This is a genomic window from Paenibacillus woosongensis, from assembly GCF_009725165.1.
GTDB lineage: Bacteria > Bacillota > Bacilli > Paenibacillales > Paenibacillaceae > Fontibacillus > Fontibacillus woosongensis.
The window spans coordinates 56,490-114,160 of record NZ_WNZW01000007.1; the positions used below are offsets into that span (position 1 = coordinate 56,490).

Annotated in this window: 51 protein-coding genes and 1 riboswitch (2 of these 52 cut by a window edge); of the genes, 8 read left to right on the forward strand and 43 right to left on the reverse strand. The window is 51.6% G+C overall.

Annotated features, from left to right (window positions below):
* The 8 genes from GNP95_RS16805 to GNP95_RS16840 form a co-directional block, all read right to left on the reverse strand.
* Positions 1-315, reverse strand: partial view of a heavy metal translocating P-type ATPase gene (locus GNP95_RS16805; protein WP_155612023.1) — the 5' end (the start) only. It extends 1,629 nt beyond the left edge of the window; the window shows 315 of its 1,944 coding nt (coding positions 1-315); the start codon lies at positions 313-315; its stop codon lies beyond the left edge, outside the window.
* 1,264 nt (positions 316-1,579) lie between these two features.
* Positions 1,580-2,872 carry a homocysteine synthase gene (locus tag GNP95_RS16810; protein ID WP_155612024.1) on the reverse strand — a complete coding sequence of 431 codons (1,293 nt, stop codon included), beginning with the start codon at positions 2,870-2,872 and terminating at the stop codon, positions 1,580-1,582.
* A gap of 311 nt (positions 2,873-3,183) precedes the next feature.
* The gene (locus tag GNP95_RS16815; RefSeq protein ID WP_155612025.1) at positions 3,184-4,044 is read right to left on the reverse strand and encodes an ATP-binding cassette domain-containing protein; all 861 of its coding nucleotides are present in this window, start codon (positions 4,042-4,044) and stop codon (positions 3,184-3,186) included.
* A complete protein-coding gene (locus tag GNP95_RS16820) occupies positions 4,031-4,885 on the reverse strand; it encodes a hypothetical protein (protein ID WP_155612026.1) in 855 nt (284 codons plus the stop codon). The genes GNP95_RS16815 and GNP95_RS16820 overlap by 14 nt, the downstream gene beginning before the upstream one ends.
* Entirely contained in the window at positions 4,866-5,495 is a 630-nt protein-coding gene (locus GNP95_RS16825) for an RNA polymerase sigma factor (protein ID WP_155612027.1), read from the reverse strand. The genes GNP95_RS16820 and GNP95_RS16825 overlap by 20 nt, the downstream gene beginning before the upstream one ends.
* A gap of 68 nt (positions 5,496-5,563) precedes the next feature.
* Positions 5,564-6,286: a hypothetical protein gene (locus GNP95_RS16830; protein WP_155612028.1), complete on the reverse strand. Its 723-nt coding sequence runs from the start codon at positions 6,284-6,286 to the stop codon at positions 5,564-5,566.
* Positions 6,270-8,471 carry an ABC transporter permease gene (locus GNP95_RS16835; protein ID WP_155612029.1) on the reverse strand — a complete coding sequence of 734 codons (2,202 nt, stop codon included), beginning with the start codon at positions 8,469-8,471 and terminating at the stop codon, positions 6,270-6,272. The genes GNP95_RS16830 and GNP95_RS16835 overlap by 17 nt, the downstream gene beginning before the upstream one ends.
* Positions 8,468-9,355: an ABC transporter ATP-binding protein gene (locus tag GNP95_RS16840; RefSeq protein ID WP_155612030.1), complete on the reverse strand. Its 888-nt coding sequence runs from the start codon at positions 9,353-9,355 to the stop codon at positions 8,468-8,470. Before GNP95_RS16840 ends, GNP95_RS16835 begins: the two co-directional genes overlap by 4 nt.
* A 187-nt stretch (positions 9,356-9,542) precedes the next feature.
* Between GNP95_RS16840 and GNP95_RS16845 the strand changes: the two genes are divergently transcribed.
* A complete protein-coding gene (locus GNP95_RS16845; protein ID WP_155612031.1) occupies positions 9,543-10,466 on the forward strand; it encodes an AEC family transporter in 924 nt (307 codons plus the stop codon).
* Between the two features lie 71 nt (positions 10,467-10,537).
* On the opposite strand, the gene def is transcribed toward GNP95_RS16845, so the two are convergent.
* Positions 10,538-11,119, reverse strand: a complete 582-nt coding sequence (gene def / locus GNP95_RS16850) for a peptide deformylase (RefSeq protein WP_155612032.1) — start codon at positions 11,117-11,119, stop codon at positions 10,538-10,540.
* Positions 11,120-11,170: 51 nt separating this feature from the next.
* The gene (locus tag GNP95_RS16855) at positions 11,171-11,428 is read right to left on the reverse strand and encodes a YqkE family protein (protein ID WP_155612033.1); all 258 of its coding nucleotides are present in this window, start codon (positions 11,426-11,428) and stop codon (positions 11,171-11,173) included.
* A 225-nt stretch (positions 11,429-11,653) separates the two neighbouring features.
* Here GNP95_RS16855 and GNP95_RS16860 point away from each other — a divergent pair, with 225 nt between their 5' ends.
* Complete coding sequence (locus tag GNP95_RS16860) at positions 11,654-12,223, forward strand: type II toxin-antitoxin system PemK/MazF family toxin (protein ID WP_155612034.1); 570 nt, start codon at positions 11,654-11,656, stop codon at positions 12,221-12,223.
* A 412-nt stretch (positions 12,224-12,635) separates the two neighbouring features.
* Here the strand turns inward: GNP95_RS16860 and GNP95_RS16865 are convergent, their stop codons facing one another.
* The 3 genes from GNP95_RS16865 to GNP95_RS16875 all read right to left on the reverse strand — a co-directional run bounded on the left by GNP95_RS16865 (position 12,636) and on the right by GNP95_RS16875 (position 16,282).
* Positions 12,636-13,199 (reverse strand): TetR-like C-terminal domain-containing protein, encoded by a 564-nt coding sequence (locus GNP95_RS16865; RefSeq protein ID WP_155612035.1) that lies wholly within the window; start codon positions 13,197-13,199, stop codon positions 12,636-12,638.
* A gap of 21 nt (positions 13,200-13,220) precedes the next feature.
* On the reverse strand, positions 13,221-13,937 hold the full coding sequence (locus GNP95_RS16870) for an MBL fold metallo-hydrolase (RefSeq protein WP_155612036.1): 717 nt from the start codon (positions 13,935-13,937) through the stop codon (positions 13,221-13,223).
* Between the two features lie 80 nt (positions 13,938-14,017).
* Positions 14,018-16,282, reverse strand: coding sequence for an MMPL family transporter (locus GNP95_RS16875; protein WP_413773755.1), 2,265 nt, complete (start codon positions 16,280-16,282; stop codon positions 14,018-14,020).
* Positions 16,283-16,452: 170 nt separating this feature from the next.
* Between GNP95_RS16875 and GNP95_RS16880 the strand changes: the two genes are divergently transcribed.
* Together GNP95_RS16880 and GNP95_RS16885 are read left to right on the forward strand one after the other, a co-directional pair.
* The gene (locus tag GNP95_RS16880; protein WP_155612038.1) at positions 16,453-17,070 is read left to right on the forward strand and encodes a TetR/AcrR family transcriptional regulator; all 618 of its coding nucleotides are present in this window, start codon (positions 16,453-16,455) and stop codon (positions 17,068-17,070) included.
* Positions 17,071-17,093: 23 nt separating this feature from the next.
* Positions 17,094-17,396, forward strand: a complete 303-nt coding sequence (locus GNP95_RS16885) for a hypothetical protein (protein ID WP_155612039.1) — start codon at positions 17,094-17,096, stop codon at positions 17,394-17,396.
* Positions 17,397-17,450: 54 nt separating this feature from the next.
* On the opposite strand, the gene GNP95_RS16890 is transcribed toward GNP95_RS16885, so the two are convergent.
* Together GNP95_RS16890 and GNP95_RS16895 are read right to left on the reverse strand one after the other, a co-directional pair.
* Positions 17,451-18,911: a SulP family inorganic anion transporter gene (locus GNP95_RS16890; protein ID WP_155612040.1), complete on the reverse strand. Its 1,461-nt coding sequence runs from the start codon at positions 18,909-18,911 to the stop codon at positions 17,451-17,453.
* A gap of 243 nt (positions 18,912-19,154) precedes the next feature.
* Positions 19,155-21,458: a PAS domain S-box protein gene (locus GNP95_RS16895; RefSeq protein WP_155612041.1), complete on the reverse strand. Its 2,304-nt coding sequence runs from the start codon at positions 21,456-21,458 to the stop codon at positions 19,155-19,157.
* 182 nt (positions 21,459-21,640) lie between these two features.
* Between GNP95_RS16895 and GNP95_RS16900 the strand changes: the two genes are divergently transcribed.
* Positions 21,641-22,909, forward strand: coding sequence for an MFS transporter (locus GNP95_RS16900; protein ID WP_155612042.1), 1,269 nt, complete (start codon positions 21,641-21,643; stop codon positions 22,907-22,909).
* Positions 22,910-23,043: 134 nt separating this feature from the next.
* Here the strand turns inward: GNP95_RS16900 and GNP95_RS16905 are convergent, their stop codons facing one another.
* Positions 23,044-23,976 (reverse strand): manganese-dependent inorganic pyrophosphatase, encoded by a 933-nt coding sequence (locus GNP95_RS16905; protein WP_155612043.1) that lies wholly within the window; start codon positions 23,974-23,976, stop codon positions 23,044-23,046.
* A gap of 188 nt (positions 23,977-24,164) precedes the next feature.
* Here GNP95_RS16905 and GNP95_RS16910 point away from each other — a divergent pair, with 188 nt between their 5' ends.
* Together GNP95_RS16910 and GNP95_RS16915 are read left to right on the forward strand one after the other, a co-directional pair.
* On the forward strand, positions 24,165-24,848 hold the full coding sequence (locus GNP95_RS16910; protein WP_155612044.1) for a response regulator transcription factor: 684 nt from the start codon (positions 24,165-24,167) through the stop codon (positions 24,846-24,848).
* Positions 24,845-26,422, forward strand: coding sequence for a HAMP domain-containing sensor histidine kinase (locus GNP95_RS16915; protein WP_155612045.1), 1,578 nt, complete (start codon positions 24,845-24,847; stop codon positions 26,420-26,422). The genes GNP95_RS16910 and GNP95_RS16915 overlap by 4 nt, the downstream gene beginning before the upstream one ends.
* Positions 26,423-26,494: 72 nt before the next feature.
* On the opposite strand, the gene hflX is transcribed toward GNP95_RS16915, so the two are convergent.
* A complete protein-coding gene (hflX, locus tag GNP95_RS16920) occupies positions 26,495-27,766 on the reverse strand; it encodes a GTPase HflX (RefSeq protein ID WP_155612046.1) in 1,272 nt (423 codons plus the stop codon).
* Positions 27,767-28,227: 461 nt separating this feature from the next.
* Between hflX and GNP95_RS16925 the strand changes: the two genes are divergently transcribed.
* The gene (locus tag GNP95_RS16925; protein ID WP_155612047.1) at positions 28,228-28,644 is read left to right on the forward strand and encodes a DUF2500 domain-containing protein; all 417 of its coding nucleotides are present in this window, start codon (positions 28,228-28,230) and stop codon (positions 28,642-28,644) included.
* A 103-nt stretch (positions 28,645-28,747) separates the two neighbouring features.
* Here GNP95_RS16925 and GNP95_RS16930 read toward each other — a convergent pair whose 3' ends face one another.
* The 26 genes from GNP95_RS16930 to GNP95_RS17055 all read right to left on the reverse strand — a co-directional run.
* Positions 28,748-29,641, reverse strand: coding sequence for an SDR family oxidoreductase (locus tag GNP95_RS16930; RefSeq protein WP_155612146.1), 894 nt, complete (start codon positions 29,639-29,641; stop codon positions 28,748-28,750).
* A gap of 233 nt (positions 29,642-29,874) precedes the next feature.
* Positions 29,875-30,846, reverse strand: coding sequence for a ring-cleaving dioxygenase (locus GNP95_RS16935; RefSeq protein WP_155612048.1), 972 nt, complete (start codon positions 30,844-30,846; stop codon positions 29,875-29,877).
* A 51-nt stretch (positions 30,847-30,897) separates the two neighbouring features.
* The gene (locus GNP95_RS16940; RefSeq protein WP_196427227.1) at positions 30,898-31,332 is read right to left on the reverse strand and encodes a MarR family winged helix-turn-helix transcriptional regulator; all 435 of its coding nucleotides are present in this window, start codon (positions 31,330-31,332) and stop codon (positions 30,898-30,900) included.
* Between the two features lie 951 nt (positions 31,333-32,283).
* On the reverse strand, positions 32,284-34,485 hold the full coding sequence (locus tag GNP95_RS16945; RefSeq protein ID WP_155612050.1) for a discoidin domain-containing protein: 2,202 nt from the start codon (positions 34,483-34,485) through the stop codon (positions 32,284-32,286).
* 269 nt (positions 34,486-34,754) lie between these two features.
* Complete coding sequence (locus GNP95_RS16950; RefSeq protein WP_155612051.1) at positions 34,755-35,942, reverse strand: response regulator; 1,188 nt, start codon at positions 35,940-35,942, stop codon at positions 34,755-34,757.
* Complete coding sequence (locus GNP95_RS16955; RefSeq protein ID WP_230873876.1) at positions 35,920-37,680, reverse strand: sensor histidine kinase; 1,761 nt, start codon at positions 37,678-37,680, stop codon at positions 35,920-35,922. Before GNP95_RS16955 ends, GNP95_RS16950 begins: the two co-directional genes overlap by 23 nt.
* Positions 37,681-37,804: 124 nt before the next feature.
* Positions 37,805-38,686, reverse strand: coding sequence for a carbohydrate ABC transporter permease (locus GNP95_RS16960; protein ID WP_230873877.1), 882 nt, complete (start codon positions 38,684-38,686; stop codon positions 37,805-37,807).
* 15 nt (positions 38,687-38,701) lie between these two features.
* Complete coding sequence (locus tag GNP95_RS16965; protein WP_155612053.1) at positions 38,702-39,592, reverse strand: carbohydrate ABC transporter permease; 891 nt, start codon at positions 39,590-39,592, stop codon at positions 38,702-38,704.
* A gap of 94 nt (positions 39,593-39,686) precedes the next feature.
* On the reverse strand, positions 39,687-41,009 hold the full coding sequence (locus GNP95_RS16970) for an extracellular solute-binding protein (protein WP_155612148.1): 1,323 nt from the start codon (positions 41,007-41,009) through the stop codon (positions 39,687-39,689).
* 190 nt (positions 41,010-41,199) lie between these two features.
* Entirely contained in the window at positions 41,200-42,501 is a 1,302-nt protein-coding gene (locus tag GNP95_RS16975; protein WP_155612054.1) for a pyrimidine-nucleoside phosphorylase, read from the reverse strand.
* Between the two features lie 125 nt (positions 42,502-42,626).
* On the reverse strand, positions 42,627-43,334 hold the full coding sequence (gene deoD / locus GNP95_RS16980) for a purine-nucleoside phosphorylase (RefSeq protein WP_155612055.1): 708 nt from the start codon (positions 43,332-43,334) through the stop codon (positions 42,627-42,629).
* Positions 43,335-43,354: 20 nt separating this feature from the next.
* Complete coding sequence (gene deoB / locus GNP95_RS16985) at positions 43,355-44,536, reverse strand: phosphopentomutase (RefSeq protein WP_155612056.1); 1,182 nt, start codon at positions 44,534-44,536, stop codon at positions 43,355-43,357.
* Positions 44,537-44,609: 73 nt separating this feature from the next.
* Entirely contained in the window at positions 44,610-45,275 is a 666-nt protein-coding gene (gene deoC / locus GNP95_RS16990) for a deoxyribose-phosphate aldolase (protein ID WP_155612057.1), read from the reverse strand.
* 235 nt (positions 45,276-45,510) lie between these two features.
* On the reverse strand, positions 45,511-46,452 hold the full coding sequence (locus GNP95_RS16995; RefSeq protein ID WP_155612058.1) for a sugar-binding transcriptional regulator: 942 nt from the start codon (positions 46,450-46,452) through the stop codon (positions 45,511-45,513).
* Between the two features lie 53 nt (positions 46,453-46,505).
* Positions 46,506-47,819 (reverse strand): MFS transporter, encoded by a 1,314-nt coding sequence (locus GNP95_RS17000; RefSeq protein ID WP_155612059.1) that lies wholly within the window; start codon positions 47,817-47,819, stop codon positions 46,506-46,508.
* A 95-nt stretch (positions 47,820-47,914) separates the two neighbouring features.
* Positions 47,915-49,066, reverse strand: coding sequence for a winged helix-turn-helix domain-containing protein (locus GNP95_RS17005; protein WP_155612060.1), 1,152 nt, complete (start codon positions 49,064-49,066; stop codon positions 47,915-47,917).
* A gap of 182 nt (positions 49,067-49,248) precedes the next feature.
* Positions 49,249-50,436 carry a KamA family radical SAM protein gene (locus GNP95_RS17010; protein WP_155612061.1) on the reverse strand — a complete coding sequence of 396 codons (1,188 nt, stop codon included), beginning with the start codon at positions 50,434-50,436 and terminating at the stop codon, positions 49,249-49,251.
* 135 nt (positions 50,437-50,571) lie between these two features.
* Positions 50,572-50,721: riboswitch (cyclic di-AMP (ydaO/yuaA leader) on the reverse strand.
* Positions 50,722-50,779: 58 nt separating this feature from the next.
* Complete coding sequence (locus GNP95_RS17015; protein ID WP_155612062.1) at positions 50,780-51,190, reverse strand: antibiotic biosynthesis monooxygenase; 411 nt, start codon at positions 51,188-51,190, stop codon at positions 50,780-50,782.
* On the reverse strand, positions 51,187-51,600 hold the full coding sequence (locus tag GNP95_RS17020; RefSeq protein ID WP_155612063.1) for an ankyrin repeat domain-containing protein: 414 nt from the start codon (positions 51,598-51,600) through the stop codon (positions 51,187-51,189). Before GNP95_RS17020 ends, GNP95_RS17015 begins: the two co-directional genes overlap by 4 nt.
* Positions 51,601-52,733: 1,133 nt before the next feature.
* The gene (locus GNP95_RS17025; protein WP_155612064.1) at positions 52,734-53,558 is read right to left on the reverse strand and encodes a Cof-type HAD-IIB family hydrolase; all 825 of its coding nucleotides are present in this window, start codon (positions 53,556-53,558) and stop codon (positions 52,734-52,736) included.
* A gap of 141 nt (positions 53,559-53,699) precedes the next feature.
* A complete protein-coding gene (locus tag GNP95_RS17030; RefSeq protein WP_155612065.1) occupies positions 53,700-54,173 on the reverse strand; it encodes a hypothetical protein in 474 nt (157 codons plus the stop codon).
* A 34-nt stretch (positions 54,174-54,207) separates the two neighbouring features.
* Complete coding sequence (locus tag GNP95_RS17035) at positions 54,208-55,371, reverse strand: M48 family metalloprotease (protein WP_155612066.1); 1,164 nt, start codon at positions 55,369-55,371, stop codon at positions 54,208-54,210.
* Positions 55,372-55,532: 161 nt separating this feature from the next.
* The gene (locus GNP95_RS17040) at positions 55,533-55,787 is read right to left on the reverse strand and encodes a Blp family class II bacteriocin (protein ID WP_196427215.1); all 255 of its coding nucleotides are present in this window, start codon (positions 55,785-55,787) and stop codon (positions 55,533-55,535) included.
* Positions 55,788-56,061: 274 nt separating this feature from the next.
* Complete coding sequence (locus GNP95_RS17045) at positions 56,062-57,228, reverse strand: ATP-grasp domain-containing protein (RefSeq protein ID WP_155612067.1); 1,167 nt, start codon at positions 57,226-57,228, stop codon at positions 56,062-56,064.
* A 103-nt stretch (positions 57,229-57,331) separates the two neighbouring features.
* Positions 57,332-57,613: a hypothetical protein gene (locus tag GNP95_RS17050; protein ID WP_196427216.1), complete on the reverse strand. Its 282-nt coding sequence runs from the start codon at positions 57,611-57,613 to the stop codon at positions 57,332-57,334.
* Between the two features lie 20 nt (positions 57,614-57,633).
* Positions 57,634-57,671, reverse strand: partial view of an HlyD family efflux transporter periplasmic adaptor subunit gene (locus tag GNP95_RS17055; protein ID WP_155612068.1) — the 3' portion only. It continues 1,345 nt past the right edge of the window; 38 of the gene's 1,383 nt are visible here — the last part of the coding sequence; the start codon falls outside the window, past its right edge; the stop codon is at positions 57,634-57,636.

Here is a 57,671-nt window from a genome sequence, read left to right on the forward strand (position 1 = left end):
AGCTCCCAGCGCCGCGGCGATCATCAGCAGATTCACGTCCAGATCGCGATCTTTGATTAACGTCTCTAGCCCTTCTTTGGCTTTCAGGAATCCTCCCGTAAAATAAGCGGCAATGTAGAGCAGCACGGATATTGTTTGCGAGAACGATCCTACTCCCCAAGCCGTTAACATAAGCACGCCACTGCCCAGCGCAATAATAATCTCCCGATGTTTCAGCATGAGAAGCAGCGACTGGCGCCGCCGTCTCCGCGGATCCGGCGAATTCGCGGACGCGGACTGCTGGATTGCGTTAACTCTTTTGTGTATCGCTTGCATATAAATCTCCTCCCTTGATGTGGTATCTAATTGAGAATGAATACTATTGTTAATGCCCTTAAAATGGCACATGCTGCCCCGGGAAAATCCCGGAGCAGCATGTAATTGAGAACGATAATCATTTTTGCATCAGAACAATAATTTTTCCTCAGTGAAACTTTAGATTCATTTTAAGCCTTTTTTCGCTTTATGTAAATAGGTGAGTAGACAAATTCGTTTGTGAGAGACAGACCGTTGTCCTCTCTCCATCATTCTGATAGCTGCTGAGTAGGTTTTTAGCGGGGAGACAGGTGGGTGAGCCGGGCATGTAGGGGATGTTGGGGTGTTGGGGTGTTGGGGTGTTGGGGTGTTGGGGTGTTGGGGTGTTCGGGGTGTTGGGGTGTTGGGGTGTTGGGGTGTTCGGGGTGGCAGTTTGGCTAGGTGAATTTTAGCTGTTGGGAGAGTTGGCTAGAGGTGGTTTTTTGCTGAGGTGGATCTTCATTGAGACTAACTGTATTTCATACATCTATTTAGCTTCATTCCGAGCAATATTGTATTATAAATGTATTTCTTACATCTAAAATGTCCCTTTTCACCATCGCAACCCGTAATCGACTAATTTAATTGTAAGAAATACAGTTAGTTATAGTGTCGTTGAAAAACACCTCATTCTTACTGCAACAAATGCAGTTAGTATCGTAAATTCCAAGTTAATCACTGCCACTAAAAACTCCTGCCACGATAATTACTAAACCTCACTAACAGTACCACCCTTGACAGTTCAGCTATTTAAGCTGCTTGTGCCATCGAGTGCTTAAGCTGCCTATAACTGCTATAGTCATGCAGTATTGTAGTCACTAGAGCTGCTATCGTCCTTACAATCCTTTGGAGTCATTAAAGTCACTTACAGTCACTTACAGTCACTTACAGTCATTTCAGTCACTACAGTCACTACAATCACTACAATCACTACAATCACTACAATCACTACAATCACTTTAGTTACTCTCAGTCACTATTTAGTCATTGCAGCTACTAGTCACTGTAGTCACTATAATCATTGCAGCCATAATAGCCACCGCAATCGCCATGTCACGCCTAATACTCTCACTGCCGTTGCAGCCCCACAGCTGCCCAACTGCTGCCCGCCGCTGCCACCACCAATAATGCTGAATTCATAAACGGTGCTATTGCCCAATTAAAAAAGCTGCTCCCAAGGCTTGATGACAAACCTTCGGGAGCAGCGTTTAAACTCGCATAGCTCTAACAGGATATAAACAGATGATTAGGCCTGGCTTGCCGCAATCGCTTGATCGAGATCATAGAGGATATCTTCAATCGACTCTGTGCCGATAGACAGGCGAATGAGTCCAGGAGTAACGCCTGCCGACAATTGCTCCTCCGGAGACAGCTGCAGATGCGTTGTGCTTGCCGGATGAATGATCAAGGATTTGGAATCGCCAACGTTGGCCAAATGAGAGAACAATTTCACGCTGTTGATCAGCTTGCGGCCAGCTTCTACACCGCCCTTGATTCCAAAGGTCAGGATTGCACCTTGGCCCTTTGGCAGATATTTCTGGGCAAGCGCATAGGATTCATGGCTAGGAAGTCCAGCATAGCTGACCCATTCGACATTTGGATGACCCTCCAAATGCTTCGCTACCTTAAGCGCGTTCTCACTATGGCGTTCTACGCGCAGATGCAGCGTCTCCAGACCCTGAAGAAGCAGCCAAGCGTTAAATGGAGACAAGGATGCGCCCAGGTCACGCTGCAGTTGTACGCGGGCTTTAATAATGTAAGCCAGCGGGCCAAGCGCTTCCGTATAGACAACGCCGTTGTAGCTTGGATCCGGCTCGGTCAGCCCCGGGAATTTGCCGCTGGCCTTCCAGTCGAACTTCCCGCCGTCAACGATGACGCCGCCAATGGAAGTGCCGTGTCCGCCGATGAACTTCGTGGCTGAGTGCACAACAATGTCTGCCCCGTGCTTAATCGGCTGCAGCAGGTACGGGCTTGGGAAGGTGTTGTCTACGATAAGCGGAATGCCGTGCTCATGAGCAATCGCGGCTACCGCTTCGATATCGAGGACATCGCCCTTCGGATTACCGATTGTCTCTGCATACAGAGCTTTGGTCTTATCTGTGATCGCCGCGCGGAAATTTTCCGGGTTGGACGAGTCCACGAAAGTCACTTTGATTCCCAGCTTCGCTAGCGTAGTAGAGAACAGATTATACGTTCCGCCGTACAATGTTGCGGAGGAGACGATTTCATCCCCGGCACCTGCGATATTCAGGATCGAGAACGTAATCGCTGCCTGACCGGAGCTGGTGGCAAGTGCGCCCACGCCGCCTTCGAGCGCCGCGATTCTTTTCTCGAACACATCGTTCGTCGGGTTCATAATACGGGAGTAAATGTTGCCAAATTCCTTCAGTCCGAACAAATTGGCCGCATGCTCCGTATCGCGGAAGCCATAGGATGTTGTTTGATACAGCGGTACCGCGCGAGAATAAGTAGTGGGATCAATTTCCTGACCCGCATGAACCGCAAGTGTTTCAAGACCGAGTTGACGCTCTTCAGACATAGTTAAATCCTCCTTTAAATTTGCATACCCAAAAGGATGTCATTGTTTTTTCATATTCTCTCACATAATGAAGCGTTTGAAAATACCAAATCCGATAAAATTCCTATGAATTATTCATTTTCTCGATCTGCTGTGGACAACAAATAAGCCGACGGCTGAAAACCGCGACTAATTTGTTCATATGTGCATGAATATGTGCATACTGTTCATAATTTCCGAAGAGCAGGGCGGGAATCGTCAACATATTCACATGATCGACCGCTAAGTACCCCTGATTCCCTCCTAATTTAAGGTTATGCACATGTGGATAGCTATCTGCTCTGGGAATTCACAGAAAATTTGCGGATGAAATAGGCATCCTCCATAGACGGCAGCACCTCGGCCAGGCCTAGAAAAGGAACGCGTTCCGCGACAACCCTTACAAAAAGCCCCGCCTCCGTTTCCCTCATAAAAATAACCCGCTGCTCCGGGAACTCACGCATTTGCTCGCTTGTCACCGTTCCCTCCCAAACCTTTGAAGGAAGATCCCACTTCCATTCTGCTGCACCGCCCTCAAAACGAATTCCGCCGTTCTCAAGCCATAGTATGCGGTTCGCCGCCGCCTCCCACTCATTCAATTCATGGACGGCGGCAACGACGACCCGCCCTAGCGCATAGCGGGTCAAATATGTTATGGCCATTTTCCGCTCCCCTGAATCCAGCGCGTTTAGCGGCTCGTCAAGAAAGAGGAATTTCGGCTGGGCCAGCAGAGACTGAACGATGGCAATCCTTCTCTGTACGCCGATCGATAGCCGTTTAATCCGGGTATTGCGGTACGTCTCCAGCCGAAAGTCACGAATCAGGCGGTCGACCAGCTCGGTTTGGAACACCCCCTTCAGCTCGGCAAGGTACATAAGCAGTTTGTACGTCGTCATCTCCTCATACAGCTCGATGTCCGATGGAACGTAGCCGATCTGGCTGCGGATGAGCGGCAGGTGATCGGCCGTTTCCCGGCCCTGATACGCGATCCGGCCCTTCCGCGGTTTGTCCACTGTAGCGAGCAGCCTAAGCAGCGTCGACTTTCCGGCTCCGTTAGGACCGACAAGCAGCGTCAGTCCCGGATATAGGCGCAGCTGTTCAATCTCCAGCGTAAACGTGCCGACAGGCTGCCGAACATAGTCAATGGATATCATGTCCTGCACCTGCGCCTACCTCGAATTTCACTTTGCGGCTGCGGTAATAAGAGCGTAACAGCAGCACAACTCCTGCTGCCAGCAGCAGTCCATCGATTATTGCCCGGTACTCGACCCGAAGAAAGTAAGATTGGGAATTATCAATGTAAATGAACCACAGCACATATACGGCCAGAGCGCTGGCTAGCGCGTAATAAATTCCTTTGCGAAAGAGAACGTACATGGCCGCTCCGCTTGTCAGCAGCGTAATGCCGAGCCATTGCAGCAGAAAGGGCCCCAGCGGCAAGACAAATTCGCCGGCCTGGAAGATGCGTATGCTGACGACCAGCGAGCTCATGAAGGCCCATACGACGATCAGGGCGATAACCATGAGCATACGGCTGTACATGACAAGTGCCGGAGGATAAGGAGTAATGCTCTCAATCGAACGCATTCCGGAATTCCAGGTCCGGTAGCTGAACAGCATGGATGCGATCAGCATGAGCGGCGTGATAACCGGAAACAAAGAAGACGGCAGAACGCCAATAGACTTTACGGGCTGGCCCGGATCGACGAGAAGAATCAGCATCAAAAATACCGCCGAACTGGACATAATTAACGATTTGCGATTCAGGCGGAATTGGCTTCGCAGCAGCTTTCTCAGGGTTGGAGCTTCCACCTGCTCATTGAACTGAAGCGATTCCAAGGCATGATCCGCCTTGAGTGCATCAAATTCCGGCTGCAGCCTGCGAATCAGCTCCGCGGTCTCCGCCGGGGACGGCGGGGGGGCTATCGCGCGCCGCAGCGGCTCCCGCAGTTCTTCCTCCAGCTTTTCCAGCTCTTCATCGATAAAGTGATTCATGCAGCTGCGCCTCCTTATCCTTATTCCTTCGGTTTCGGCTCCCCGCATGCGGGGATGATAAATCCGGCTCGGAGCCTTTGAGCAGCAAGCGCTTCAACTTGCGCAAGGCTCCGTATAAATGCGATTTGACGGAGCTAAGGGGGATTTCCTTCAGCTCCGCGATCTCCTGCAGCTTCAAATCATGGAAGAAGCGCATCCTAACCACTTCCTGCTGGATATCCGGCAAATATTCCAAGGTAGCTGCAATCTGCTTGGACATTTCCTTCCTTTCCAGCATCTCTTCGGCTCCCGGGGCAGGATCGGCATCATCCGGAATATCCTCGGCAGCGGTATACTCCGAGCGATAGGCGGCACTGCGCCAATAATCCCGGCATAAATTCAGCGCCACTTTGTAGAGCCACGCCCGCAGCTGCTCCATCCCTCCATGCTGCCGCAGGTGCCGGATGAGCCGGATGAACGTCTCCTGGACGATATCCTCGGCTTTCCCGCGGTCCTTCAACTGCTGGGTCACGTAATTCAGCAGAGGTCCATGATAGCGGGTAACTAGAAGCTCGAAAGCATCCTGTTCCCCTAAGGCCACCCGCTCTGTTAATTGCTGATCGGAAATCATTGCTCCCCCCCTCTCTCTTTTTTGTGACTAAACAATAAGATTATTGGGCTCTATGGCTCTTGTTAGCTCTACTCCTCTTCTCTGCCGATCCAGCGTTCCCGGCTGCCCATAACCCCTCCGGCCAGCAGCAATAAAGAGCCGGCAAGAACAAGCAAACTAACGCGGTTAGCTATAAATGAGGAGCCTTCCGTCAAATACGCCGTATACAGCGTAAAGCCTCCAAGAATGCGTCCGGCGCTCACCGTATCAAGTATCCATAGGGCAAAGGCAATCATTAAACCGCCGTAAAGCTTCTGGAACCAGGCGATGCCCAGCACGGCCACGGAAGCAAGCAGCATATAGGCCGGCAGCGTCTGCAGCAGAAGCGGCAGGTACCCTGCCTGCCGGGATACGGCCTCACCGCCATTCCAGGGATGCATGACGTTCACGATACCGCCGAACTTCATCCGGTACATAGCCATCCAGCCCAGTCCCGCCAGCGCGGCGAGTACGAGAGCGAGTATCCACTTTCTCACGGCCATAAGCCGGAGGGATACGGGATAGGTGGCGATGACCTCCATGCTTCCCCCGCCGATTTCCCGCTCAAACAGCAGGACGGTGAGCATAATAACGATCGGGAACATTCCCATTTCCGCATAATAATTTACAGTCTGAGGGCGGTATGGATCGGCCAGCCAGATGGCCGCCCAGTAGGTGAAATAAATAAGCAGCGTGAGCAGGAACAGCGGCTGCTTCCCGATGCTCAAATCAAGACGCACCTGACTGCCCAGCGCCTTAAGCTCCGTTTTCATGTCCCATCACCCTCTCCCACTCCCGTTCCCAGGCTTCGTAAGGAATGGGGCTCGCTTGAGCTGGGCCGTCCGGCTCCTCCAGCGGTATTTCCATCCCCTGAGTATAGAAGTAATTCAGTATTTCCTTCACTTGGCTGATTTTTCCCGCATCGATCGCCTTACCTGCCTCTTCAGCCATGCGGCCGCCCAAATTGTCGGGATCCTCATTGCTATCCGTATGGAATAGCGCGCCAAGCATGCGGAAATCGGCCATTCCATTCTCTATGTCCTTATGGCTGAGCCCCTCGGCTTCTCTATAATAAACGTACCACATTAAGCTGCGCAGGGGCAGACGGATGTCCTTCCTCATATTCTCGATTTGAAAAGAGCCCTTTCGCGTCCCTAGCAGCATTTCGGTCATCAGCAAACCAGCATAGCCGTTATCCCCGCTGTGACTTGCAAAGATCAAGTACATTCCGTTCTCGCTCCTATCGTTCATCATCTGCTTGGTTACGAAATAACCAACCTGTTGAATTTTCGGTTCAAAATCCGCTACCCATGAGGCGAAGTAACGGTAGTATCCGCTCCACTCCTGCAAGACATGCTCAGCTAGCGCCCTGCTGCTCGGTGTCGTAATGATCCGGCTTGGCAGCGATGGAACACTAACCTCAACAAACGGCCCGCCGAATAAGCTGATGCCGTCCTTGCCGAACCCCTGAAACACTTGCATTTTGAAGTCAGCGCCAAGCAGCTTACCGTTATTTCCCTGCATCTCAAGTTCCGGCAAGCTTGTATAGAGTTTCGAATCGAAGCCTTTGACCGTTAGCCGATACTCGGCCGCAGGAAAAGGCATTTCTTTATACATCGAGCCGAGCTGCAGCGTGTTGGACCAATCCTCCTTCATATAGACGTGCCGCATGCCGGGAAACGGATACCAGACAAAATCCCTCGGCAGCAGCACATTGTCCCGTTGGACAAGAGCGTGATACAGGCCTTTTCCATTGTCTTCCGCAACCTTTCCCGAATAGCGGATCTCCAGGCTTACGCTCTCCCGCTGTTCCGGCGCATCACTCCTGGGCAGCGACAGCAAATCACCTTGCCGGGTAAAAGATACAGGATCACCGTTCGCCTTCACTTCACTAACGCTAAAAAGCCGGTTGAGTGTCAGCGTTATTTCTTCCTTGCCTTGAGATATAAGGGCCGAAGCCGGAATTTCCAGCCGGGCCGTGCCGAATAATACGCCATTTTCCGCTTTCTCCAATACAAGGTCATAATTCGCAACCTCAAACATTTCCGTTGGTTCATCCCAGAAACTAACGATGTCCAGAATGGTCTCGTCATTGATTTTAGCGTTATAGCTGCTATACCTGTCACTCCACAGTAAACCGTAGGGGGCACAAGCTGCACAGGCGAGCAGTACGGATAGCCCCGCGGTGAACCACAAACGCGCCCCATGCTTGGTCGGACGCAGCAGGTTAAGAATTGTCACGGCAGCGGTCAGCAGCAGCGCCGCGAATGCCAAGACGAATAATCCCGATCTTATCATTTCATCGATATCAGTCCCATAACCCCATAGTTCATATCCCCGCGTCCCTTCAACGAACAGCTCGCTCAAGTGAAATGTGCGCAGTATATATAAATTATACCTTTCTACAATAAATAGCTGCATGAAAAACGTCCCGAACATCCAGGCGCAGAAGCCGATCAAATAGACGACCCGATTCTGCAGGCAAACGGCAAGGAGCATGGCCAGCGCCAGCGTCACGACATACGAGATTTCATAAGATACAAAGAAATAAACGCCGTGAGAGATGTTGACCGCAGATTCGATCCCTCTGCCATAGGAGAAAGCGACAAACAAACCGGCAGCGAGCAGGGAAAACAAGGTTAAATATGCCATGGCTGCAGCAAATTTCGCCGTAATCCGCATTCCGTAGGCCAAAGGCAGCCCCGTACTCCACTCGTAAGCGGGCCGCCTAATGTCGCGGCGAATGGCCAGAATGCCCAGGAGCATGACGATACCCAGCGTAAGTGTTTGAACCAGAGCATGAAAGCTGTAGGCCTCGTTAAAAAAATTGTTCAGCGGCGAGACCGCCGACAGAAACCATGCATATAGTACCCCGTAAAGGGCCGGCAGTCCCATCAGCCAAGGATTGCGAAAAATATGATTCCATTCCAGCGCAAATTGGCGCTTCCATTTCATCATCGCTGGCCCGCTCCTTCCTCCTGAGAAGACCTTAGCAGCGCTAAATAGCCATCCTCCAGGGTAGGACGAACTACGGCGGCATCCATATCTATAGGCGGGGCATCGGCGATGATCCGGCAGAGCAGCCCGTCATCCGTGCGCCGGGTGGATACGATGGACATCGGGTCCAGCTTAGCGAACAGGCCTTCTTCAACGATCCCTTCCCATACCTTGCCTTCGCCGGCGGTCTGCAAGCGCGTCAAATCCCCAGAAAAACGGACTTCCCCCCGATCAAGCACGGCGATCTGCCGGCAGTTGCTCTCAATGTCCGCAACGATATGCGTGGACAGCAGCACAATCCGGCCCAGGCTAAACCGCGTAAGCAGATTGCGGAAGCGCACGCGCTCCTCCGGGTCCAACCCGGCAGTCGGCTCGTCGACGATCAGCACCTGGGGGGAGCCAAGCAGCGCCTGAGCAATTCCAAGACGCCTTCTCATGCCGCCGGAATACGTGCGGATGCGCTTATTTCCCTTCTCCGCAAGGTTGACCTCCTCCAGCAGGCGGGAAATTTCCGCTTTGCGCTTGCGCGGATCGCTCATTCCCTTCATTACAGCGACATAATCCAAAAATTCCGCTCCGGTCAGTTGCGGATACACTTGAAACTGCTGCGGCAAATACCCGATCATTTTCCGGATGTCCTCCGCGTTTTTCAGCGATACTCCATGAATCAATGCGTCTCCCGAGCTCGGACGGATCAAAGTAGCCAGGATGCGCATCAGCGAGGTTTTCCCTGCGCCATTAGGCCCGAGAAGGCCGACCATGCCCTCGCCGATCGTCAAATTGACGTCATCCAGCGCCATATGGCCCTTCCGGTACATTTTATACAAATGATTGATCTTGATCATGCCATCATTTCCTCATTTCATAACAGTAATGTAATGAATAACCCCGCGCGGTTGGCTTCTGCTACTGTAACGGGATAGCGGATCAAAAAGTTCGCGCTTCACGCAGATTTATTTTTTCTTAGACCGCTGGCGGAATTTTTGCTAGAGTCTATATAGCCGTCCCTACTCGGCTGGAGGGAGATTATTGATGCTGTATTCTGTCCTAAACACCATGCTGCAAGTCATCGTGCCGATCTCAATTCCCGTCATTTCGGGGGCACTCCTCAAGCGATTTCAGAAGCTCGATACCAGACCGCTGGTTACGCTCTACCTGTATTTTCTGAACCCGGCCTTGATCCTGGAGACCCTGGCCAAGGCGGATATCTCATATCAAGACATTTATCAGACGCTTGGCTTCTCGCTGCTGAACCTTATACTGCTCTGGCTGGTCGCCGCTGTGGCAGGCCGGCTTCTAAAGCTTCCGTCCGATGAAAAAGCGGGGCTCACCCTCGTTGCGACGTTTACAAATAGTGTAAACTACGGCCTGCCGCTCGTTCTGCTCGCCTTCGGCCAGCTTGGACTGGACAAGGCCTCCGTATACGTCATCGGCCAAATGATCATTGTGAATACGATAGGCGTGTATTTGGCGGCACGCTCCAGCTTTTCCATGAAGCAAGCGGTGAAATCGGTATTTACCTTGCCCTCCATATATGCAGCCGCTGCCGCGATTTTGCTCAGAACTACCGGATTGTCACTGCCCTTCGGCATCGCTCAGGGCATCTCGATGGCTGCGGCCGCTTATTCCCCCGTCGTGCTTGCCATCCTTGGCGCCCAGATGGTTGGCGTAGCCGGCGTTCCGATGAATGCCGGCTCCAAACGGGCATTCCGAGCCGGCATCGCCACCCGGATGCTGCTGTCGCCTATAGTCGCCCTGCTCGCCCTTTGGCTGCTGCAAATCGACGGCGTGCTGTTCGCCGTATTGTTCATCCTCGCCTGTATGCCTGCCGCAGTGAACGCTTCAGCGCTCGCCGAGAAATTCGGCGCCTCGCCGCAGACGGTATCCAAATGCGTACTGTGGACGACGATCGCCTCCTTTATCACTTTACCGGTTCTGATCGTCCTGCTGCAGTAAAGCCAGGGGGGAATACCAAAAGACCAACCCGCTAAATACGGGTTGGTCTTCTTTAAATGCTGAAGCAAATCCTAATACAAGCTTGCGATAGTCACGCCGCTCGGCAGCTTGTATGGATGCTCTTTATTGATATGGTCGTAGAACATGATTCCGTTCAAATGATCGATTTCATGCTGCATGACGATCGCGTCAAAACCTTTGAAGCGCAGCTTCACCTCATTGCCTTCCCCATCATAGGCCCTGACCTGCACCTTCTCATAGCGGGGTACAAATCCCTGAACGGACCTGTCGACAGACAGGCAGCCCTCGCTCTCCGGCAAATAGATCATCGCTTCGGAATGGCTGATAATTTTCGGATTATAGAGGGCATATTCCCGGGATTGTCCGTGATCATCGTTGAGATAGGCAGCAAACATCCGTTTGTTGAGGCCAATCTGGTTAGCCGATAGTCCAACACCGGCCCGAAGCTTGTATTTTTTGGACATTTCAGGGTCCTGGCTGTTCTTCAAAAATTGCAGCATCGCTGCCATCTCTTCTTGGTCTTCCTCCGTTGGCGGAATGCTAACAGGCTCTGTGACCACCCGGAGAATGTCATTGCCCTCTCTTACGATATCGTCCATAGTAATCAAATAGTCTCTATTGAATTTACTCATAAATGAACCACTCATCCACCTTTATTACCAGATTTATGCGCCAATCTGAGCTTATTTGTATTTATGCCAATCCATGTCGCTGTTATTCAGCAAATACTCAAAATTGCTCTCCAATCTTTTCTGCTCCGCTCTACGAGCCTCTTCCGCCTGCTTTCGGGCAGCAGCCTTATGCTCCTCTTGCTCACGCTCCAGCTTCGCGGCCTGTTCTTTAAGCTTGCTGATTGTATCCGCCCCTAGCAGATCTTTAAGCGTCGCAGGCTTATCTCCCTTGGAAGCAGTCGAAGGCTTGGAATCTCTTCTCTTGGCCATTCTCGGTTCACCTCTATTTCTGACTTCCTCTTAAGTTCATGGTTCATGCCTGCCTAAAGTATCATACGGTCAAATTTATTTGTCAACAATCCTTCTTCCCGGCTTCAAGTTGATTTTCTTCCGATTCAATCTTTATTAAAAATTTTGACAATATTTGTTTAGGATCAGGGCAAACGTGTGTAATTCTACAATATGTCCATTCCCAAGGCTTGGAGGAGAGATCGTATGAGAAACGAGCAGGAAAACAATCATCATGCTGTGAATAGAGCTGCATCCCAGCCCAGCGCCCGCGTCAGAGCACTGCAAAAATTGAAAGAGGAGCAGATCAACGCCTGGAAACCCGTCAAAATCGAAATGGCGCAATACTGGATTGAGCATGAGAAGGTGCAAATGAAACGGAGAATGGCCCGGGGTGCAGTACATTTTTGTAACTTCGGAGAAAATATCGGCTGCGAGCAAAACGAAGAGCGGCCTGTCGTCGTCGTATCGAACAATACGGTAAACTCTACGTCTGGCAACGTTATTGTCGTACCGCTCACAAAAAATTTAAAAACGCGCACCAGCCCGAAAACCGGCCAACCGGTTTTAACGAAGGAAGGCAAACCGATTCCGCGTTTTCAGAGTCATTATTTTCTGTTCAAAAGCAAATATGACTTCCTTGCCTTCGATTCCGCTGCCAAAACGGAAGAAGCTACGTCTGTCAGCAAAATACGCTTAAAGGAGCACCTCGGTAATCTGGATGAAGAGGATATGAACCGCCTGGAAAACCGGCTGAAATGGACGCTGGGCTTCTAGGGGCTTGCAGGGGCGCTTTGCGCTCACGATTGCAGGACGCAATTAGACGCAATGATAGAAGTGAAAATGGAAAAAAAAATGATCAAAAAGAATTGACATACGGCTGGAAAAAGGTTAATATGTTAACAAGTGATTTGTTCGTAGAGTTTTATTATGTCATCCACCTCGTCGTGGATAAACTCACACGTTCTACGTGTATTGAGTCAGAAGAGGAGCCTCGGCTCCTCTTTCGTATTATTATTAGGAATCTTAATTCACAGGTGTCATGTTGCGCTTGTGTTCTGCACATAATAATCTATGTCGCCCACCTGGTCGTGGGCAAATTCACCCCGCAGGGAAGCTCCTTCCTTGCGGGGATTATTTTGTTTTCCCTTGTGTAATATTTAACCAAACCCGTTGTACTCTAACCAAATTATTGCGCCAGCCCCATGAGAAAAACCCGCAAATTGAAGTCCAGGCTCTCCTCCACAGATAGCGGCAGGCCGAAGCCGCCTAGTTTCTCCAGCGCGGCGAAGCCATGAATCAAACTCCGCAGTCCGCGAACTGCATGCAGGGCATCCTCCTGCGGAAGCCCGTAAGGCTCTAGAAGCTGCAGCACCAGATCAACAACACGTTCCTTCGCCAGCCCGATTCCCTCCCGGTTCATCCCTTGCGGCATAAGCTGGGCGCTCTCGTACAGTCCGGGATGCAGGCGGGCAAAGCGGATATAGGCGTGGGCAAAACATACAAGCCCCTGCTTTCCCGCCAGCCCTTCCACTGCTTCATGAACACTGCTATAGAGCTGTTCCAGGGCATACAGGGCAAGCAGGGCTTTCAGCTCTTCGAGTCCGCGGATATGGTTATACAGCGATGGAGAACGAACTCCTAGGGCGGCTGCGACCGAAGCGATCGTTACGGCCTGAACGCCCTGCTGGTCGGCAATCTCCACCGCAGCCATCAATACTGTATGGGTATCAAGACCAGGTCTTGGTGGCATGATGAACCCTCCTCATAAGTTCTAATTATTTCGCTCCATTTGGCGTCGCGCCGCCAGTATCGCTGCCTGCATCGCTCTGTCCGGGTCATTCAGCATCTCTCCATGCCCTGCCCCAATTAGGGCGGGCCGAAGCTCCGCCAGCCTGACCGCGCTTGCGACTGCGGCCTCTTTATTCCATGTAGCCAGCGCCGGAAAAGGAAAGCTTAGACGCAGATGTCCCGACACGGTAAGCCCTCCTCTTGTGTGGAAAGCATCGCCGACGAGCAGTGTCCTTGTTCTCATGTCGAGCAGCGAGATCGAACCCGGTGTGTGGCCGGGAGCAGCAATGGCCTGCAGGGAGCCGATGCTGTCTCCTTCGCGGACGAGATGATCCGCCCGGGTCTTGACGGATTTGGGCACCCCGCCCCGGATCGGCATCTGCGGCTCGCCGGGCTGAAGGCTTCGGTCGCCAGCAAGCAGCAGCGCATCACGCTCGGATATATATACCTCTGCCTCTGGAAAGCTCGCCTTCAATTTATCCAAAGCCCCGACATGGTCATCATGGGCATGGGTCAATACGATTCGCGCCAGCGGTTTGCCGCTATACTTGACCGCCTGCATGATTCCGGCCGCACTATATGGAAGAGCGGCATCTACTAAAGTAAGGCTCTCCTCCTCCTCAACCAGATAACAATTTACCGGAAACACTCTGGGCATAAACGTTAATTGCCTTAAATATTCACGTTGAATGATCCTCATCCGAACACGCTCCTCCACATAAACTAATACCATTAGTTTTTATTTTAACTAATGGCATTAGTTTTGCAAGCATTATTTTTTTAACTTGCCGAATACGGCTCGCCTTGCTCAGCCTGCGGTTTCTTTGGACCTCGTCCCGGCCAGAAGGAGAAGCGGCCCAGTACCATCGTAATGGATGGCACAAGGAATGGACGAACGATGAACGTATCCAGCAAAATGCCGATTGCCGAGATGATGCCGAACTGAACGAGCGCCTGAATCGGCAGCGTTGCCAGTACGGCAAACGTTCCAGCCAGAATCAGCCCGGCTGATGTGATGACGCCGCCCGTCTCCGTCACTCCGTCCCGAATCGCCTGCTTCAGCGGCATCGTTCTGCTCTTGCGCCAGATGCTGGAGATCATAAATATGTTATAGTCCTCGCCGAGGGCTACAAGGAAAGCGAACGCATAAAGCGGAATAAGCCCCTGTATCGCCGTGGTGCCCATTAAATCATGAATGACGAACCAGCCGAGACCCAGCGCTGAGAAATAGGACAATACAACGGTCAGAACGAGATACAGCATCGCCACGACGGAGCGCAGATACAAGAGCAGCAGCAGCGCGATCAGCCCGATGACGATCGGAATGATGACGGCCGTATCGCGTTGATTCGTCAGCTCCGTATCATATTGGGTCGCCGTCTGCCCCGAAATCCATACCTGCTCTTCCGGTGCAGTAATGCCAGCTGTCTGAAGCATTTTTTCTGCTGTCTCCCGCAGCTCTGGAAGAAGCGCCATCGCTTCATTGGAATACGGATTCAGATTCAGTTCGATATCTATAGCTTTAATATCCGGGTTACCGCTCCCTTCTGCCGCCTCCGACACTTTGCTAACGTAAGCAAGAGCGGAGAACGTCTCTTTCAGAGGCACGTCCTTCCCTTCCGTATTGACCATAAGCTTAATCGGAGCCAGTTCGCCTGGGGTAAACTTGTCGCCGATAACGGCAAAGCCTTCCCGTGACGGGCTGCTCTCGGGAAACGTCGACAATAAGTCCACGGTATATTCGATCCGGGTGGCATTCAGTGCGCAGGCGCCCAGAAATATGACGGTGATCGCAATGATAAGCCATGGGCGGCGCGTTACCGCCCGGCCGATCAGGCCCCCCTGCTGCTTGGCTGCTGCCGGGGAAATGGCCGGAACAGGCTTGCCTTTCTTCCGGGCTCTTTCGGCAATCATTTCCGGTGTACGGGGCACGAACGGATAGAAAGAGCCACGACCAAAGATAGCTAGCAGCGCAGGAACTAGCGTCAGACTGGCTGCGCCCATAATCAGGATCGATAAGCTGAACGGCACCGCAAACCGGTGTACCGCGCCGTATTTGGCGAATAAAAGCGCAAGCAAGGCAATGACGACGGTGAAGCCGCTCATTGCAACCGCTCCGGCGGAGTCTTTGAATGTGCGGACAAGCGCCTTCGTCTTATCACGTTCTTCTCCGAGAACTTGACGGAAACGCGAAATCATGAACAAGCAATAGTCCGTTCCTGCGCCGAACAACAGTACCGTCATGATGGAAATTCCCTGCGAATCGACGGTGATCCAGCCCATATCGGACATTTTACCGAGAATCGGGCTGGCCGCCCCGTAGGCAAAGCCTACCCCGATCAAAGGAATCATCGCTAATATCGGAGATCTGTAAATGAGCAGCAGCAGCACGAGTACGAGCAGCACTGTAGCAATAAGCAGCGAAACGTCTGCGCTCGAGAACAATCCGACCGCATCAATTGAAATACCTGCCGGGCCAGACACCCTTGCCGATAGATCTTCTCCATCACCAATGCTTACCGCAAACGGATCGGCGGCAAATATTTCCTTCGACTGTTCCCGGATTTGCTTCATGCCCGCCTCGATGGTATCCGTGTCCGCTTCTTTGCTGAAGAACAGCGGCAGCACGAATGCCGTTCCATCCTCGGAAGCCAGCTTCTGAAGCACGGGCAGCGGCATTTGGTGGAAGGGCGGTACCCCCTCCTGTCCTGCAAGCGGATGGTCCGTCAGCCAAGCCGCAAGCTGCTGCAAGCTGCCGAAATCCTGCTCGGTCAACCCGGTATTCCTCTGCCAGACAAGCAATGCCGGGATCCCGGAATCGCTCGGGAACTCCTGCTCAGCGAGCTGCTGTGCCTGTACCGAGGGCATCGACGCCTCTAGATTGGCCGCATTATTGTCCTCCTTCTCGTTAACGCCCGGCCAGATCGCGCTCAGCGCTCCTACGAGAACAATCCAGACTGCCAAGGTAATCCATTTCGTTTTGCTTCCCGCAAACCAGCGGCCAAGCCGCTCCAGCAATTGTTCCATCGCTTCTCTCATCTCCATATTTTCAAATTTGAGTCAACGTGATTTAAATCATAACAGTAATTATATATACCGGAAGGTTAATTATCAATCGTCTATTTTCATTTGCTGCCTGTCCATGGAAAGATGATTATTTGAACAGCTTCTTATGGTATAATGATTCGTCAGTAAAGTAATTTGAGGTGACCTTAATGAAAGCACCGAATAAGAAGCCTTTGGGAAGGCCTCCCGTACAGCAGGAAGGGCTGCCTACTTCGCAGCATATTTTATTCATAGCCTCTAAGCTGTTTATGGAGAAAGGCTTCGAATCCGTCTCCATGAATATGGTTGCGCAGCATTCGGGCGTAACCAAAGCTTCCGTCTATTATTACTTTCCGACCAAAAACGAACTGTTCGTGGCCTCGATGGTCGCTGTACTCGTCAATGTGAGACAGCGGATCGAGACGCTGCTTGCTCAGCCAGGCTCTTTTCGGGAGCGGCTTGAGCTCATTGCCCAAAATTATTTGCGCGTTCCGCAGATACATATGGACGGCATGGCGGAAAAGGTGAAGCATCATTTGACCGAGGAGCAGCATAATCAGTTGAACCAGCATGAGAACTCCCTGTACGAGGCGCTGGAGACCGGCTTCGCCGATGCCGCCAGGCAGGGGGAGATCCACTGCGATGACCCTTTTCTCACAGCGCATTTATATGTGTCCATGCTGAGGATTGGCGAACGGCGCTATTCGAATAATGAGTCATTGTTCGAGTCGCATGAGGAAGCAGCAGCTAAAATCGTAGCCTTTCTGTGGAGGGGCATTCACAAATAATGACATGCAAAGGGATGAAAGCCATGGCCTTTGGGATCACCCGGGACGAGCTGAACGCCTGGAAACAGCGAGCCTCGCGAGGAGAAATTGCATACTTGACGCATTACTGGCTGGATTCGCGCTTTCCGGGCATTACGACCGTCACCAAAGTCGGGTGCAATGATTTGGAGCGATTGGCGGCATGGTGCGAGGATAACGGGCTGAACCCGAAATACATTCATCGCCGGGACGCTTATCCTCACTTCGATTTGATTGGTCCGAAGCAGGTGGAAATTCTAACCCGGGAAGGACTGCAGGATCAGCTTGAAAGATTCCGTCTCCTATAAAAATATTAAAGGCAGGCCGCATTCATGTATGCGGACCTGCCTTTTTTCTGTAGATTAACCCTGTTCTCCGGTAACGAATAATCCAACCCGGTCAACGAGCTCCGAACTTTCCCTGTTTAGCCCAACGATCTGTACATTCTTGCCCTGCTCCTGGTATTTCGCAATGACTTTGGAAATAGCCTGGACGGCGGAATGATCCCACACGTGAGATCCCGTGAAATCAATAACGATATGCTTCGGGTCGTCCGATACGTTGAATTCATCCAGGAAGCCCGTTACGGTGCCGAAGAACATTTGCCCTTTCACCGTATATTGCTTGAAGTCAGCCCGCTCTTCCGAAGTAATCCGAATCTTGGCCATCCTCCAGGCAAAAATGAGCGCGCTGAGTAATACACCTATGCCGACACCAACGGAAAGATTGTTCGTGGCTACGACGGCCGCCACGGTAACAACCATTACGAAGCTTTCCGAGTATGGAATTTTCCGGCGCATGGATCTTAAATAACCCCAATCGAACGTGCCTATGCAAACCATGAACATTACGCCGACCAGGGCTGCCATAGGGACCGCTTTGACGACATCGCCGAGCACGATGATGAGGAACAGCAGGCCCACGCCCGACACCAGTGTAGACAGCCGGGTTCGTCCACCGGACTTGACGTTAATCATCGACTGGCCAATCATAGCACAGCCCGCCATCCCGCCGAAGAAGCCCGTAACGATGTTAGCCAGTCCCTGCCCCTTCATCTCGCGGTTCTTATCGCTTGGCGTATCGGTGATTTCATCGATCAAAGTCGCCGTCATCAATGACTCCAGCAGCCCAACTACGGCTAATGATAAAGATACCGGAAAAATCACCCTGAACATGTCCCACGTCAAGCCTACCTCAGGAAGATGGAACACTGGCAAAGCGCTCGTGATCGTACCCATGTCTCCCACCGTCTTGACGTCCAGGCCAAGCAGCATCGTAATCACAGATACGATGATAATCGCTGCCAAGGCTGAAGGAAACGCCTTCGTCATCCGGGGAAATACATAAATAATAACTAGAGTCAGTGCAACTAGGGCGTACATCACCCAGCCTTCGCCCGCAAAATAATGAAGCTGGGCCATAAAGATCAGGATCGCCAATGCATTTACGAATCCTACCATGACGGAATGCGGCAAAAAGTTAATCAGCTTTCCAAGCCGCAGAGCGCCGAGAATAACTTGAATGACGCCGGCGAGAATCGTAGCTGCAAAGAGATACTCAATGCCATAATCGCGAACGAGGCCGCCCATCAACAGCGCCATTGCCCCCGTAGCTGCCGAGATCATTCCCGGCCTTCCCCCCGCAAAAGCAATCACTACGGCGATGAAAAATGAAGCATACAGCCCTACCATCGGGCTCACTCCAGCCAGTAACGAGAAGGCGATCGCCTCGGGGATTAAGGCAAAAGCAACCGTCAGGCCAGACAGCAGATCAGCACGTATGTTCGAGAACCAAGCCGCACGAATATTTAGTGTTTTAAACAAATGATGTAATCCTCCTATGTACTTTAAATTGGGGTCCGGTGCAACGCTCACGAACTCGATTATATAAAATTTAATCGTTGTTTCACAACTGAATCAGCCCGAATGTAAACGCTAACAAAGCGTGCATACTTATTATTCCTTCAAAATGGAGCTATTTGCTCCCTTCTCTGTCCTTCATAAAAAAAACACCCTGCATCGTTCGTATGCAAGGCGCTGTTCACTATATGCGGCTCAGTTGTCTGATTATCCAAAATACTTGGCGATGATTTCCGCAATGGTCGTGCTCTTGATCGGTTTGCTGATATAATCATCCATCCCCGCATTCAGGCAGTTCTCTCTGTCGCCCTTCAAGGCATTAGCGGTGACAGCGACGATAACCGGCCATTTGTCTGCAGGCACAGTCTCCTTGATGACCCGTGTCGCGTCAAGCCCGTTTAGCTCAGGCATATGCACGTCCATAAAAATAAGGTCAAACGGTTCATAGGCAATTTTCTGTATTACTTCTATGCCGTTCGAAACGATCGTAATGTGATGGCCTAGCCGTTCAAGCATTTTCTTCAGCACGATCTGATTAATCTCATTATCTTCAGCTACAAGAATTTTCAGCTTTTGCGCGTGCGTTCCGTCCAGGCCAGCTCCGTCCATCCCTTTGCCGGCTGCCGTCTGCCTTACGGGCTCTTTCAGCATGATATGAAATACAAAAGTAGCGCCCAACCCATCCGCAGGCTCTACCCAAATATCTCCGTCCATCAGACCAATCAGCCGTTTGGTAATTGCCAGCCCCAGCCCCGTGCCCTCATAATTGCGCGTCATGAAATGATCGAGCTGGGAGAACGGTTCGAACAGATGCGATATTTTATCCTTGGGAATGCCGATTCCGGTATCTTTGACGATAACCTTCAATTTGACGTATTGATCCTGCCTCTCCAGCAGCTCCACCGATATCGATACTCCGCCGTTAAAGGTGAACTTCACCGCATTCCCGACCAAATTGAGAAATATTTGTTTCAGGCGATCCGGATCACCGATCAAGGCATCCGGAACGTCGGGATGGACGTCGTACTTCATCGTCAGCCCTTTCTCATAAGCTCTAGGGGTAAGCACGTCCAGCGTCTCGGAAATACACTTGCGGATATCGAACAGCTCCTTGTGCAGCACCGTCTTTCCCGATTCGATTTTGGCAAAGTCGAGGATATCGTTGATAATGCTCAGCAGGGTATCTCCGCTCTTGCGGATAATATTGAGATATTCCCTCTGGGTGTTATCCAGCTCTGTCGTTTCCAGCAGCAGATCCGTCATGCCAATGACTCCGTTCATCGGCGTGCGGATTTCATGGCTCATCATGGCCAGAAATTCGCTCTTGGCCTTGTTTGTGCTTTCGGCTGCTTCTTTGGCGATGAGCAGTCTTTTTTGCTCGGTAATATCTTTGGCGATAATATAGAAGCCTACGTTCTCATTATTGATAATAATCGGCGCGATCGTCGTCAATACCTCTACCGTCTCGCCCTGCTTCGTATGAAGCTTATCAATCAGCTTTTCGATGCTCGGATCGCTGATCGCCTCTTTCAGGATGCGCTGGACGTATTTCTCCCCGATAAAACGCGAGAAGCTTTTGCCGGCCATTTCTTCAATTTCGTAACCGGTCATCTTCACAGCCATGACATTCGCATTGATAATATTGCCCTCCAGGTCAAGGGAGAATACGGCGTCATGATTATACTTCTTTAATGAAGTATAACGTTCAACCGTTTCCTGGATTTTACGCTCGATATTTTTGCGTTCCGTAATGTCCTGCACGGTTCCGTTCATCTTGACAGGCCTCTTATCCTCATCATAAGCTACGATGCCTTTTAAGCAATAATAGCCTATCGCGCCATCCCCGTATTTATATTGAAATTCGAAATCAAGCTTCCCTTTTTCCATTGCCCGCCGAATCGCTTCAATGAATTGCCTCCGCTCATTTTCCTGTATCAGCTCTACTAGCTGGGCGGTTGTAACTACGGAGCCCTTTTTAATATGGAACATTTCATATACGTAATCGAACAAGACGATCTCATCCCTAGTCAGATCCCATTCCCAGCTGCCGATTAACGCGGTGCGCATCGTTTCAGACAGAATCGCCCGCTCGTATTTCCATTTTGAAATGTCGCGGCCGACGGCGAGAATGACCGGCTTCTCCAGCCCTTCCCGGGTGCCGAGCCGGGTAATGTTGAATTCGAACCACACGTATTTTCCATCTTTATGCTTAAGCCGCAGCTCGATTCTGCCCCCGCCGCGAAGCATCTCCCGCCGGATCGTAAAAGTCCGGTCATCAGGATGGCATAGTTCGGTGTGACGGCGGCCCAGCAATTCCTCCGGGACGTAGCCGAGAGAAGGCTCTACGGACGGCGAGATATATTCGCATATCCCTTCTTCATCACAGCAGTAAATGATATCTCCTGCATGGTTGACGATTTGCTTGTAGTAGTACTGGCCAATTTCACGCTGATTTGGGTTCTCTTTCCGGTGCCCGTGAGTAGACAGCTGTCCATCTTCCCTGATGCTCATGTCTCTGCCTCCGTCCAGTAGGATGTTCGTACATCAAGTGAGTTCACGTCGAAAAAAAATGAAGATATACAGAAAATAATTATAGTTGAATTTTCTCTTTTCAAGAAGACTGAAATGGATTATTGTTGCTAAGGGGCGTTCTGTGCCCACCTAAAGAGAAACCATATTTGAGGTGATAAATCATGTCCATAGCTGGGCAAGCTTCGAATCACGGAAGCCTTTTTCGCAATCGGTTCTACCAGACCATTCTCATCTCAAATGTCCTGCTGCAAATTGGAATTTGGGTTAGGAATTTCGCCATCCTGATGTTCGTTACAGATATGACGAATGAGAATCCGCTGGCCATTTCACTGATCTACGTTGTTGAATTCGCGCCGATCTTTGTATTTTCCTTTATCGGCGGGGCCTTCGCCGACAGATGGCTGCCGAAACGCACGATCATTTGGTGTGATTTCCTGTCCGCGATATCCGTATTTGTCGTTCTGCTGACGCTGCTGTACGGCTCCTGGGAGACGATCTACCTGGCTACCTTCGTATCGGCAATCCTCTCGCAATTTTCACAGCCTTCGGTAATGAAGCTGTTCAAGCAGCACGTTCACCCTGATCAATTGCAGCAAGGCATGGCCTTGTTCCAATCGCTGATTGCGATCTTTATGATCGCCGGCCCGGGGCTCGGCATCTATGCTTACCATCAATTCGGGATTGAAAATTCAATCGCCGTGATGGGCGTAGCCTTCCTGCTGTCCGCCCTCGTCATGTTCCGCCTGCCTGCGGATGAGAAGCCAGACCGCAAGGAGGAACGCACGTCCAACATCCGCCAGGAGCTGGCCGACGGGTTCCGCTACGTATGGCGCAGCAAAGTCCTGAAAGTGCTGGGCGCTACCTTTGCGATTGCGGGCCTTGCCGTCGGTACCATTCAAACCCTGGGGCTCTTCGTTGTTACCGAAAGATTGGGGCAGCCCAAAGAGTTCCTGCAGTTCCTGCTCATGGTTAACGGCGGCGCCATGCTTCTCGGCGGCATCCTGATCATGACGCTGACGAAAAAAATCGCGCCGCAGCTGCTGCTTGCCTTCGGAATGACGGTCAGCGCCGTATGTATCGCCGGCATGGGCTTCTCGACCAGTATTCCGCTAACGCTAACGCTGCAGTTCATCAACGGCCTCACCTTCCCATGTATCCAAATCGGCATCAACACGCTGATTCTCCAATGGACGGAGCAGTCTTACGTCGGCCGGGTGAACGGCGTGCTCAGTCCAATGTTCATGGGGATGATGGTCATCATGATGTCCCTGGCCGGTCTGCTGAAAAAAACGTTCCCGCTCGTCGAAATTTATGCCGTATCGGGAGTAGTCATGCTGATCGGAGCACTGATCCTTATCCCGATCTTCAAACACAAGCCTGACCCTAACCCGCTGGGTACGGATGCAGGCTCCGCCATGGATTCGGTTTAAACTCCCCATTCTATTACTTTAAACCGCAATCGGCAATGTGACGCAGCACCGCTGCTGGCAATAATGGCAAACTTATTGGCAAAATGTAAAAAGAGCCCGGAGGCAGAATACAGCCTCCGGGCTCTTTGTGTAAATTAGCGTTTGTTGAAAATGTCCGTCAATACCGGTACGATTTGCGATTTGCGGGACACTACGCCCTTAAGCACCGCTTTGTTGTCAACAAGCTTAACGCCGTAAGCTTCTTCCACCGCAGCAGCATCCTTACCAACAGCAAGTCCCACGGAGTCGTTGTTCAGGATATCCGTCACGACGAAGAGGAACAGGTCGAGTCCCTTCTTCTCTACGATGCCTGCCAGCGCTGCCTCCAGCTCAGACTGGCGCGACAATACGTCATTTACATCAACCGCGTTAACCTGGGCGATCTCTACCTTGGAGCTGCCCATTTCAAATTCCTTCGCATCGAGTGAAATCAGGTCCTCGATCGATTTATCGCTTAAGTCCGCTCCCGCTTTGAGCATGTCCAGGCCGTACTCTTCCGCGTTCACGCCGGCGATGGCAGCCAGCTCGCGAGCAGCCGCAACGTCCTGCTCGGTACAGGTCGGAGATTTGAACAGCAGGGAGTCGGAAATGATCGCCGACAGCATCAAGCCTGCAATATTCGCCGGAACCTCGATGCCGTTCTCTTTATACATTTTGTTCAGAATCGTTGCCGTGCAGCCGACAGGCTCCGCGCGGTAATAAAGCGGCCCGCTGGTCTCAAAGTTGGCGATTCTGTGGTGGTCGATAACTTCAGCTACGCGCACCTGATCGATATCCGCAACGCTCTGCTGGCGTTCATTGTGGTCAACGAGAATGACATCCTTCACTTCGCCCGCTACACTCTCCACAATGCGGGGAGCTGTGAAACCGAAACGATCCAAAGCGAACTGAGTTTCCCCATTTGCGCTGCCAAGAGCGACGGCTTCGACATTCCAGCCCAGCTTGCTTTTCAGGTCCGCATAAGCGATGGCGGAGCAAATTGTATCCGTATCCGGATTTTTGTGACCGAAAATCAATACTTTGTCCATCTCAATACTCTCCTTTTACTCATTAGCTTAGAAAAGTATATCCTACAAGGCCTCGGACAATCAAGATGATAGAGTCCTAGATTCAAATATTTTACATCGAAATCGTTTTTTTCAGCGTACTTTCAGCAACATCCCCTATAATAAGTAAGAACTAAACTGCCAGTCGCTACAAGAGGAGGCTTCGACCTATGAGTCACTTGAAAGGCATAAAAATTCTGCTCGTCGATGACGAGCCCCACATCGTTCAATTTCTGGAGCTCGGACTCATCAACGAAGGTTATGAGGTGCAAAGCGCACACGACGGACTAAGCGCGGTGAATCTGGCCGCGGAATTCCAGCCGCATATCGTTGTTCTGGACGTGATGATGCCGGGCATGGACGGTTGGGAGGTCTGCCGAATGCTGAAAAAAAGCGGCTTGCACGCCTCCATTATTATGCTGACGGCAAAAGATGAAGTTGAAGACCGGGTCAAGGGACTGACGATCGGGGCCGACGATTACGTTATCAAGCCGTTCAGCTTCGAGGAGCTGCTGGCCCGCATCGCCGCCCGTCTGCGCAACCAATTCCCTGCGCTGATCGGCGAAGTGGCGATCGGCCCGTTCCGCGTCAATGACAAGAAGAAAGAAATCCTTTACCATGATCAGGTACTCGAGCTCTCTCCCACGGAGTACGAGCTGCTTAAATATCTCGTTATCAACCACGGCATCGTGCTGAGCAAGACGACCATTCTGGACAAAGTATGGGGCTATGACTTCGGCGGCGAAGAAAATATCGTCGAGGTGTACATCCGGTCGCTGCGCGATAAATTGCATGATAAAGAGCATCGCCTCATCCGGACGCTGCGCGGAGCCGGGTACAGGCTCGATATATGAGCAGGCTGAAGCTCATTCAGAGCCGAATCCGAAGCGCGGCAGCCCCCCGCTCTCTCCGGATCCAGCTGCTGTCCCGTTCTTTGCTCGTGCTTGCGGCGCTGCTTGTGCTGATCGGCGCGCTGCAGTACGTTATTATGAAGGATTTCCTGTACCGGAACCAGGCGGAAACGTTGCTCCAAATGCGGGGACTGCCGAAGGAGCTGTTCGGCATCCCCGGCGCCGGGCCCGAACGCTTGAACATTCGCGTGCAGGGGTTAAGCGGGGTAGCAGCCCCGGCAGTTCCTGCCGACCCTGCGGCCTCGACTGCGGAGAAGAACAGCTCGGACAATTCCGACGATAGGCCGCTGCTGTTCCTGCCCGACATGTCGATCGCCTATATTTCAGAGAGCGGCATGTTCACAGACCTGACTGGTGCTGCGGGTATGGTCTCGCCGCGGTTGTCTGCCGAGAAATACGCCGCTCTCCTGGGGCAATTGGAGCATAAGGTGCACAGCGGCTATGAGGTTGTTCAGGATGAGACCGGACGGGAGCAGCTCGTCGTCTTCCGTCCTGCAGGCGGACCCGGCGCCCAATACGGTCTGATCCAGATCGGCAAGGACACCGCGCCGCTGCAGGGTATCGTCCTGCGCCAGCTGCTGACGTTCGCCGGCCTGTCGGCGGTTGCCCTGGCCTGCGGCCTGATGCTCTACCTGCCATTGCTGCGCCGGACGCTGCATCCGCTGAACCGCATGGTTCGCACCGTCGAGGACATCAATGCCGGCAACCTGGGCATCCGCTTTCCCTCCAGGCAGGGACAGGCGGAGATCGACGCCCTCGCCCAGTCGTTTAACGGAATGCTGGAGCGGCTGGAGATCTCCTTCGAAGGCGAACGGGAAGCGAAGGAGCAAATGCGCCGCTTCATCGCGGATGCTTCGCATGAGCTGCGGACGCCGCTCACCTCCATCCACGGCTTTCTGGAAGTGCTTCTGCGCGGCGCAGCGGCGAATCCGGAGCAATTGCAGGCCTCCTTGAAGAGCATGCTTGGCGAATCGACGCGCATGAAGAAGCTTGTCGAGGATCTGCTGCTGCTCGCCAAGCTGGACCGCCAGCCCGAACTGGAGCTGCGGGAGACGCGGCTGGATTCTCTCGTTTCAGAGATGGAGCCCCATTTGCGAATGCTGGCCAAGGAGCGGACGGCCCGTTTCGTCCTGACTGGAGGAGTTACGGGGATGTATGACGGCAATGCAATCAAACAGGTCATCCTCAACCTGTTCAGCAATGCCGTACAGCATACCGATCCCGGGCAGGGTCTGATTACCGTCACGCTGACCGCTACGCCAAAGGAAGCCGTGCTGTCCATTCGCGACAACGGCTGCGGCATTCCGCCCGAACACCTTCCGCACGTATTCGACCGCTTCTATCGCAGCGATGCTTCGCGGACGCGAAGCCAAGGAGGTGCCGGCCTTGGCCTCTCTATCAGCCAGTCGATTGTAGAAGCGCATGGCGGCGAAATTCGCGTTATGAGCCAGCCAGCAAAAGGCACCGCATTCGAGTTAAGATTGCCGTTGAATGCGAGGCGGGAGCTGCTTAATTAAGCCGGATCCGGCACAAGGCCCGGACAGCACTCATAGAGTGTCTGTCCGGGCCTTGCTGATGGGTTTATTTTTCTAGCTATCCGCTTCAATCACATACTGTTTGAATTTATTGTAATCGCTCAGCCTGCATTCCATCGTCAGCTGTGTGCCTTCAGCCTCATAACTGGTGGATTCAATATTGGCATTCTCATTGAAATAGGATACAAGCGCTCCCTGATCATATGGGATCAGCATCTCACAGCGGATATAATCCTTGAAAATCGCCGTCCGGATAGACTGCACCAATTCCTCGATGCCGACTCGCGGCTTCGCAGCCATGTAAATCCGGTCTTCTTCTACTTTTGGTACGGGATGATCGGTCAAATCGCTCTTGTTATACGCATAGATCACCGGAAGATCGGTAATGCCGATGTCCTTCAAGGTTTCGTTAGTAATCTTAATCAGCCGCTCATACTCCGGGTTGCTGAAATCGACAACGTGAATTAGCAGATCCGCCTCCGCGACTTCCTCCAGCGTGGAGCGGAACGCCTTGACCAGATGATGCGGGAGCTTGCTAACGAAACCGACCGTATCTGTAAGCAAAAAGGCCTTGTTGTCCGGCAGCGGTATGTTCCTCACCGAGGTCTCCAGTGTAGCGAACAACATATCCTTCTCAAATACCTGTTTCTCCTGCGCTGGGTTGTACCGTTCCATCAGCGCATTCATAATCGTCGATTTGCCGGCATTGGTATACCCTACCAAAGACACGACGGGCAGTTCCTTCTTCTTGCGCTGCTTGCGCTGGGTCTGGCGGTGGGCTACGAGTTCCTCCAGCTCTTTGCTCAGCACCGTGATCTTCTCCTCGATCCGCCGGCGATCCAGCTCAAGCCGCGTCTCCCCTGCCCCGCGGTTCTTCGTGCCTACACCGCCGCTCTGGCGGCCAAGGGACTCCCTCATCCCGACGAGGCGCGGCAGCATGTATTTCATGTGAGCGATCTCGACCTGGAGCTGAGCTTCTCTCGTCTTGGCCCGCTGGGCAAAAATATCAAGAATAAGCACCGTCCGGTCGATGACCTTGCACTCGAGATCCGCCTCCAAATTGCGGATTTGCGAAGGTGACAGCTCATCGTTGAAGATGACGAGATTGGCCTCCTCCCCCTCAATAAGCCCGCGGACTTCGCTAATTTTGCCTGTTCCAATGTAATGGGATTTATTGATCTTGGGCAAATTTTGCGTTAGCGTGCCGGCAACTTCAATGTGGCAGGCCTCCGTCAAATTCGCCAGCTCTTCCATGGAATATTCGAAGTCCTCCTGATGATCCAGGTTTACTCCTACTAGAATCGCCTTCTGCTGCAATTGTTCCATATATGCATGACCTCCTCCGGCATTCGATGCCGAGTTACTGAATTATGATATGACAAAAAAGACACAGGCATCCCCCTGTGTCATGCAAACAAGATTGCCGCGGCATCCCGCCTACGGCAAATAGCGCTCACCGTCAGCGGACAGCAAGCAGCGATCGGCATATTCTATTATAAAGATCCCCTTTATGATAGCACACCTATCCCGTTTGCTCTGCACAGGGCAGAGCCTTTGAGCACTATTCAATTAGCCGCGCAAAGTGGTAAAACGGAATTTAATGTAAATCACAGGGAACCCTCCGTTCTTATTAAGAAGTAATTTCATATTAACATAGTTTGCAAAAGGGCACAATGAAGAGAAAATTACGGAGCAGCGTCTAAGCCGGACCATTTTGGAATAGTAAAACAATATAGCGAAACCATTTGTATTTTAGTTGCGTTTATATTGTGAAGGAGGCTTGCCATATGTCTGATTTCGGTTTTTCACCTATGGGATTTTTTAATACGATGTCCACTCTTTTCCCTATTATTTTCATCATTATATTTGGAATAATCATCGCTGTATTCATCTCAAACGGAGTCAAATACGCCCAAAACAAGCGCTCGCCTCAGGAATCGGTTTTTGCCACCGTCGTATCAAAGCGTACGTACGTAGAGCATCATTCCAGCCACCATGCGAACGATCACATGCACTCCTCTACATCACGGACCCACTATTACATCACCCTGCAATTCGACAATGGAGGCCGTAAAGAGTATCTTGACGTCAAGAACCTGTACGGGCTCGTTGCCGAAGGCGATACCGGATATGCTCTTGTGCAGGGCGAATGGATTGTCGCCTTCGAGCGAAGTATGGAGAGAAGCCGGGAGAGAGCTTATTAGGATTATAATAACCGGATTGCGGGGCTAGCTGCCCCGCCTCCAATGATTTCGGGATCAAAGAGAGCTCAACCGGGCTGTGATAACTAAGGCAGGCTTACGAAAATCAATTGACCGGCAGCCCCTGAGCCTGGGCATAATTGCCCCAATGCGGCTTGCGGCCGTCGATATCGCGATAGCCGTACTCGTCGGACAGGCTCCAGCTTGACCATACCCGTCCCGCTTTGGCAGCAACCTGAGGATCGGCAGCGAGCGCGGCGATTCCTTGCGCCAGGAAATATGGCGTTTCTGATTCGGCATAATGCGGCTCTTGGGCGATGGCGTCCTGCCAATTTTCCTCTTCTACGCCGAAATGCTCCAGCATTTGCTCCGACCGCAGAAATCCCGGCGTTACCGCTAATGCAGTCACATGATAGGGGCGCAGCTCTTCGTTCATGGCGGCTGCCAAGTGGATCGGGGATATTTTGGCCAGGCTGTAATACAGATTGCCGCGATAGTTGTAGCTTACCCCATCCGTAATCTCAATGATGAGCCCCGACTGCCGTGCAACCATTAACGGCGCTCCATAGTAGCTCGTAATCATATGACCTTTGACCGCCCGTTCCTGAATAAGCAGCCCCTTCGCTAAGGAGGATTCCCAGAAGGGAACGCCCCACTCGGTTAAATGCTCGCCGCCCCATAAATCATTCACAAGAATGTCCAACCGTCCCTCCTGCTCTGTGCGAACCAGCTCAAACAAAGCTTTCACTTCTTCTTCCACCGTATGATCCGTCCGGACGGGGATTCCTTTGCCTCCGCAAGCCGTAACCAGTTCGGCCGTATCCTCGATCGTCTCGGAGCGCTGCAGATCGGATAGATTCCCGCGAACGCTTCGCCCTGTGCAGTATACGGTAGCCCCTGCTGCTCCCAGCGTCACCGCTATTGCTCGTCCTGCCCCTCTTGTCGCACCAGCCACGACGGCCACCTTGCCTTGCAAAGAATTTCGGTTTACGCTCGTCATTAAGCTGTCCAGCCTATCCCTCTCCAGTTTCGTATTCATGTTCAATCATTCCCTCCCGGTGATTTGTACGGTTTTCTTCTATAGGTTACCCCAGTATATATGACATCTTTTGTCTTATATCACGAACGAAGCAAATCCAAGCAAAAAAAGACCCTCTGACAGCATGATTTCCATGCCCGCGGGTCTCTCTTGGGTCGTGCTAATAATCTATTTATCAGGCTTATAAGCAACGGTTATTGTACGGTTTCCAGCGGCTTCAGATGAGCTTCGATCTGCTCGCGCTTCGCCTCCAGAAATGGCGGAAGAGCAAGGGATTCGCCTAAATGCTCGATATCCTCATCTGTGTCAAAGCCCGGGCCATCCGTAGCGATCTCGAACAATATGCCGTTCGGTTCTCTAAAATACAGCGACCGGAAGTAGAAGCGGTCCACATAACCGGAGCTAGCGATTCTCGCTGCTTTCAGCTGGGTGACCCAGGAGCGCAGCTCCTCCTCATTCTCTACGCGGAAGGCCACGTGATGCACACCGCCGCGGCCAAGGCGTTCCTTTGGCAGGTCATTCCGCTCTTCAATATGCACTTCAGCTCCCGTCCCGCCTTCTCCAGTCTCAAATACTTGAATATCCGGCTGCCCAGGAACGCTGGACGGGTATTGCCCTTTCTTCCGGAAGCCCATAAGTGCGGTCAACACGGAAATCGTTAGCTCGGCATTCACGACCGTTAATTGCACTGGACCCAGGCCCGTAATCCCGTACTCTGCGGGAACGACGCTTTTTTCCCAAGGTATGCCGCCCTGAACGCCCTCATTGTGCTCATCGGAAACGAGGATCAATCTTTGGCCTTCAAAATCGGTGAAAGCCAGCGTCGCTCTTCCTCCCCGCTCGGTAATGTCCCCGTGCTCCACGCCATGCTCGTCCAGCCTTTTGCTCCAATAAGCCAATGCGGCATCGTTCGGCACTCGCAAGGAGATGGCCGAGATGCTGTCGTTCCCGTCCCGATTGCGGCCTGCCGCTGGAATTTCGAAGAACGTCAGCTCTGTTCCGGGGTTACCTCTTCCATCACCATAGAACAGATGATATACAGAGACATCGTCCTGGTTCACCGTCTTCTTGACTAAACGCAATCCCAGCACCTTCGTGTAAAATTCAAAGTTGTGCTGAGCATTCGCGGTAATGGCTGATACGTGGTGAATTCCTTTAAAATGCATCATTGATCCCTCCATGTTTGTAGATTGTGCTTTTGAGCATGCTGGTATGAACTATTCTTGTTCCAGCGAAGCGTGCTGAACCTTCCGCAGCAAAGCAATAAGCTGCTTCTTCTCCTCCAGGTCAAGGCCATCGAAATGCGATGCCTGAAAATGCTCCTGTGCCGGAACAGCCTCGTTATACAGCTTGCGGCCTTGTTCGGTCAAAAACAAAGATTTCGTCTTCCAGGATTGCTTCCTTTCAATCCATCCCAGCTGTTCCATCTTCGAGAGCAGCTGCGTTATATTCCCTTTGGTAACGAGCAGCCTGTCTGCCAGCTCCTGCTGGGTAAGGCCTTCATGTGAACCGATTTGCACCAGACAATCAAACTGCGCCGCTGTTAAATCCCAAGCCTTCAAATGCTGGTTCGACGCCCGCAGACTTTGATTATAAATTCGGGATAGCCGATACCATATAAGCAGCCCCAGACGTTCTTCCTGCCGATCCATGTCCATTCGCCATCACCTCTTTTCAAAATAACTGTTGTTGTATAGATGAAATAAAATTAAGGTATTGATTGGTGTGTCGGCTACGTTGTTGTTCTCTGTTTGTATTATCAGTTTATATCTAAACTGACGAGTTGTCAAACCCCTTTCCCTATACAAAAATCGGAATGTATTTTATACAGCTAGTTATGCTCTTTTATAAAAAAACCATGCGCTAAATGTAAAACATGCAGTTAGTTTACCTGAATGGAGCTAATTCACCGAAATAGCTCAAATCTAAATGTAGATTTTACAGTTAGTTCCCACTAATAAGGCCAAAACCGATGAACTAACTGCAGGAAATACATCTAGTTACTTCTCCTGACCATCTGGGAACAGTCATCTCTTATTCCCTTGATCATGATCATGTTAAAAAGTGAACGGAATCTGAATAAACTAACACCTCAAAACAGCTTAAGCTTCATAAGCTTATGGCCGCCTTTGCGACGGGATTTCCGTCTTTTTTATGAACCTATAACATCCAAAAAATCGGGGTCCGCATGCCCTCAGGAACATTCTATGTATTCTCCCTACACCCATTTTAATAGTTCCGCTTATCTAAATGGATTTATAGTAGTTAGTTTTAGCGGCAAAGAAGAAATAGCAGATTTAAATGGATTTCATGTCTTTAGAAGAAGAAAAATGTCCATTATAGGCTGGATTCTTGATTTTAGGTGCATAAAATCCATCTATTTCCCTGAAACATGCGTTTAGAGAAAAATTAGATACATGAATTCCATTTAGTCTGCGGCATGATGTGTGTATGAGCTCAGTGTGCGGAAGCTAGAAAATCGATTCCACCGAATCGGAAAGCCATCTGAGAGAAAAGGGCCCCCCTCAGCCGTCGATGATGACTTTTGGGACAGCCCCTCCAAACAAATCGTGCGCTATTCAATTCAAGCTTCTCTCCAGCCTCTAGTTATAGACATTAAATTCGTGGATCGACCACCAGTTGGAGGCTGTTTCAGTCTGCACAACCTTGATGTAGCGGGCCGTCTGCTGCCCAAAGCTGGCGGTCATAACCGCACCTGTACCGCTGCCGCTTGCTACGGCCCCGCCCCAGTTCGTGCCGTCATTCGAGACGTAGATCTCGTAGCCGCGGGCATAATCATCGCTGCTGCCCGTCGAGTCCATAATGATTTTCTTAAACGTCTTCGAAGCTTTCATGTCAACGATAAGATATTGTCCCGGAGCCATGGCTGTCCCTGCGCTCCAGCGCGTGGACGGGTTGCCATCAAGCATATTCGCGGACACATCCCCGCTGGAAGGTACCGAGCTGGCCGTCCAGCCCGTGCGGCTGAGCGCCGTTTCGGTCCCGCCGCCGCTGCCTGTACCGGCAAACTCATTTACCGTCTGTCTCATTGCCTCAGCCGGAGTATTGGCATATACTCTTCCGCCGATATCGTTAATGACATGCGTAATTTCACTTCCCGGTACGCCGTTCAGCCAAATCGTCGTCGCATGGTGGAGTTTTACGCCCGGTACATTCGGAACTTCGATCGCGCTTTTTGCCTTAACGGCTGCATCCCTGAAGAAAGAATATACCCCAAGCCCCCAGGCCTCATGATTCGTCACCGAATCCGCCACTTTGTAGGAGGCATACCCGTTAACCGTACCATTATGGCTCATCCACGAGGATTGGTTCGGCACATCGTAAGGGATTTCCGATTGGTAAAAATAAGTGCGGCCGTTGTTGCCGTTCCAGAGCGTCTGATACTGATGATAATGCTCTACGAACAGCCCGTATATCGTGACATCATTTCCATTGACGACCAGCCCGTTCTTTGTAACGTTCGTATTCCAGCCTATGCCGTCGCCATGGTCTCCGCGCCAGATCCAGAAATGATCGCCAATGACGTGGTTGCTGTTAATCTCCAGGCTGATGTCGGCCTTCCCAACGCCAGCCCCTCCCACTCTAAAGAACAGATCATGGAGCGAGGTCGGGTTAACCGCATGACTCTGCGAGCTGCCGCTCGGGCCAACCTGCAGCAAGGTAGGTGAATTGACAGGGCCGGCATCGAATAACAGACCCGCTATTTTCACCCCGTCAACGTCGGCGACTTTCATCGCGGTAACGCCATTGTCCGGAATGAGCGTAGGCAGGCCGATTCCGAGAACGACCGTATTCGGATTGTTAATTTGAATCGTTTGATTCAAATGATACACGCCCGGAGTGAACAACAAATGCTTGCCTTGGCTCAGCGCCGCATTGATGCTTGCGGCCGTTGCGGTGCCTGGCTTGGCGATATAGAACTGGTCAATCGCAATCGATGTGCCCGGCGTGGACCCGTTAGCCCAGGTAGCTCCCTTCGTGTTCGTCTGCAGCGATGGAACGAAAACTTGGTATTGCCCTGCGTTGTTGATGTACAGATAGGGCTTCTCCCGTATGATTGGCGTTGTGTTGACGACTGTATAGGGCGGATCAGGGAAATTGCCTGACGGCGGATTGCTGTCGCCTACAAACACCATATTCCAAACGCCGTTTGTCCATTCAGAGTATCGGCTGTTTCTAGAGAACCACTGCTGCTGGGATGCGGGTACGATTTTACCGTCGATGATCGAATCAGCCAAATAGCCTCCGCTCGCCCAGCCTGCATTCCAGTAAGGATCAAAGTCGAACAAGTCCATCGAACCGGCGATATGCACCCGTCTCATCGGCGCTGCCTGCGAAACGGCCCACTGTGTCTTGCCATTGGACGGCGTTATTTTAATATTCTCAATGGAGCGCCAGAAGTTCTGGGTCGCATTGGCATTAAACCACTGTGCATCCACATTGAACCCGCCGGTAATATTCACATCATCCGGGTTCTGCCCGAGTCCCGCTACATGGGTATAGAAGCCCTCCCGAATGTTCACATTGTATGACCCGGGTTTGAACAGGAGCGCATACCGCTCCGTGCCGAACTGATTCTGTTCCTGAATATTGTAAATCGAATTTGCCACGTTCTGAATATCCGCAGCTGCCATGGAAGGATCAAATACATATACATTCGGGCCAAAAATGGTCGAATTCGCCTGACTGATCGGCGTAGCCGCCTGAGAAACCCCCGGATTGACGGAAGATAGACCTAGAACAAGCGTTAAAGCCGCAATGACCGACATCATTTTCTTAGTCATAGTAAAGACGCCTCCTCATACTTCATTTTATCTTTACGTACTCCTGTTTCGTTGTTTCAGCCCTCTTCCAGAAGCCCAATCACCTCCCTTGGTTTCCTTAAACTCACTTCCCTTCAGTAAGCGCTTCCAATCTAGCCGGCATCACCTCCCTTCCAGCCCGATATGAGCGGATAACCTGCCGGATTGTTTCATGGATACGCGCAATAGCTCAGCCCCCAAGCAGCAGCCGTTCACAAATGAAATACGAGCAACGCATATACCGCGCCGAGTCACGGGCACGCTTTATGTGTGTGGGCGCGGTGCTCCTGTCTGTATTCTGTCGGTGTGGCGTTATATTTTCTGCGGAAGACCTGTGTAAAATGCTTGACGTCCTGGTAACCGATCCGCTCGGAAATATCGGCCAGCTTCAGCTGCGGGTTGAGCAGCAGCTGCTTCGCCTGCTCCATGCGCAGATGGATGACGTATTCCTTGAAGCCGTAACCCGTCTTCTGCTTAAATACCTGGCTGAAATAGACAGGGTTTAAATAGACAATCGAGGCTACCTTCTCCAGCGACAGGTCGGTATTGTAATAGGCTCGAATGTATTGGATCGCCACCTCGATAATCTCGTTGCCTCCAGTCGCGTAATATTCGAATTCATGGCTCGCTGAATCGAGATGCATTCTCTGCACCTCGCCGGGTACCTTGTTGAAATCATGCAGCATCCCGCTGTGCATAATTTGAAAGGGCACCCGTAAATATCGCTTTAAATAGCTGCGCAGCTCCTCGAGCAGACTCTCCAGTGATTTGTCTTCATCAACCGTGATTAAGCCGAGCAGGCTCTTGGCATCGTAGGTCGTCACGAAGCCCCGTCCATACTGCATCGTTAATTCGGACAGTACATTATCAATAATAAAATGCTCCAAATGAACGGCCCGGTCACTTTCCATCTTGACCATGATCAATTGAAACCGCGGGTGATTAGCGATTACAGCAGTCATATCCATCCCTCCAATGTCAAGACCGGAAGCCCAGCGCTGAAACATGGCTTCTCTCAAAAATTTCAAATTCGCCCGCAGCAGCTTCGATTCCCGCGCTTTTTCCGCTTCTTGATCGATAAGCTCCTTCAGCTTATCAATCATATCCCGCAGCAGGTCTTTGCCGATCGGCTTCAGCAGGTAATCGACCGCCCCGAGCTTGATTGCTTCTTTGGCGTAATTGAATTCCGAATATGCGGAAATAATGACCCATTTTATATGCGGATAGCCGTGCCTCGATAGCTGCATCAATTCCAGCCCCGTCATGCCCGGCATCAAAATATCGGTCAGCACCGCATCGATCGGATGGCTGCGCAGCAGCTGCACCGCCTCCTCCGGATTGGCAGCCAGATAAACATCATAATGCGGATAAGCTCTCTGAATGGTGCGCATGATCCCTTCCCGGATCACCGATTCGTCATCCACAATTAGAATTTTCATCCCTACGTCCTCCTCGTAGCGCTATCGGTATCGGTACGACGATCGTAACCGTCGTACCCTCGCCCTGCCGGCTCTCGACGCTTAGTCCATAGTTCTCGCCGAACATCATGCCGATTCTGGCATGCACATTATGCAGCCCGATTCCCCGCCGCGGCCGGCTTACCGGTTCAAGGGCCAGGCTTGGCCGTTTACGCAAATTCGCTTGAATCTGGCCGAGCGTCGCTTCATCCATGCCCAGGCCGTCATCAATGATTTTGATATGCAGCTGATGGTAGTGCCGCTCCGCATGAACCTGGAGCTTGCACGGACTGCCAAGTGGTTCCAGACCGTATTTCACCGCATTCTCGATAATTGGCTGAATGGTCATTTTCGGCAGCACAACGTCAAGCCAGTTCTCATCCACATCGATTTCCGTCTGCACACGGTCATTGAGACGGCTCCCGATAATCGTCAAATAGTGGCGAATTTGCTCCAGCTCCTGCCGCAGCGTTGTCTGGGAAGCCTCCTCCCAATTGCTGCTGTAGCGGAACATCTGCGACAGGGACAAAATGACGCGGCTCAGCCTTTCATTGCCCTTCTCATCAAGCATCCAGTAAATCATATCCAGCGTGTTGTATAGAAAATGCGGATTCACCTGCGACTGCAGCGCCTGAAGCTGGGCGTTCTTCTCGCTGACCGAGGACAGCTTGATCCGCTTGATCAGCTCATCCATTCGCTGTACCATCCGGTTGAAGGAGGAGACCAGGCTGTTGATTTCCTCGAACGAATTGACGTTCACGGAGCCGCTGAAATTGCCCAGCTCTACTTTTTTCATTTCCCGTATAAGCAGCTTGAGCGGAGATGCAATCGTCCTGGACACAATGGAGGCCAGCATTGTAGAGACGATAATAAGAGCCAATACGACGACGAACAAGTACAGGCGGGTCTGGTTGATTTCCGAGTTGAAGTCGCTTTTGGGTGTAATCCCGTAAATCGTCCAATCGGCTAGCGCCGTACTGGCGGCTACGATCAGCTGGTCAGAGGTGTCATCCACAATAATGGCCTGATCCTGAGACGGTTTGGGCAGCTGAGAGAATCCCGGCGCGTCTGCCCCTTGTTGTCCTTTGCTGGCAATAAGCTGATCGTCCATCCCCGTAATGAACACCCGGGTACCGGGACTGATGCTCACGTTAGACAGCGCTTCGGTAATCGGGGCAGGATCGGTCTCGATCACAATCACGCCGATGGATTTGTAATCCATCAAGTCATAGAGCTGCCGCCCGAATACGAAGACCGTATCCTGCTGCATCGTATTTATGGGAGAGCCGGAGTACAGCCCGAGCCAGACCATGTTGCCCTTGGACGCTTGTAATTTGCTGTACCAATCGGTCTGCGCATAATTGATATCGATGACGCCCGCAAACTGCTTTTCGTAGCTGTATACTTTGCCGCCGTTCGTAATGATGTGGATGCCTACAATTTCCTTGCGGGAATAGAAGGCCGCCCCGATAATATTCGTAATGGAGCGCTCGTTGATGACCGATACCGCCGGATTGCTGGACGTCTCCTGCAGCAGGCGCGTGAGTTCGTAGTTGCCGTTCAGCGATTTCGTGACGCTGTTATAGCCCTCAAGCATCAGATCGAACAACCCGGCAGTTTGCGAAATATTCTTCTCCGCAATGTCGCTGATTTTCGAATGGATAATCGCGAGTGCGCGCGTATAGTACAGGAAGCTGACCAAAATAAGAATCACGGTCATACATGTAAGGAAAAGCAGAAAAAGACGGCTATGGATAGATCGGAATCCTCGCGCCAATGATGTCGTCCCCTTTCATTCGCTGCAAATAATTCTTCCAGTTTATCACAGTAACCGCTTTTCAAATTCAGCCCTTAACGGCACCAGCTACCATGCCCTGGGTAATTTTATCCGCTAGCGTAAAATAGATCACGATGACAGGAAGCGCGCCGAGCACAAGAAAAGCCCCGATCGCCCCATAGTTAACCGAATACTGGCTGACGAAGCTGTTCACGCCAAACGGCAGCGTTTTTAGCGATTCAGCGGAAATGAATGTGGCAGCCAGAATGTACTCGTTCCAAATGTTGATAAACGTCAGAATGCATACCGTCATTATTGGCGGCACGGAAACCGGCAGCAAAATGTTGAGATATACGCGGAACACGCTGGCCCCGTCCATAATTGCCGACTCTTCGATCTCATGCGGGATCGTCCTCATGAATCCGTTCAGGATGAACACGGAAATCGGCGTCGAAAAGGCGATGTACGGAAAGATGATCGATAAATGCGTGTTGAGAATATGCATGTTTTTGAAAATAAGCATCAGCGGCAGCAGCGTAGCCTGCATCGGAATCATCATGCCGACCAGGAAGACAAGCATGACCGCCTGGCCGTATTTCCAGCGGAAGCGGCTGATCGCAAAGGCGGCGAGCGAGCTTAGAAAGATCACGCTGATCATCGTAATCGAAGTGACGAAGAAGCTGTTCCATAGATAGCGGAAATACCTCCCGCCGGCCAGGGCCGAGCTGTAATTGATCCACTGCGGGGAACCAGGGAGAGCGAAGAAGCTGCCTGACAATATTTCCTCATTGGTTTTGAAGGAGTACAGCAGCAGCCAGAGCAGCGGGTACACCTGTGTCACGACGAGCAGCGCGAGGAATGCGATAACGATTCCTTTCGTAACAGAAAATCGTTTGCGCCTCGGTACGGAGGTTTCGTTACGAACGGCCAGAGCACCCGGTGTATTCATTTCGATATTCCTCCTTTACGAGAACCGTTTCTCTAGTGAATTGAAAATGAGGTTGATGATTAGCGTGGCGGCCAGGCAAACGGCGACGAGAAATGCGGCAATCGCGCTGCCGTACCCGTATTTCATCGATAAAAATGACATATTGTACATATGGGTAGAAATCACATCGGTGGCATGGGCCGGCCCTCCGGCTGTCATGACCATGACCATATCGAACGCCTGGAGCGAACCAATGAAGGCCAGCACGATGGATATTTTGAAAATCGGAATAATGAGCGGAAACGTGATGTGACGGTCGGCCTTGAAGCCTTCGGCGCCGTCGATCCGTGCTGCTTCGTAAAGCTCGCCCGGAATATTGGATATTCCCGTAAACTGAATTAGAGTGTGATACCCGAGGTATTGCCATAGAGCGACAAAATAAAGAGCATACATGGCGACCGCCGGATCGGTCAGCCAGGGCCTTGTCCACGATTCCAGCCCGGCGGCGATCAGGACCTGATTCAGCATGCCGCCCATGGAGGCCGGGTTGTAAATAGTCTTCCATAGCTGGCCGACGACAACGACGGACAGGATGACCGGCAGAAAATAGCTCGATACCAGAAAATTGGGCCGCTTGATGAATCTCCGCAGCAAAATGGCGACGAGCAAAGCCAGCGGAATTTCCGCCATAGAGAACACGGCGAACATCAGCGTCCTCCGTACGGATGGCCAAAATACGGGATCATTAAAAAATAAATTGCCGAAATTTTTCAATCCAACAAATGTCGCCTTGCCGATTCCGTTCCAATCCAGCAGCCCGCTATACAGCGAGACGAGAATCGGGATGAACACCATGCTGCAATAAATGAGCAGGCAAGGCAGTACGAACAGGGTAATCGTAAGGCGGGAAACCTTAAGAACATTCATGCCGCATCCCCTCCTTTTTCCAGCCGATATGATTTAGCGTCAAGACAGATGACAAAGGGAACAGCGAGTGTTCCCTTCCGACCATTTAATGGTATTAATTATTATTTGCTTCATACGCCGTCTGATGCTCTTTGGCCACCTCGGCGGAATCCCTTTTCTGTACAAACAGGTTCTGGATGCTGCTCAAGTGAGCTTGCGCCGTGCCCGGATTCATCGTATTGTCGAACGCCAGATCGCCGCCTTTAACCTCTTTGAACAGATCAAGCACTTCCATGGCCATATCGGAATATCCGGCGGCCTTAAAGTCCCCCTCTACGATTTGCCCGATGCCGACCGCGCCTTTCGCTTCAAACGTCTCTTTCGGAAAATTCAGCATGAAGTAATTCAGGAAATCCTTCGTCTCCTGCAAATGCTTGCTGTCGGCCGAGATCGCGAACGCGCTGCCCGGTGCCAGCATAAATTCGTTCGGATCGCCTTTGCCGTTGATCGTCGGAAATTTGAATACACCGACTTTGCCATCCACAGATGATGTTTCAATTCCGCCCGTTGCCCAGGACCCCATATAGTACATGGCTGTCTTGCCTGTCTTGAATAAATTCTCTCCGGCATTGTAATCGAAGGAGGTAGCTCCTTCCTGAAACGCGCCTGCCGCGACCAGGCTCTGAAATGCGTCGACGGCTTCAATGAACGCCGGATCCTCGAAGGTCTTCTTATTCTCCAGCACATCGCTCAGGAAGCCCGGACCGTTCGTGCGCAAGAGCATGTTCATGAACAGGAATGATCCCGTCCATGTGTCCTTCTCGCCGATTGCAATCGGTGTAATCCCCTTCGACTTAAGCGCTTTCACTACTTCGAGCATTTCTTCGAATGTCCCCGGCACCTCAACGCCCGCTTGTTCAAACAGCTCCTTATTGTAATACACAACCCCAATGTTGTTTCCGTCCGGCAATGCATAAATGCTGCCGTCAAAGCTGTACCAGTCGAGCAAGCCCTCTTGGAACGTATCCTTGAGCCCGTTCACTTCGAGCATATCATTGAGCGGGGCAAACAGATTCGCTTCCACAAAAGGCTTCATTTGCGCCGCAGGATTGACCACGGTAATGTCCGGAACCTCTTTGGAGGCAGCCTGCGTCTTCAGCTTCAATTTCTGCTGGTCCGTGTTAAGCGAATCGAGCTCGATCTTGATATGCGGATTCTCTGCTTCGTATTGCTTTACGAGCTTATTCATGATCTGATGTTTGGGATCGGTGGGATCTGGAAAAATATTTTGAAACGTAATCGTGATTTTTTTATCCGGAGCTTTAGCCTCCGCGCCCCCTGTCTCGATGCTGCCCGCATTGCCTTGGGTTTCTTTGGCTCCGCCTCCGCAGGCCGCAAGGCCAAGCAGCAGGGTCGATGCCAGCGCAAGGCTTAACATTTTAAATATTTTCGTCTTTGACACTTTATTCCCCCCTTGTTATTTATATCCCTCATTATGAGCGGCAACCTTTCGTTTGGGGAGGTGCGATATTTAGGAATGAGGTTTGATTTTTTCGGAATTATCCTTATAAATGCAAAAAATCTGCCTCCCATTGATTTGGGAAGGCAGATTTCACTCGCCAGCCTAGCTACTCAGTCACAAAGCCGTGTATAAGCGCAGGTGCTGTCGCCTGCTCGGCAATCGTAATATTCGCATAAATTTTCTCGATAACTTCTTCGACGTTTTCGCGGTTGGCATGAATCGTCACCAGGGACTCGCCAGCCGCCACCTTGTCGCCGATTTTCTTGTTGAGCATCAGGCCGACCGCCAGATCGATTTCCGATTCCTTGGTCGCCCGGCCCGCTCCCAGGAGCATGGCCGCAGTGCCGATCTCGTCAGCGACGATAGATGCGACAACGCCGTCTTTCTTGGCCGGCACTTCAATCCGGTATGCAGCCGTCGGCAGCTTGTCAGGATCATCGACGATCGAAGCGTCTCCGCCCTGATTTGCAATGAATTCCTTGAATTTCTCCAGCGCTTTCCCGCTGCGGATAACCTCCCGCAGCTTCTCCTCCGCTTCCTCCAGCGAAGCAGCCTTGCCTGCCAGGAAGACCATCTGGCGGCCAAGGGCGAGACAGAGCTCCTCCAAGTCTTTCGGCCCGGTGCCGCGCAAGGTGTCGATGGCCTCACGGACCTCCAGGGCATTGCCGATCGCTCTGCCTAACGGCTGGCTCATGTCGGAAATGACCGCCATCGTTCTGCGGCCAACATTGTTGCCGATGCTGACCATGGCATGCGCAAGCTCCTTGGCGTCCTCTACGGTCTTCATAAAGGCGCCCGCACCCGTCTTCACGTCCAGGACGATCGCATCCGAACCGGAGGCGATTTTCTTGCTCATAATGGAGCTGGCGATCAGCGGAATCGAATTGACCGTAGCGGTCACGTCGCGCAGTGCGTAAAGCTTCTTATCCGCCGGCGTCAAGTTGCCGCTCTGGCCGACGACCGCTATTTTATGCTCGTTGACGAGCTTCACGAACTCCTCCTTGGCCAGTTCGACATGGAAGCCCGGGATCGCCTCCAGCTTGTCGGTCGTGCCGCCCGTATGGCCCAGCCCCCGTCCCGACATTTTGGCTACGGGGATGTCCAGCGCAGCGACCAGCGGAGCAAGAATTAGCGTCGTCGTATCGCCAACTCCCCCGGTGGAATGCTTGTCTACCTTCACTCCTTCGATCGCCGACAGGTCAATCATATCGCCGGAATGGGCCATCGCCATCGTTAAGTCGGCCCGTTCGCGCTCGCTCATATCCTTGAAATAGATCGCCATGGCTAGCGCGCTTACCTGATAATCAGGAATTTCGCCTCGTGTATAACCTTCGATAATGAAATTGATTTCCTCAGTCGTAAGCTCGTGCCCGTCGCGTTTCTTCTCAATCAAATCCACCATTCTCATCGCAGATTCTCCCTCACTCTGATCTGATTAGCTGCTCTTGCATAGCGTTATCCCGTCCCGTAACCTGACTTGCATCCAGCAATCCGAGCTTCCTTATCGCCGAAAACTGCCAAAATTAAAGAAAACTACAATGAAACTGCCGTCTCCAGCGCAACCTCCATCATGTCATGGAATGTCGTCTGACGCTCTTCGGCCGTCGTCTCTTCCCCGGTGATCAAATGATCGCTTACGGTGAGAATGGTGAGCGCGTTTACGCCGAACTTCGCTGCGATCGTATAAAGCGCCGTCGTCTCCATTTCCACGCCGAGCACCCCGTGTTCCATCAGCTTCTTGACGACAGACTTGTCGTCGCGGTAGAACACATCGGAGGTAAAGACATTGCCGACGTGCATGTTCAGCCCTTTGGCTGCTCCGCATTCATAGGCGGCCTTAAGCAGTTGAAAGCTGGCAATCGGCGAGTAATCATAACCGCCGAAGGTGTGCCGGTTTACGCTGGAATCCGTGCACGCCGCCTGGGCGAGAATGACCTCCCGTACATGAACATGCTCCTGCATCGCCCCGCAAGTACCTACGCGCATCAGGTTTTTTACGCCATATTCCTGAATCAGCTCATGAACGTATATTCCAATGGATGGAATCCCCATTCCGGTGCCCTGCACGGACACCCGCTTGCCTTGGTAGGTCCCTGTAAACCCAAGCATTCCGCGCACTTCGTTATAACAAGTCACGTCGCTTAAATAGGTTTCGGCAATAAACTTTGCCCGCAGCGGATCGCCCGGCAGCAAAATCGTATCCGCAACGTCTCCTTGCTTAGCTGCGATGTGTACACTCATCACGGCTTCCTCCTCTATTCTTATTTCAAATCAGCCAGAAAGCTTACTCCATGCTCCGGCATTTTTACCCCAAAGTTATCCGCCACAGTTGCCCCAATATCCGCAAAGGTCTTGCGCAGCGGCAGCTCTTGTCCTTCTCCGGCAAAAGACTTCGAATACACCAGCAGCGGCACGTATTCGCGTGTATGATCCGTTCCCTTATAGGTCGGATCGTTGCCGTGATCCGCCGTAATAATCAGCAGGTCGTCGTCCTGCAGCAGCTCAAACACCTCAGGCAGGCGGGCATCGTATTCCTCAAGCGCCTGGCCGTAGCCCTTAGGATTGCGCCGATGACCATAGACGGCATCGAAGTCCACCAGGTTTATAAAGGATAGCCCGCTAAATGGCGTCTTGATCGTCTCGACCAATTTATCCATGCCATCCATATTGGACACCGTACGCACCGCCTTGGTCACCCCTTCTCCGTCGTATATATCGGAGATCTTGCCGAGGGCGATCACATCGAAGCCGGCATCCTTCAGCTCGTTCATCGTCGTGCGTCCGAACGGCTTAAGGGCATAGTCATGCCGGTTCGATGTTCGCGTGAAATTTCCCGGCTCGCCGACAAACGGACGGGCGATAATCCGGCCAAGCATGTAAGGATCGTCCAAAGTGATTTCGCGGCAGAACTCGCAAATTTCATACAGCTCCTTCAGCGGCACTACCTCTTCATGCGCGGCGATTTGCAGCACGGAATCGGCGGAAGTATAGATGATGAGCGCGCCCGTCTTCATATGCTCTTCGCCGAGTTCATCGATGATTTCCGTCCCGCTGGCCGGTTTGTTGCCAATGACCTTGCGGCCCGTCTTCTCTTCGATGCGGCGAATGAGCTCCTCCGGGAAACCATCCGGGAAGACGCGAAACGGCGTATCAATATACAGTCCCATAATTTCCCAGTGCCCAGTCATCGTATCTTTGCCCCGCGAGGCCTCCTGCATCTTGGTATAGTAGGCCAGCGGTTTATCCGCCTCAGGTACTCCCTTGACCGGCTTGATATTGGACAAGCCAAGCTTCGCCATGTTCGGCATGTTAAGCCCGCCGCAGGCCTCGGCGATATGCCCAAACGTATCCGCGCCCACGTCGTCGAATTCGGCCGCATCCGGCGCTTCGCCGATGCCGACGGAGTCCAGTACGATCAGATGGATTCTCTTGAATTTTGCCATGCTCCCTCACTGCTTCCTTTCTGCGCTATGAGCGTTGATCATCTATTATCGACTGCTGTGCAGGATGCGCCGCTTAATAAGCGCTGCTGCCCTGCTCTCCCTTCACGATCTGCACCCCTGAGCTTGCGCCGATACGGGTCGCGCCGGCCTCAATCATCCGTTTGACGTCTTCCAGGCTGCGGACTCCGCCAGAGGCCTTTACGCCTACGTCCGGACCTACGGTCCGGCGCATTAAGGCGATATCCTCGACTGTCGCTCCTCCGCCTTGGAAACCGGTGGATGTCTTCACGAAGTCAGCGCCGGCCTGTACAGCCAGTCTGCAGGCTGTTACCTTTTCCTCGTCCGACAGGAGAGATGTCTCTATAATAACTTTAACCAAAGCCTTGCCCGCAGCCGCATCGACGACGGCCTGAATATCGCGAAGAACGGTATTGTCATCCCCAGACTTCAGCGCTCCGATATTGATGACCATATCGACCTCAGTTGCGCCGCTGTCAATCGCATCGGCCGTCTCGTAAGCCTTCGTCTTCGACGTGGAGGCGCCAAGCGGGAAGCCGATGACGGTGCACACCTTCACCTTCGTACCTGCAAGCTGTTCTGCGGAATAGGCTACCCACGCCGGGTTCACGCACACTGAAGCGAATCCGTACTCCTTCGCATCGTCGGTCAGTTTCTTGATATCTTCTGTCGTCGCGTCAGACCGCAGCAGCGTATGATCGATCATGCCAGCTATACTCATAATTACGCTCTCCTCTATCGTTTGTATTCATGCAATAAATGATGCACGTCTGAACTGTCTTATACCCAATCTTACCACCCGCCTGAACAGATGTATATCTACGATTGAAATTATGTTCAACCCGCTCTTCTTCTTATTATTCCCGCTATGCCAACAATATTCGGGGGAGCAGCCATTTCGGTGCACAGTCCATCCAGCTAACCTGTCCAACAAGGGTTTCCAGCTCAGCGGCTGCCTAATCTTCCTCTAACAATGCTTGCGCCGTAAACTGATCGGTCACCAGAATATTCGGGTACTTGCCATTGAGCGCTGCCCGGATGGCAGTCAGCTTGCGCTGCCCGCCTGCTACAAGGATGGACTTCTCCTTCCGGCGCAGGTCGGACAAATCAATGCCTACAGTTCGGTTGTTGATGTCATCGCTGACAATGTTTCCTTCCGCATCAAAAAAGCGGGAGCAAATATCCCCAGCACCCCGGTGCCGCAACAGTCTCTGCTCTTCCTCACTGAAATAGCCAAGCCGGAACAGCAGGGCGTCCTCCTGAATCGTCCCCACGGTGAAAACCGCAATATTCGCCTGCATCCCGAGCTGGATGATCCGCTGGATATGCCGATCCTCCTCGACCAATTGCTTGAGGGGGATGCTGTCGAAAATGACAGGCAGCGGCAGATAACGCGCCACGGTACCATATGCCTCCGCGAACAAATGCACCGTCTCTGCTGCATACGTATTCGTGCGGGAGTGGCTGACGCCTCCTTTAAGCTGCACAACCTCGACGCCGCGCAGCTGCCTGGGCCGCAAATGGAGCGCCACTTTATGCATGGTCGTTCCCCAGGTCACTCCGATGATGTCCGCGTCCTTGACCGTTTCATACAAATAGTCGGCTGCCTTCCTGCTAATATGCTCCTGAATTTCCTGATACTCGTTCTGCGGCGAATGGCATACCAGCACCTTGTCGATACCGTATTTCATCTTGACGCGGTCAGCGAGCGCATTCAAATCCTCTACAGGATCGACGATGCTGATGCGGATGTACCCCTGCTCCTTCGCATGCTGGAGCAAACGGGATACCGTAGGGCGGGATACACCAAGCCGTTCCGCGATTTCCTGCTGGCTGTAATCTGAAATATAGTATAGTCTGGCCGCCTCGATACTCAGGCTACGCTTGTCTTTTTCCATATATGCATCCTACTTTTACGTTAATTAATGGCAATGTTATTGCTTTCCAACCATTATAGTGCCTTCCCGGTTCCCTTGCCAGCAGCCCTGGCTGGATTGCGGCCTGGCTCCAGCGACGGCGCCGAAGCGCCCCAAATCGCGGTACGAAACGCAATACCCGCCAGACCAATCAATGCGGTAACTGCGCCAATGAGCATAAAGGCCGCGCCGGCTTGGACCAGCTTGATCAAGAAGCCGCCGATCAAAGGTGCAGCCAGCATCACCAGGCTGACGATCGTGTTCTGAATGCCGAATACCCGGCCGATCATCTGCTCGGAGGTGTCTTTTTGCAGGATATAATTTTGCGTTACCATATACATGCCGTTGCCGATGCCGATCAGCGCACCGAGCCCGAGAAGCAGCAGAACGCCGGTTCCCGGCGGACACAGCCCCAGAAGGGCGATCCCGGTCCCGATCAGCACATAACCCCCGCCGAGTCCCCAGCCATAGGCGATGCGATTCAACCGGTTAAGGACGACAATCACGGCCACGGCCCCAGCTCCGATCGCAGACACCAGCCAGCCGATCAGCGATTCATTCTCGGAATCGATCACACGCAGCAGCGTCGGGAACTGATAATCGATCATCAGCAGCGCGGTCAAGCCGACAAAGCCGAACATCATCGTATACAGCACTTTTTTAGCCTTAAAAAGATAAAGCCAGCCTTCGCGCCAATTTTGGAGAAAAGCATCCCAGCCCCTTCCCCGTCTGGAATCCGTCCTCTGCAGCGGTTCCTCTGTATGAAGGGAGACCGGAAGCGCGCGAAGCGGGAGCAGCAGTACGGCCGACAGCAGCCTTGCTCCGGCATTAAGTATAATGCACGCCTGGGGCGACAGCGCTGTCAGCGTCATCGCGCCAAGCAGCGGGCCGGCCACCTTCGAGGACTGGTTCACCAGACCGTTGAAGGATGTCGCCTGAAACAGCAGAGCCGGCGGCACGACTTGCCGTGTCAGCGCCTGCTGGGCAGGCACGTGGAACACGCCGCAGGCGGCCCGCAGCGCCAGCAGCGGGAGCAGCCAGGCCATGTTAGGCGCAGCCAAAATGCATAGCGTCAGCACTACGGTAATTAGGTCGCAAACCATCATAAGCCGCGCTTTACGCACCCGGTCCGCGACCGTTCCGGCGAAGGAGCCGAGCAGCACCGCCGGCAGCGCCATCGTCACCGGGATAAGGGCCAGCAGCACCGGGTCCACGCCCCAACGGTAAGCGACGAGCACCTGAATGGCGAGCGCGTCGAACCAATCGCCAAAGGAGGCAAGCGCATAAGCTCCAAACATATGCCTGAAGCTGCGTATCGATAAGAGGGAGGAGCGTTCTTTTGGTGTCATAGGGCAATCTGTCCTTTCGTATCTCAAGATACCCTTAATCCTACCCCGCGATTGTCAGAGGATGATCAGACGGCCTGGGCCACGGCCGCAGGGAGCTATAATAGAGATAATGCTCTGCCAATGACGGCTTCCATCTCCTTCTTATATTTCGACAGTCCTAGCTCTTCATCCGAAGAATCATAAAGCAGCGCATATTTGTGCTGCATGTCCAGACCAGGATGCTTCCGGTCGATATATCGCAGTATTTGGCAGAGCGAAATGATCCGAAGCGGGACGTTCAGCGACATCTCCAGCACATCCAGACCTTCATCAAACTTCTGCTCCGCTTCCTTTCCGCGGCCGCGCGCCAAATCCAAAAGTCCTTGTACGATGCGAAAACGTCCGATTTCCCGCAAATATGGCATATCCTTGAGCAAGCGGGCCAATCGTTCCGCCACCTTGTCCGCTTCCTCAAGCTCCCCGGCCAGCACATAAACGTATATTTCCATAATCGCTACCGGCATGACAAACCCGCTGAGCCCATCCTCCTCAACCGTCTTCCTCGTCTCTGCGAACCGCTTCATCGCCTCCACTTCAAGCCCGGCATCCGCATACACCTCAAGAATGTTAAGAATACGCATTTCGCGATGCTCTTCCGGAGAAAGGACATGCCGGGAAATGGCCTGTTCACAATAGCGCAGTATTTGCTCCGGCTCGGGATTTGTCCCTCGGTATAAAATCAGCAGCCAGTACAGCCGGGTTTGCAGCGGCAGACCGTCCGCTTCCAGGAACCAGGCGATATCGCCTTGGATAAATTTCAGATAAACGACGTAGAACGGATCCAGCTCGAAGCCAAGTATGTCCTGCTGCGTAGCCAGCGCCAGCATCGATTTGCCTTGACCGAACAGGTGGTATTTCTTGAAAATATCCCGCACCGAGGAATTAACCTCACAATCGCCAACCGACGGATTCATTACGGATTTCGGTTCCCCGACGGTCAGGCTGTATCCGTATCCCCGAACAGTATTGATGCGAATATGCGTCCAGGGAGACAACTTCTTCCTCAGGCGGTAAATATGATCATCCACTGTCCGCTCTACCGGGAATTCCATCGTCCACACCCGATCAAGGAGCTGATCACGCGTAAAAGCCCTGTCACGGTGACGATACAGAAATTGCAGCAGCGCGAACTCCTTCGCCAGCAGCGTGATGCTCTCGGCGCCCCATTTTACTTTGTAGCCGGAAGGATCGAATGTCAGTCTCTCCATAACTACCCCTTCTCCAAATGTCTTATTAGATTTATCATAATCGATCACCGCCTCTCTGAGAATTGAAAAGCGCGCAAACGATCTGGGTGCAAATAAAAATCCCCGAAGGAGACGGTCAATATTGCTTCAGGCCGCTCCCCAGGGGATCATTTACTATGTTTTATTATGTTTTACTTATTATGTTATAACATGGCAGGCGTACGTTTTCTCTTCTGTGGAAAATCGGGCATCTCGTTCACAGAGACAACTTCATCGGTCTTCTTCTCCGGCTGCTTCCAATACTGTTCATTGCCAGGCAGATCGTCGAACCAAGCAGCATCTTTAGGGCAATCGAGGATCATCATCTTGCCGTAATCCCCATCGCGGGACTGGTGGTATTTCAAATAAGCCTTGCCGTTTTCGATCGCAAGTATTTCAATCTTGCCGGACGTATGGCTCATCGACAGCCTGACCCTTTTGCCCAGGCCAGATGTTCGCGCCTTCGCCTCCTCGACGATGCGGTAGACCTCTTCCAGGGAAAGGACAAAATCCCGGTTCCCCGCTACCGGCCTGTTCACGAAGAAGTAGTAAGGCGTAACCCCTGCCCAGGACAGCTTATCCAGCAGTTCGCCAAGCACTACAGGGTCATCGTTGATGCCTTTTAGCACCGGGGTCTGGTTGACTACGATCGCGCCAGCCTCATGCAGTGCCTGGAACCCGCGTCTCGCTTCCGCCGTAATTTCGCGCGGATGGTTAATATGAGCCATGACATAAATGCGCTGCTCCGGCGTGGAATAAGTGCGGATCACATCGAGCAGCTCCTCGTCCTCGTAAATGCGCATCGGATTAAAGACAGGAATCTTGGAGCCAAGTCGAATGATTTTAACATGCTCGATTTCACGCAGCTGGGCCAGAATGCCCCGCAGCTTCTCCGTAGCCAGAATGAGGCTGTCCCCGCCGGTCAAAAGGACATTGTTGATTTCGGGATGCTTGGCGATATAATCGATCCCCGGCTGTACATCGGACATGGCCTCCTTCACGTCATTGCGGAACAAACGCTTGCGGAAGCAATAGCGGCAGTACGCGCCGCATACCTCCGACACGATCAGCAGAGCAGTCGTCGTATACTTGTGCTGACAGCCCGGCACGACATAGTTGGTATCCTCGTCGGACGCATCCCAGCGGCCGTATTCCTCAAGCTCCCCTTCATTCGGAATAACCAGCTTGCGAATCGGATCCTGGGGATCGTTCCAGTCAATCAGGTTCAAATAATAATCGTTCACCCGAAATACGAACTTCTCCGTAATCGGTTTCAAACGCGCCCGCTCCTCCTCCGGAATCATCGTCAGTCTGTCCAGGTTCGTAATGTACTTCGTTTTCACCTTTGTCATTTGTACATCCTCCTTCCTAGTAATCAACAAAAAAAGACCCCAAACCGGGGGTCTAGACACAGCTGCGCCAGCAAGGGTCAGAAGACAAAAACAGACCCCAAAACAGGGTCTAAAGAGACGTAATTAATGATTTAAAACAGACCCATCCACTGCTGACGAGGTTAGCTGACGGACTCGGGTAAGATGGTACCCTACACCTCATAGGAATGAGTGATTCGCCCCAAGAAAAAAAACTGGTTCCCCCGCTTTCCTGGCTATCACCAAGAAACTAAGCGTGTGTCTATGATAAGGTGTACGGGAAAGATTGTCAACCTTAGGGCAATTAACAAGAGATTTGGAATAATTATAATATTCTTAAAATTTGACGTTTTATGTTATTTTCTGTCATCCGCCCTGTCGTTGTCCGTTCTGGGCCAAGCTTTTGGCCAGGCGGCTCATACTGCGCCGCTATTTCATAAGTGTCCAGCTCGGAGCCAATGATTGGGCAGTCTTCCGGCTTAAGCTCCCTGACTTTGCTGTGCAGCGTTCGCGCAGCTCTGCTCGTTGACCATTTGTCAAAATATCGCCGATCCTCCCATGTCGTGCAAACCTGCAGCTCGTCGCATTCCTGGCTGTTATCCTTAATCAGCACTTCCATGAGCAGGAAGCCTTCAAAAGCATAAACCGGTAAAGGCGTCCTGAAGCGGGACAATACTTCGTTTACCCTGCCTTTTCGAACCCGGATCGTTTGGATGGCCTTCATCATCACCATCATTTTCCGACCACTTCTTTCGATAGGAATGAACTTAAATACTCATAGACGAAAATGGCGGAATTCCCCCCCGCCTCAGCGTGGCGAATCAGCGATATTCCATGCGGGCCTTTGGCATAGACGGTCTCGGGGTGATTTTCGACGATCGCTTTAACGACGTTCAGCTCTCCAAGCATGGCCGCAGCAAAAATATCCATCCGTGCCCCGTGCGCCAGCAGCAGCCTTGCAATGCTGAAATTCCCGGTATGCGACGCGGCGCCGAGGGCGCTCTCCCAATCACCGCTCCCCCAGTCGATGACCCCATGAACGAGTGCGGGCTCCTGCTTGAGCAGCCTTGCCACCTCATCATAATCGCCATGCGCTGCTACAATAAATTCACGTACCAGCTCATGATTTAAAGGCCCTCTTGGCATGTATACCCCTCCTTGCCCGTTCTATGCGAACCTCTCACTCTCTGTTTCTGTACATCACTCTCTCGTTGCCGCTCGCCCTCACCTCGGCACACCGCCGCACTGATAACGAGAAGCCATGATATATATACCAATGATGCTTGGTTCATTTTTCATTCCTCCACCTGCGTAATTGATAACCATTCTCAATGATTGATCAATTCCATTCTATTGATAATGATTCTCATTGTCAATAGAATGGATAGAATCTTTTCCTCCAAAACACTAAGCTACGGATTATGACTAAATGGTCAGGATCGGGTAACTATGACTAAATGGTCAGATTCCGGTAACTAGATGTAATTCATGCAGTTAGTTCGACGGTTTTGAACTTGTTAGCGGGAACTAACTGCAAAACCTACATTTAGATTTAAGCTATTTCGGCGAATTCGCTTCATTCAGGCAAACTAACTGCATGTTTTGCATTTAGCGTATGGTTTTTGGATAAAACAGCTTAACTAGCTGTATAAAATACATTTAGTTTAAATAATCCATGATTGGTTACTTGAGAAGATTCTGGGAGGTGAAGAAATGTATACGGGTACAAATTACTTGCCCCGTGTCTTTTGCAATAATCAGAGCTTTATCTTAAAGGAAGTGCACGTCCTATCGTTTGTGTAAAAGAGCTTGGCATCCTCCAGAAACAACGTAATTTTTTGCAGCCTGCACCTCACTATTCAACCAAAAGAAAGATCAGCCTGAATTTTACTTCAAGCTGATCCTTACGCGTCAGAAAGCGGTATTATTGGCCCGTCATTTGGATTGGAGAAGGAAAGGACATTCAATTCCGCTTTGATATTGTTGCGGAGCTGTATCTAGCCGAGACATATGAACGGAATCAAGCTGCTGATCAAAAAGATGGCGAAGATCCGGTTTTTGAACGTAACCTGCTTGAGCCGTTCCATTATAAAGTTCCTGCGCATGCGCCCTCCCCCTGCTCCTTTATTGATGTGAATCATACAAATTCATATTCGTGAAGTCAATCATTTCTCACAAATCTCGGTTCATTACAGAATGGATCATCGCGAACAACAACAAAGAGCGCTGCCCCCCAGGCAACGCTCTTTGTTTATATGGCTATGTTTCTGTATCCGTGTCTAGACGGTAGATGCCGCTTGATTCAGCATAAATTTCTCGACGACTTTAGCTACGCCGTCTTCCATATTCGTGTCGGTTACATAATCTGCGACAGCTTTAATATCGTCGGGAGCATTGCCCATGGCTACGCCAAGCCCGGCAAATTCAATCATCGCCTGATCATTATAGCTATCCCCGATCGCTATAACTTCTTCCCGCTTGATACCCAGCTGCTGAATGAGATGGTGCAGGCTCGTCCCCTTATCTACGCCCGCTTCCGTAAATTCCAGAAAGAAGGGCTTGGAGCGAACGACGTTAAGCTCTCCTGCCAGCTGCGGCTGCAGCTTGCTCTCCAAAGCGACCAGCTTCTCCGGATCATCGACCATGAGCACCTTTACGACCGGCTCCTGAACCGCTGCAACAAAATCCTCCGCCTCGACAATCGGCATCCCCGTAATTTCGCCTTCGATATCCGTATACTTATTATGTGCCGGAGTCACGATATCATCGCCAACGTAAGTATGGATCCATACGCCCTCCTGCTTGCTGATTGCGTACAGCTCATGGGCCGTTTCCGGTGTCAAAGTACTGCTGAACAAGACCTCCTGGGTTGCGCAATTGGTAATTTTCGCCCCGTTAAAGGATAGAATAAAGCTGCCGTATTTCTCCAGCTTCAGTTCCTTGGCGATATGCGTCATGGCAAAGGTCGGGCGGCCGGAGGCCAGCACCACCTTTATTCCTGCCTCCTGCGCATCCATCAGCGCCTGCTTCGTGCGAGGCGAAATCGTATGGTCATCCCGCAGCAGCGTATCATCCAAATCCAACACGATCATTTTATAATTCATCTCTCTATGTCCCCTCCACTCATTCTGTCGATATGCTATGAAGCTAGCTGTTTAGTATTGCAATATACATAGCATACCATCTCTGAATGAGCTTGAGGGTATTATTTCGCTAGTTTAATCAAACCAACCTAATAGATTGCGTTATAGAATAGACTCGTTCACCACAATATACACATCGAAGCACGGTTCCGCACCGACGGGCGGTTGAATGGATAGCGTGTATCCGGTAGAGACCTGGATCATCTTGTTGCGGTGAATGTAACCCACCAGCTCTGTGAATACCCGGTCCAAGCCTTCGGGATCTCCAGCATACCTGGTATGTACCGCATTCACCAGCTGAAACACCTGCTTGAATCCGTAAGGCTCCGGCAAATCCAGTGGCCGATCGACCGGGAACATAAACTCCATATCCAGAACCTGCTCTTCCGAATCATGATCTATTGCGAAAGTTGCGGAGATCATCGGTCCGTTGCGTTTAGCTCCGCTGCCTTTCAAAACGGCAACGAATTGGCCCAGCCTATGATCAATCTCGGATTGCTTCATTCTTGCGCGATAGGAAGCCACATTCTCAAATCTGATGCTCTTCCCTGTTTCGATTTGAACCGTCTGCTCCATCCTATATACCTCCTGGATTATTAGATATGTTTTCTTACTTGGAAATCGTCCGCTCTTCCGCTCCATAGCGGCGCTGTGCAGCACTTTGAATCCACTGAATCCGGTGCTCAAACGAAGGATGCGTCTGCAGCTTCTCGATGAATTTATGAATCGATAACACGGAATGGTTCAATTCGGCCAGTTTGGTTAGTGCGGCAATCAATACCTTCGCTGGTATCCCCATCTTTAACACGTATTCGTCCGCATCCCTCTCCAGCTTTCTTGATACGTACGAGCTCACAAACCACAGATACCCCAGCAGCAGAGCCAAAATAAACACAACCCCGACAGGTACGGGTATATGAAGCCCACCTACCTCTGCTTGATCCATCAACGACGTCAGGCCTAAAAATAAAGGAATAGCCGCAACGAACAAAACGGCTTTAATCCATAAATGGAACCTTCTGATATGACCAATCTCATGGGCAAGAATGGCATTTACTTCATCTATCGAAAGATTCTCCAGCAAATAGCTGGCTACGAACACCTGCTTATAAATCAGGCCGCAGACGAGCGCATTAGCTACTTTGCTGTCAGTTGTCGGCCATTCGAATACCTGTACCCGCTTCATCTCATGTTTGTGCAAAAACCTCGCGATCTCCGCCTTCCTTCCTTCATCCTTCAATGGTTTGGCCGATAAAGTAATGCGAAGCAGATAAGGATACGCAAGGTTATAGGCGGCGATTCCGATGAATATGAACAGACAGGACCATAGACCGCTTAGCTCGATCTTCATCCAATTGAATCTGAGCGGCAGCACAACGAGGGCCGGCAAGTACATTAGAATGCTGGATTTGGCCGCCATCGCCAGTTCCTTCCGCATGGAAGTTCCGACATCTCGAACGATTCTGCTGATCCGGTGATAAATAGCCTGGCTCAGGATCGTACTGAGCATCAAATAGGCAAATGGCAGCGTCGTTATGAGAACAAAATTTAGCTTCGTCTTTGGCAAAAAGCTGGCCAGCAGCATGATGATCGCAACCATCGAAACTACGTAGTATATGTAATGAGTGAATCTTATCGTCCCGAACAAATACAAGGCCCGTTCCCTGGACCCCGTTGCCTTGTAACGCTGAATCGTAAGTTTGCTAATAATTATGGCAATCACTGCATTAAACAAATAAATGATGATGGATAAAATGATCTTTGCTGCAATCATGGCCTCACTCCGTTATAACTGCCTATAAATTCAGATTTGCTTTGCTCTATAAACGACGATTCAGCCGGGCTGGAATGCCCGACTGAAATCATCAAATGTTATCGTTAATGTTGATCAGCTTGTCCAAAAGGCTGCTGCCAGATTGGACAGCCTATTGGCAATTACCACCAGAACGTAAGGAGATAAGCCGCAGCTCCGCCAACCGCTCCCGCGGCTCCGCCTACGAGCGCTCCTGGTCCAGCACCGACACCGCCAGCCAAAGCTCCGCTAGCTGCGCCGCCGATGGCACCGCTGGCCGCACCGCCGACTACCGATTTCCCCAGATCGCTCCAGCTGAAATCACCGCCGCCGTCAATTGCCATCATTTCATGGAGAGACAGTTCGCTAAAGCCATTCAGTTGCATAACAGAATCCATAAATTCTCCTCCTTAAAATAATATTTACTTTAGTTAAGAGCTGTGCGTTATATGTAAATGTCTAACTAAAGTACGCCTTCGCTACTTCCCTCCGTTGTTTCTTCTTTTGATATACAGGCTATAAATAAAGACAGCGGCAAACCCTACAATGAACGAGAAGATAATAGTAATTGCCATGGGTATTTACCTCTTTCTGGTTAGTCTCACTAATTAACTATATTATTAATAATATGACAAAATAAGTAAATATCCCCTGAGGGCTAATTTGAGTGATCTACCAGACTCGCAGCACTTTTACCTTGCCGTCATGGATTTCCAGCTCCATTTGCGCCTTAGGCGATCCGGTCTGCTTCAGCATCTGGACCTTCTGTTCCTCATTCAAGTTGACGATAATGCGATCTTTAAACTTGCTAGCCTGCTTTCTCCAATTGCTCATGACGTCATAGTAATCGAATAAGTAGGCATGGTTCCCTGGCTCTCTCTTTCTAGCATAGGTGCCGGCTGCAGAATAGGATGAGGGGCGTTCAATTAGGGGAGCCTCCTGCAAATCTTCGATTAAACGGGCCGTTATCGGTGCGCCCGTCTTCAGCTCGATATCGAGAAAAGCCGGCATGCTGTTGCATTCAATAAGCACGAACTCGCCGTCCGGAGTCCTTCTCAAATCTATGCCGCTGAATCGGAGTCCCAGCTGCTCCATCGCTTTGGCACAGAAGCTGACAACGCCTTCAGGCAGGTCAACGCTCTCATATTGCACTTCTCCGGAATGATATTCCGGGTCGGTCCGGTAATCCAGAATATCCGGATTCGATTTGATAATTTTATGAGCAGAAATCATTTGTCCGGCCAGCATGTTGACGCGAATGTCGTCCCCAGGGATCTCCTCCTGGAATATCGCAGGCTCATTGCTGATGGCGTCAAGCTGCTCCAGCAGCTCTGGGGTTACCTTTTGGCAATAACTGCCTCCAGGAAGCGGTTTGCAAACCGCGCCCTTCACCTCAGAAATGAAATTGCGGGCGATTTTCGGGTTAGATGTAATACAGGTTCTAGGCAGGGGAATGCCTAGCCTATGGAGGGCGTTCAATTGATAGTATTTCGATGAGTTGCTCGGCGCGTTGATAACTCTCGCCCCTTCCTCATGAAGGGCATGCATCCAGCCCCGTACCGCTTCAACCTGGGCTGAGAACTGGAGCTGATTGTTGTACCGGTCGGCCGCAGTGCCTCCGGCCAGCTGATTGGGATTATGCGTCATAATGCTGCGGAAATAAACAGAGCGAAGCCTTCGCAAAGGCTCCCCGTTATAGATCAGCTCACCGTTGACGGCCGCATAATCATTCAGCTTCGGCGAGCCAAGCTCCTTATATTCGATCCCCCTCTCTCTGAGCATCGTTACCATATGACGACAGTGAACATCGTTCATGGGATTGACCACGAGGATTGGCATGAGTTACCTCCTTCTCTGTTACACTTACAAATTGATAGTTTTGGTCAATAAGCACAAAGGGGATAAGTGTCAATAAGACAATTACCCCCTTTGTTGCTAAGCATTAGAAGCACTCTTCGCCCAGCGCCAACGTTGTAGCGCCGCCTTCTTCGCCGAGCGCCAGCGTCGTAGCGATCGGTCCGCCGTCTTCTTCGCCAAGAGCAAGCGTGGTCATGATCGGGCCATCGCATTCTTCACCGATAGCCAGTGTCGTAACGATTGGACGCTCCAGGCTTCCGCCGTCGATATGCTGCATTTCCTCAGGGGAAATCTCGACTGCGTTGATTTCGACATTAAAATGAGAGCTGATGGAATCCTTTTGCATTGGATCGAGTGTAATTTTCATTATTTTCACCTCCTTTCCAGTCACTGCTTCAAATCTAGCTTTTTCAACATATATTCCA

Bases quoted from the DNA above. Each gene is read 5' to 3' on its own strand.
- GNP95_RS16925 (WP_155612047.1), top strand. From the start codon at position 28,228: ATGTCTGATTTCGGTTTTTCACCTATGGGATTTTTTAATACGATGTCC.
- GNP95_RS16885 (WP_155612039.1), top strand. From the start codon at position 17,094: ATGGCCTTTGGGATCACCCGGGACGAGCTGAACGCCTGGAAACAGCGA.
- GNP95_RS16840 (WP_155612030.1), bottom strand. From the start codon at position 9,355: ATGATCAAGATCAATCATTTGTATAAAATGTACCGGAAGGGCCATATG.
- hflX (WP_155612046.1), bottom strand. From the start codon at position 27,766: ATGGAACAATTGCAGCAGAAGGCGATTCTAGTAGGAGTAAACCTGGAT.
- GNP95_RS17050 (WP_196427216.1), bottom strand. From the start codon at position 57,613: ATGAAAATTACACTCGATCCAATGCAAAAGGATTCCATCAGCTCTCAT.
- GNP95_RS17035 (WP_155612066.1), bottom strand. From the start codon at position 55,371: ATGATTGCAGCAAAGATCATTTTATCCATCATCATTTATTTGTTTAAT.
- GNP95_RS17000 (WP_155612059.1), bottom strand. From the start codon at position 47,819: ATGACACCAAAAGAACGCTCCTCCCTCTTATCGATACGCAGCTTCAGG.
- GNP95_RS17005 (WP_155612060.1), bottom strand. From the start codon at position 49,066: ATGGAGAGACTGACATTCGATCCTTCCGGCTACAAAGTAAAATGGGGC.
- GNP95_RS16880 (WP_155612038.1), top strand. From the start codon at position 16,453: ATGAAAGCACCGAATAAGAAGCCTTTGGGAAGGCCTCCCGTACAGCAG.
- GNP95_RS16950 (WP_155612051.1), bottom strand. From the start codon at position 35,942: ATGAAAATTCTAATTGTGGATGACGAATCGGTGATCCGGGAAGGGATC.
- GNP95_RS16900 (WP_155612042.1), top strand. From the start codon at position 21,641: ATGTCCATAGCTGGGCAAGCTTCGAATCACGGAAGCCTTTTTCGCAAT.
- GNP95_RS16965 (WP_155612053.1), bottom strand. From the start codon at position 39,592: ATGAATGTTCTTAAGGTTTCCCGCCTTACGATTACCCTGTTCGTACTG.
- GNP95_RS16855 (WP_155612033.1), bottom strand. From the start codon at position 11,428: ATGGCCAAGAGAAGAGATTCCAAGCCTTCGACTGCTTCCAAGGGAGAT.
- GNP95_RS16895 (WP_155612041.1), bottom strand. From the start codon at position 21,458: ATGAGCATCAGGGAAGATGGACAGCTGTCTACTCACGGGCACCGGAAA.
- GNP95_RS16810 (WP_155612024.1), bottom strand. From the start codon at position 2,872: ATGTCTGAAGAGCGTCAACTCGGTCTTGAAACACTTGCGGTTCATGCG.
- GNP95_RS17030 (WP_155612065.1), bottom strand. From the start codon at position 54,173: ATGGAGCAGACGGTTCAAATCGAAACAGGGAAGAGCATCAGATTTGAG.
- GNP95_RS16905 (WP_155612043.1), bottom strand. From the start codon at position 23,976: ATGGACAAAGTATTGATTTTCGGTCACAAAAATCCGGATACGGATACA.
- GNP95_RS16945 (WP_155612050.1), bottom strand. From the start codon at position 34,485: ATGACTAAGAAAATGATGTCGGTCATTGCGGCTTTAACGCTTGTTCTA.
- GNP95_RS16940 (WP_196427227.1), bottom strand. From the start codon at position 31,332: ATGGATCGGCAGGAAGAACGTCTGGGGCTGCTTATATGGTATCGGCTA.
- GNP95_RS17045 (WP_155612067.1), bottom strand. From the start codon at position 57,228: ATGCCAATCCTCGTGGTCAATCCCATGAACGATGTTCACTGTCGTCAT.
- GNP95_RS16820 (WP_155612026.1), bottom strand. From the start codon at position 4,885: ATGAATCACTTTATCGATGAAGAGCTGGAAAAGCTGGAGGAAGAACTG.
- GNP95_RS16845 (WP_155612031.1), top strand. From the start codon at position 9,543: ATGCTGTATTCTGTCCTAAACACCATGCTGCAAGTCATCGTGCCGATC.
- GNP95_RS16870 (WP_155612036.1), bottom strand. From the start codon at position 13,937: ATGAGGATCATTCAACGTGAATATTTAAGGCAATTAACGTTTATGCCC.
- GNP95_RS16915 (WP_155612045.1), top strand. From the start codon at position 24,845: ATGAGCAGGCTGAAGCTCATTCAGAGCCGAATCCGAAGCGCGGCAGCC.
- GNP95_RS16815 (WP_155612025.1), bottom strand. From the start codon at position 4,044: ATGATATCCATTGACTATGTTCGGCAGCCTGTCGGCACGTTTACGCTG.
- GNP95_RS16960 (WP_230873877.1), bottom strand. From the start codon at position 38,686: ATGAATACACCGGGTGCTCTGGCCGTTCGTAACGAAACCTCCGTACCG.
- GNP95_RS16875 (WP_413773755.1), bottom strand. From the start codon at position 16,282: ATGGAGATGAGAGAAGCGATGGAACAATTGCTGGAGCGGCTTGGCCGC.
- GNP95_RS16860 (WP_155612034.1), top strand. From the start codon at position 11,654: ATGAGAAACGAGCAGGAAAACAATCATCATGCTGTGAATAGAGCTGCA.
- GNP95_RS16995 (WP_155612058.1), bottom strand. From the start codon at position 46,452: ATGGAAAAAGACAAGCGTAGCCTGAGTATCGAGGCGGCCAGACTATAC.
- GNP95_RS17010 (WP_155612061.1), bottom strand. From the start codon at position 50,436: ATGACAAAGGTGAAAACGAAGTACATTACGAACCTGGACAGACTGACG.
- GNP95_RS16955 (WP_230873876.1), bottom strand. From the start codon at position 37,680: ATGACCGTGATTCTTATTTTGGTCAGCTTCCTGTACTATACGCGCGCA.
- GNP95_RS16930 (WP_155612146.1), bottom strand. From the start codon at position 29,641: ATGACGAGCGTAAACCGAAATTCTTTGCAAGGCAAGGTGGCCGTCGTG.
- GNP95_RS17020 (WP_155612063.1), bottom strand. From the start codon at position 51,600: ATGCCAAGAGGGCCTTTAAATCATGAGCTGGTACGTGAATTTATTGTA.
- GNP95_RS16975 (WP_155612054.1), bottom strand. From the start codon at position 42,501: ATGAGAATGGTGGATTTGATTGAGAAGAAACGCGACGGGCACGAGCTT.
- GNP95_RS17025 (WP_155612064.1), bottom strand. From the start codon at position 53,558: ATGAATTATAAAATGATCGTGTTGGATTTGGATGATACGCTGCTGCGG.
- GNP95_RS17040 (WP_196427215.1), bottom strand. From the start codon at position 55,787: ATGGATTCTGTTATGCAACTGAATGGCTTTAGCGAACTGTCTCTCCAT.
- def (WP_155612032.1), bottom strand. From the start codon at position 11,119: ATGAGTAAATTCAATAGAGACTATTTGATTACTATGGACGATATCGTA.
- GNP95_RS17015 (WP_155612062.1), bottom strand. From the start codon at position 51,190: ATGATGGTGATGATGAAGGCCATCCAAACGATCCGGGTTCGAAAAGGC.
- deoD (WP_155612055.1), bottom strand. From the start codon at position 43,334: ATGAGTGTACACATCGCAGCTAAGCAAGGAGACGTTGCGGATACGATT.
- deoB (WP_155612056.1), bottom strand. From the start codon at position 44,536: ATGGCAAAATTCAAGAGAATCCATCTGATCGTACTGGACTCCGTCGGC.
- GNP95_RS16825 (WP_155612027.1), bottom strand. From the start codon at position 5,495: ATGATTTCCGATCAGCAATTAACAGAGCGGGTGGCCTTAGGGGAACAG.
- GNP95_RS16970 (WP_155612148.1), bottom strand. From the start codon at position 41,009: ATGTTAAGCCTTGCGCTGGCATCGACCCTGCTGCTTGGCCTTGCGGCC.
- GNP95_RS16935 (WP_155612048.1), bottom strand. From the start codon at position 30,846: ATGCATTTTAAAGGAATTCACCACGTATCAGCCATTACCGCGAATGCT.
- GNP95_RS16865 (WP_155612035.1), bottom strand. From the start codon at position 13,199: ATGCCACCAAGACCTGGTCTTGATACCCATACAGTATTGATGGCTGCG.
- deoC (WP_155612057.1), bottom strand. From the start codon at position 45,275: ATGAGTATAGCTGGCATGATCGATCATACGCTGCTGCGGTCTGACGCG.
- GNP95_RS16835 (WP_155612029.1), bottom strand. From the start codon at position 8,471: ATGATGAAATGGAAGCGCCAATTTGCGCTGGAATGGAATCATATTTTT.
- GNP95_RS16910 (WP_155612044.1), top strand. From the start codon at position 24,165: ATGAGTCACTTGAAAGGCATAAAAATTCTGCTCGTCGATGACGAGCCC.
- GNP95_RS16830 (WP_155612028.1), bottom strand. From the start codon at position 6,286: ATGAAAACGGAGCTTAAGGCGCTGGGCAGTCAGGTGCGTCTTGATTTG.